The organism is Paraburkholderia kururiensis JCM 10599 = LMG 19447 (genome assembly GCF_003986935.1).
GTDB classification, from domain to species: Bacteria; Pseudomonadota; Gammaproteobacteria; order Burkholderiales; family Burkholderiaceae; genus Paraburkholderia; species Paraburkholderia kururiensis.
The window spans coordinates 228,370-285,267 of record NZ_RJZE01000007.1 but is presented as its reverse complement, the minus strand read 5'-3'; the positions used below and the strand labels follow the sequence as shown (position 1 = coordinate 285,267).

Genomic DNA, 56,898 nt, shown 5'->3' with positions numbered 1-56,898 from the left:
GTGCGATTGATGTGGCTGCTGTGGAGCTGCAGAAATCGGCGTTGCCGGATACGATGACTTATCGGACCTTCACCCCTGCGCACCTGCCGGACCTGGACAAGGCCGTTGAGATTGGCAGCCCGCTTCTCGTGGTGGGGTATCCGCTTGGTTTTCATGATTCGCTTCACCATCTGCCGGTGGTCCGGCACGCTGTTGTGGCGTCTTCGTTCGGCTTGAGATTCCAGGGGAAAGGGCAATTTCTTACCGATGCGCGAACGCATCGAGGAACCAGCGGAGCCCCTGTTGTCATGGCAGACAGCGGACAGTTGAATATGCACGACGATGGACTGCACTGGACGCTGCTCGGCGTCCATTCGACTCGCTTCGATATCGGTGCGCGCGACGCTGAGCATGACGAGGCGCTTGGCCTGAACTGCGCGTGGTATGCAGACATACTGATGAAGCTCACTGAACGCTGACGGCCCACGGAGTGGCGAAACGCACCAGATTCCTCACTATCTTGTTCTTCGCGCCGGACACGAATCGTACGTTCTGGACAGGGAGCGCGCGTTGATTAACCGCCAGGCGAGTCGCATGATGAACTGGTTCGCACGCGCGCACGGCAAGCCGATGTCGATCGACGACGCGCGTTGGGATAGCTTTTCCCGGGGGTATGGGTTCTCGTCCGACGAGCGGAAGTGTTTGTGCTCTTACTCACTGGTGAAAGGTTGCGAGACCGGGCATCAACTCGCATTGCTCGCCAACCTTTAGCGTTCTGACGCGATCAGGGGATGAAGGCACGCGTTTATGCGCTGCGTATCGCGGAACCTCGGCCCTGCGCCCCGGCGAGAGCGGCTTAGACTGCGGCGCTCAACGACAGCAGATTGATCTGGAATGCGATCGAATAGCTCGCGGCTATGATGCCCGCAACATACGCAATCTTCGGTCCGCCCCTTCGGTCAGGCTCCTTGACCTGCCGAACCGTTCAATATACCGATGCCATACCAGGTGGTCGGTGCTTGAAGCGCCGGTGCACCCAGTAATACTGTTCGGGAAACTTAACGACCTGCTCCTCAAGAAACGCATTCATGCGGCGTGCGTCGACCACATCGCTCCCCGATGGGAAGTCCGCGAGCGGCTCGAAAATCGTCAACTTATACCCTTGATAGTTCGGGAGTACCTCGGTCACGAACGGAACAACCCGCGCGTGCCCCAGTCTCGCGAGACGCGAAATGGCTGTTAGCGTACAGGCGGGAACGCCGAAGAAAGGGACGAAAACAGAGTTGTCGACACCCTGGTCCATGTCCGCCGCGAGCATGACGGGTTTGCCGGAACGCAACAATCCCACGATCTTTTTAGCGCTGGTCGCGCGTTCGATCATCTCTGCCCCGAATCGGCCGCGTTGGCGCTTGGCCAGCGCACATAGGGCCGCGCTTGACATACGTGTGTACAGCGAGGCAACCGGGAGGCGCGTCGAGTAGAGCATGCAACCAACCTCAATGCCTACGAAGTGAAACCCCATGAAGATGGTGGGCGGAGCGGCGTCGTCGTCGAGATCAATTTTGCTTTCGATCTGCACGATATCCCGGATCGACTGCGCACTGCCAAACCACTGGATGCCTCGCTCGAGATAACTGCGAACAACGTGGCGGAAGTGACCTCTTGCGAGTTTCTGGTGTTCGCTGCTGGTCTTCTCGGGGAAGCAAAGACGCAAGTTCACCAGGACGATATGCTTGCGGCGGCTCGGAACCGCATACAGCGCAGTGCCGACAATCATCCCGAGCCTTGCGACGAATTTGTAAGGAAGGACGGAAAGCGTGCGCAGTAACGCCACGATAAGCACAAAACCGAGGCGGTTCAAAGATTGTCCCCTCTGGATGGTAAGGTTTGGAAAGCGCCGCCGAACGCCATGCAGGCGAACTTTCGGGTCGTCGCCGCGTCATGGAAATGTTTTCGCTCAAGCTACTAACTACGGACTACATAGCCCAGGTTGCGATCATTGGACTACAGGGACGACTTGCGAGTTAGGCAGTGTAGCAGGCGGCTCAGATGCGACTCACTTCAACAATTCTGGTCGTGAATCGTCGACGCCGGCGACGACGACCCGGTTTCACAGCTCGAAGTAAGTTGCTGCTGGCAACGGTTGTGCGAACGGCACTTCCACGCCGAAAGGAGACCTCAATCGTGGCAGACAGTGAACGGCGGCAACGGGTCCAGGTCGTGTGGAAACCAATTTTGCGCATTGAGGTCCGCGACTTTGGCGTGGTCGACCGGGCTTTATAGCCTGACAGTCGTGCCGGCATCGCTGGTCATAAAAAGGCTCTTCCGAGCCTCAGCTTCCCGCCATCCCCATGGCCTTCACCATCCGCTCAACCCCAAGTATATTCATGACGCGCTTGAGGTTGTAGGCCAGCACCTGGAGGCTCATTTCGGTGCTCGCCCGCCCAAGCATTCGGGTCAGGAAGTGCGTGTAACCCATCCAGTACTTGAGTGTGCCAAAGACCTGCTCGACGGTACTTCTGCGGATGGTCATTGCATCAGGTTTCCGGTCCAGCCGGCGCTGCATGGCTTCCAGGATATGTTCATGCTCCCATCGTCGGATGCGGCGATGGTCGGCGGGCGAACATCGCTCCTTGAAATGGCATTGAGGACAGGCGCTGGGCCAGTACACCCGCAGATTCATGTCATGCTCACCCCCTACTGCTGCTGGGAGTTTCCACGCGCACATCTCACAACGTACGAGTGCTCTTATCGAGGGCTACGTTGTCAGAAGAGCGTCATACCCCACCGTTGCCAGTGACGCATGTCTTCCCAGGCTACTGCTGGTCGCACAACAGGTTCACTACCCCTCAAGGTTACAGACGGGCCGAACAATGATGCATCGAGCTTCCGCTCGTTTCACATGCGTGCTGGTGCCCGGCGTCGGCACGATCTGCGCGAGCGCGACCGGCACCACGCCCGCGAGCATCAGCGCGCCGAATGCGGCATGACGCATCGCGAACAGCGAGATGGCGGCGCCTGCGGCCGCCTTCATGGACGGACGTTCCGCCTTCGTTTCCCCCTGACCTGCCTTGCCCGCCGACGTGGCGGTTTCCTCAACGGCGACCAGCATGCTCCGTAGCCGGCTGAACACCAGCCTGTAGATATGTCAGATCGTTGCGTGTGGCGGTGGAAGCCAGTGTGGAAGGGGGCGCCCCCTGCCTCAGCGCAACATGAACGACATGGCGGACAGACAGTTGAGCACCCGCACCAGCGACTGCATACTGTCCGCGCCAAAGCGCAGTGTGCTGCCGTCGACGCGCCGCATGTCCGGCCATTGGCAAAACAAATCCGCCTGTCCCGGCGTCTGCGTGGCCAACTCGCATTCCAACGGCGCGTCGATCCTGAACGGCAGCAATTCCCTCGCATCGGATACGGCACGTCGCGCCGCCTCTTCGATCAGCGCGCAGGCGCGCGACGGCGCGACGCTCGTGCACGCTGCGTTGCCGTAAGCCCGCTTCGTTTCCACGCCGACCGCCCCGGGAAAAATCGGCGCCGTTTCGGCCAGAAAGACATCGTCGCCTGAGAGCAGCGCCACCGGCACGCCAAACTCCCCGGCCAACGCACCGTATAGACCGGCCTCCCCGAACTCCTCGGCATTCACTCGCACGCTTCTGAACGCAAAGCTATTGATCGTATGCGCCAGCACGCCGGTGGTTTGCGACCGCGCGTGATAGCCGACCATATAAACGGCATCGCAATCCTGCTCAACGCCCGCCATCATCCCGAGGTAACGCGGCTTGCCGGTGATGGTTTGCGCGCGCACGTCGAGCCGGTCAAGCAGCAGATTACGAAAGCCGCCGTGCGAATCGTTGACGAGGACCTCGGTCGCGCCGCCTGCGAATGCGCCGCGGATCGCCGCATTCGCCTCGTCGGTCATCCAGGCTCGCGCCCGCTCGTACTCGGCGTTGCCGCTGCGCGTTTGCTCGACGTGGGTGACGCCGGCCACGCCTTCGATATCGGTGGAAATCAAGATCTTCACGATGATTGCTCGCTTGAATGCGCAGCCGCCAGTAGCGTGCGCCAGTTCGGTACCGCATCGACGATGGCTTCGCGTCGATGTCCATCGCGCCCGGTCACGGTCGTGGCACGCCACAGCGCATGGACGATCGCCTGCTCGACCGCTTCCGCGCAGGCGTCGAACAGCGGATCGAGCATCGATTCGTGCACCATCTGCACGGCGGGCATCGGCTCGCTCGCGAGATGCGGGACTTGCCACGCCGAGCTGAACGCGAGCGCGATATCGCCGCTGCCATGGCCATACACCGAACCCGTGCGTGCGAGCCCGGCCGCCGAGCGCTTCGCCAGGCGCTCCAGCTGCCGGACGTCGAGCGGCGCATCGGTCGCGACGATCATGATGATGGAGCCTTTCTCCGGCTCGGCGCGTGCGCTGTCCGCGCGGGATCCTTGCGCGACGATGCGGCGCCCGAGCGGCTGCCCGGCCACCGTGAGGTTCTCGATGCGCCCAAAGTTGGCCAGCACCAGTGCGCCCAGCACATATCGTTGCCCGTCCGTCAACGTGGCGATGCGCGAGGCGGAACCCACGCCGCCCTTGAAGCCGAACATCGACATCCCTCGCCCCGCTCCCACGGAGCCTTGAGCGAACTCGGCCGTCGCCTCGTGGCAAGCCTTCGTATAGTGTTCGGCCGACACCGCCATCGCCTGGATATCGTTCAGATGGCCATCGTTGCACTCGAACACGAACGGATTGACGGTAGCCCATTGCCGGCCGATCTCCGGATGGCAGTTTATCGCCGCGCGTATCTGAGACGCGGCGATGGCGCCCACGGAAAACGTATTCGTGAGCGCGATCGGCGTTTCGAGCACGCCTAGCTCCTGCAGTTGCACGAGTCCGATGCTTTTGCCGAAGCCGTTGATGACCGCCGCGGCCGCCGGCGTCTTTCGGAGGAACGTGTCGCCGTCATGGGGCATGACGACGGTGACGCCGGTTTGAATGTCCCCGTCGTCGAGCGTCGCGTGGCCGACCGTCACGCCGGGCACGTCGCTGATGAGATCGCGCTGCCCCGACGGCAGAACACCGATCCGTGGAACGGCTTCTGCAGCGACTGCGCCGGGCACACCGGCTTGCTGTACAGGCATTCGATACCTTAGGTTGAATCGCGGGTACCGGTTCGCGTCACCGGTCGAGCTTGGGGTCGAGCGCGTCGCGCAGACCATCCCCGAGCAGATTGAAGGCCAGCACGGTCAGGAAGATCGCCACCGCGGGAAAAATCGCCACGTGCGGCGCGAGCATCATGTCCGAGCGCGCATCGTTGAGCATCGCGCCCCACTCCGGCGTCGGCGGTTGCGCGCCCATGCCGAGGAACGACAAGCTCGCTGCGGTGATGATCGACGTGCCGATGCGCATCGTCCCGTACACGACGATCGGCGAAATCGTACCGGGCAGAATGTGCCGAAACAGAATCACAAAGTCCGAGGCGCCGATGCTGCGCATCGCCTCGATGTAAAGCATGTGCTTGATCGACAGCGTGCTCGCGCGCACGAGCCGCGCAAACGCCGGCACGCTGAATACCGCAACCGCGATGATCACGTTGACCATGCTCGAGCCCAGCACCGCGACCACGCCGATCGCAAGCAGAATGCCGGGAAAGGCCAGCAGCACGTCCGATACCCGCATCGCGATACGGTCCCACCAGCCTTCGTAGTATCCCGCCAGCAAGCCCATGACCGTGCCGACGACGGCACCGAGCGCCACGGAGACGAAGCCCGCGGCCAGCGAGATGCGCGAGCCCATCACGATACGGCTGAACTCATCGCGTCCGAGCGCATCCACGCCCATCCAGTGCAGCCACGACGGACCGGCGTTCAGCGCGTCGTAGTCGAAATAAGTTTCCGGATCGAACGGCACGATCCACGGCGCGGCGATCGCGACGAGCACGAGCAGCAGCACGAACACGCCGGCCCACATCGCCAGCTTCTGCTTGCGAAACTTGCGCCAGAACTCGCGAACTGGCGTACGCACACGGCCCGCCGGCGCGATGTTGACGCGCAACGCCGGGGCTTCGATTCGATTCATGGCGACTCCCCTCGCTCTTACTGATAATGGATGGTCGGATTGATCAATCCGTACAGCACGTCCACCACGATATTGATCACGATGAACTCGACGGAGAACAGAAGAATCAGCCCCTGGATCACCGGGTAGTCGCGCATGTTCACCGAATCGACGAGCAGGCTGCCCATACCCGGCCATGCGAAGACCGCTTCCACGACGATCGAGCCGCCCAGCAAAAAGCCGAACTGCAGGCCCATCATCGTGACGACCGGAATCAGCGCGTTGCGGAACGTATGCTTGACGACGACGAACCACTCGGACAACCCCTTGGCCCGCGCCGTGCGCACATAGTCTTCCTGCATGACTTCGACGAACGCGGCACGCGTGAAGCGCGCCATGACCGCCGCCACACCGGCGCCGAGCGTGATCGACGGCAGGATGTAGTGCTGCCATGAGCCGGCGCCAATCGACGGCAGCCAGCCGAGTTGAACCGAGAAGATCTGCATCAGCACCATGCCGAGCGCGAACGCCGGGAACGAGATGCCCGAGACGGCGAGCGTCATGCCGACCGCGTCCGGTGCGCGATTGCGCCAGACCGCCGATACGATACCGACCACGAGCCCGAATACGACCGACCACAGCATGCTGGTGATCGTCAGAATGAAAGTGGGCATGAAGCGGTCGGCGATCTCGAGCGAGACCGGGCGCTTCGTCCGCAGCGACTGGCCCAGATCGCCGTGCAGTGCGTGATCGAAGTAGCGTACGAACTGTTTCGGCATCGGCAGGTCGAGACCGAGTTGGTGGCGCACCAGAGTGACGGTCGCTTCGTCCGCTTCGGGCCCGGCCGCGAGCCGGGCAGGGTCGCCGGGCAACACGTGCACGAACAGAAACACGGCGACCGCGACGAACACCAGAGTCGGGACGGCCCCGAGGAGCCGCCTGGCGATATAGACAAACATGGCAAGTCCGTGTTGACGAGCGCGAACGGGCGGACCCGCCCGCGCTCCGATACCGGATGCGCGATCCGCTTATTGCGTCAGATCGACGTCGCTGAAGTTGAACGAACCGTCTGGCATGGCATAAAAACCTGTCAGGCGCTTGTTCTCGACCGACAGGTTGCGATCCGTGGTGAGGAACGCCCATGGCGCATCCTTCCAGACGCGCTGCTGCGCATCGGCGTAGAGCTGCTGCCGCTTCGCGGCATCGGTGATCAGCAACGCGTCGGACACATCCTTGTCGACGTCCTTGTTCGAGTAGTACGCCGTGTTGTAGAACACGGGCGGCCAGGCGTTGGTGGTCAGCAACGGACGCAGCGCCCAGTCGGCTTCACCCGTCGAAGCCGACCAGCCGCCGTAGTACATGCGTACCGCCGCGGTTTTCGGATCCTTCACTGTCTGGACGCGCTGCACGTTCTGGCCCGACTCGAGCAATTCGATCGTGGCCTTGATGCCGACTTGCGCCAATTGCTGCTGCAGAAACTGCACGACCTTCGCCGACGTGCCGTCGTTATAGCCCGACCATAGCGTTGTCGAGAAACCCGCCGGGTATCCCGCCTCCTGAAGAAGTTCGCGCGCCTTTGCGGGATCGTATGGCCACGGCGCCATCTTCTCTGCGAACGCCACGCCTTGCGGCACCACACCCTGCGCCGGGAACGCGTAGCCGGCGAATGCGACCTTCGCCAGCGCGTCCTTGTTGATCGCATAGTTGACGGCTTCGCGCACCCGTACATCGTCGAACGGCTTTTGCAACGTATTCATCGATATGTAGCGCGTCTTGATCGACGGACTCGCAACCAGCTCGAGCTTCGGGTTCGCCTTGAGCAGACCCGCTTGCTCGTACGGTACCGGATAAGCGAATTGCGCCTCGCCCGTCTGCACGACCGCCGCGCGGGTGTTGTTGTCGGTCACCGTGCGGAAGGTCAGCGTGTCGATCTTCGGATAGCCTTTACGCCAATAGCCGTCGAACTTCTTCACCTTCACGTACTCGGCCGGCTTCCATTCGACGAACTCGAACGGGCCCGTGCCGACCGGATGGAGCGCAATGTCTTTACCCCACTTCTTCAGCGCGGCCGGCGAGATCATCATCGCGGACGGATGCGCAAGCGCATTGATCAGGGCGGAGAACGGCTCGTTGAGTTCGATCTTGACCGTATACGGGTCCAGCACGGTCACCGACTTGATGCGGTTGAACTGGTTGTAACGCGCCAGCCCGTTGCTCTTGTCGAGCACGCGGTCGAGATTAGCCTTGACCGCCTCGGCATTGAAGTCTGTCCCGTCCTGAAACTTCACCCCCTGACGCAGCTTGAACGTATAGCTGAGACCGTCCGCACTCGCCGTGTAGCTTTCCGCAAGCAGCGGCTGGACCTTGAGGTTCCTGTCGAAGCCGAACAACCCCTCGTAGTACGACTTGCCGACCGCCTGTGCAAGCGTCTGATTCGTGTTGTACGGATCCAGCGAATCGAGCGAGACCGGTACCGCGATGGTCACGTCTTTCGCGGCCATCGCCAACGGCGCGGTGAAAACCCCAAAGGCCAGCGCAATGGCCCCAATCCATTGTGTGGCGCGAAACGTTCGCATGGTTCTACTCCTCGTTGCGGGTGGGTACATCAAAACTGCGCGGCAATGGCGTGCTGCGCGACATAGTGGTCTCGGTCGATTTGCTTGAGCGGTACGACGACAGGCTCGTCGCCGACGTCGCGGATCGGGCTCGGGATCTCGCCCGACGACAGCTTGCGGTCGAGGTGGCGCCGCTGCGGGTCCGCGACCGGCACCGCGGCCATCAACCGCTTCGTATAGGGATGCTGCGGATTCTCGAAAATGTCGCGGCGCGAGCCGATCTCGACGATCTGGCCGAGATACATAACCGCCACCCGGTGACTGATCCGCTCCACGACGGCCATGTCGTGCGAGATGAACAACAGCGCCATGCCCATCTCGCGCTGAAGATCGATCAGCAGGTTCACGATCTGCGCTTGAATGGAGACGTCGAGCGCCGAGACCGATTCGTCGGCGATCACGACCTTCGGGTTGGTAGCCAGCGCTCGCGCGATGCAAATCCGCTGACGCTGGCCGCCCGAGAACTCGTGCGGATAGCGCTGCGCGGCATCGGCGGGCAAGCCGACTCGCTCGAGCAGATAACGCATGCGCGCTTCCGCCTCGCCCGCCGGGTAAAGCCGATGAATGCGCATCGGCTCCATGATCGAGTAGCCGACCGTCAACCGCGGGTCGAGCGAGGCCAACGGGTCTTGAAACACGAATTGGATATGACGGCGCAGATCGCGCAGCGCGTCGCCGTGCAAGCGGCTGATGTCCTGACCGTCGAACAGGATGTGGCCGCTCTGGCTCTTGACGAGTTGCAGCAGCGAGCGGCCCGTCGTCGATTTGCCGCAGCCCGATTCACCCACCAACGACAGCGTCTCGCCGCGATGCAGATCGAAACTGATTTTCTCCACCGCGTGCACACGACGCGTGACGCGGCTCAGAAGTCCGGTATGGATATCGAAGCGCGTAGTCAACTCGCGCACGCTCAGGATCGGCTCGCGCTCCTGCGCCTTGGTGTCGAGGGCGCTGCGAGCGCTCGGCGCGGCCGCCTGAATCGGCGCGACATCCGTGCCTGCGAGCAGCGGAAAGCGGGCCGGCAAATCCGTTCCTCGCATCGATCCGAGCCGCGGCACCGCTGCGAGCAGCGCACGCGTATAGACGTGAGAAGGCGTATCGAAGATTTGCTGCGACGCGCCCGCCTCGACGGCCTCGCCGCGCAGCATCACGAGCACGCGGTCGGCGACCTCGGCCACTACACCCATGTCGTGCGTGATGAACATGACGCCCATCTGCATCTCGCGCTGCAGTTCGCGGATCAATTGAAGGATCTGCGCCTGCACCGTCACGTCCAGTGCCGTGGTGGGCTCGTCCGCGATCAGAAGCGCCGGCTTGCAGGCGAGCGCCATCGCGATCATCACGCGCTGGCGCATCCCGCCCGACAGTTGGTGCGGATAGCGTCCAAGCACGTTTCGCGCGTCGGGGATACGCACCTGATCGAGCATGCGCAGCGCTTGCGCACGCGCCTCGGCGACACCGAGCCCCTGGTGCAGGCGGATCGATTCGGCGATTTGCTCGCCCACCGGAAAGACCGGATTGAGCGACGTCATCGGCTCCTGAAAGATCATCGCGAGATCGGCGCCGCGCATCGCGCGCATCTGTTGCCCCGAGCACTGCGCGATGTCGACCGTCTGTCCGCCCCGCCGGCGAAATCCAAGGCGACCGCCGGTGATACGGCCGCCGCCGTACTCGACGAGCCGCATCAGCGCGAGCGACGTCACCGATTTGCCTGAGCCCGATTCACCGACGATCGCCAGCGTCTCGCCGCGATCGACATGAAACGAAAGATGCTTGACTGCTTCGACCGTACGTTCCGATCCTCTGAACTCGACGCTCAGATCTTCAACCTGTACGACCCGCTCGGACGCCATGTCCGCGAAGGCGGCAACTTTCTCGCTCATCATCTTTCTTCCGCCGAAAAGAGCCGGGCCTTCGCACCGCGAACGCCCTTGGCCGAGCTACCTGTAAATGGCGACGACCGGGGGCTGTCCTGCGCGAATGAAGCCTCGGTACATCCCTTCCGTGTTGAACGGCATGCTCACGTTGCCGTGTGCGTCGACCGCCACCAGACCACCGCGTCCGTCGATGCGCGGCAATTGTTCGTGAACCACGTGATGCGCGGCTTCGTCCAGCGACGCGCCCGCGTATCGCATGCGGGCCGCGATGTCGTGGGCCACCACCATGCGGATGAACATCTCGCCGCTGCCGGTGGTCGAGATTGCGCAGGTGCCGTTCTCCGCATAGCAGCCCGCGCCGATGATCGGCGCGTCGCCGACGCGGCCCGGCTGCTTGTTGGTCATGCCGCCTGTGGACGTAGCAGCGGCCAGGTTGCCGTGACGGTCGCGCGCCACGGCGCCGACCGTGCCGAGCTTGCGGTCTTCATCCAGCGGCGCAGCCCCCTGCGTTGCGTGGGAAAACGATAGCGGCACCGCGCCGGTGGAGACGGCATCGTGATCGAGCGTCGTTTGCCGCGCATCGGCCTGCTGCACGCGTTCGAGTTGTTCGCGGCGTAACGGCGTCGAGAAGAACGACGGGTCCACGCATTCGAGCCCCTGCTCTCGCGCAAAGGCTTCCGCGCCTTCGGCGACGAACATCACGTGCTGGCTTCGCTCCATCACCGCACGCGCCGCGAGCACCGGATTACGCACCGTGCGCAGATTGGCGACCGCGCCGGCCTGCAGCGTGCGGCCGTCCATGATCGACGCGTCGAGTTCATGCGTGCCGGCGCTCGTGAATACCGCACCATGCCCCGCATTGAAAAGCGGGCATTCCTCCAGCAACCGGACGGCCTCGGTCACCGCGTCGAGCGCGCTGCCGCCCTGCTCCAGCACGCGTCCCGCATCCTGCAAGATGCGCGCGAGCGCGTTTTCGTACGCCTCGCGCATTTCGGCGGAGGCGTCCGCACGCGCCATCGCGCCCGCACCGCCGTGAATCGCCAGTACAGCGTCAGTCATGGTTTTGATCCTGGTTGCTTAGCCACGGCATCACCGCCTCGGTCAGTTGCGCCACATCGTCGAGCGAGTTCTCGGAGCGATGCGCCACCGCCGCCGAAAGCGCCTCGATCATGCCGAGCGCCGCTGTTTCCGAGTTCGACAGGTACTGCCGTTCGCTCGATGCATAGAGGCAGACGTCGGCGTGTCTGGCGATCGGCGAGGTCGGCTTGTCGGTGATGGCGAGCACACCCGCGCCGGCCTCGCGGGCCGACTTCGTCAGCGTGACGGTGTCGGCGAGATAGCGCGGGAAACAGATCGAGATCAGCAGATCGCCCTGGCGGATGCGCGAGATCTGGCGAGCCGCTTCCGACACGCCGCCTAGCGTCGCGAGGCTTTTGACGACATCGCAGTGCACGGTGAGATTGCGTTGGAGGAAACCCGCGAGGAACCCGCTCGACCCGAAGCCGACGATAAAAATTCGACGCGCGCCAAGCACGGCTTGCACGGCCTTCTCGCACCCGTCGGCGCTGAGCGACATGCGTGTCAGCTCGAAATTGCGCTGGTCCTCGTACAAAGACGCGGAAAAGATGTCCGCCGCCGATGCCGCGCGCGTGCGTTCGAGACGCAGGCGCTCGACGGGCGCGAGGGCTTGCTCGAAGCCTTGTGCGAGCAACGCCCGGAATTGCGGATAGCCCGGCAAACCCAGCTTGCGCACGAAGCGATTGGCCGTCGCGTTGGACACTTCGCAGGCACTTGCGAATTCGTCGATCGTCATGACCGCGACCTTGAACGGCTTCGCGAGCACGTAGTCGGCAAGGCGCCGATGCGCGTCGCTCAGCGACGGCAACACCTGCGCGATACGGTCGACGACGGACGCCTCTGACTTGCTCATTGCACCCCGGATACGGTTGAGAACTTGGACATGAAAATAATTTTTCGCCACAATAGCTTCGACGAAAATACATTTTCATTAGGGATAACCCTAACTCATTCTCACCGATTCGGCATCTCGATGAACACTGACCCGCTCTTGCCGTCCGGCGCGCGCATCGTGCCCGGCCTTTCATCCGCTGAGCTGCGGGCGACGCTGCGGGCCCGCCATCCCGTCGGCATCCTCGGCGGCATGGGACCCGCCGCAGGCGTCGATTTCGTGCGTTTGTTCCTCTCTGCATGCGAGCGCTGTTTGCGTGAGCACGGCACGCCGATCGTCGATCAGGCGTTCCCCGAGCACTGGCTCGCGCAGATTCCGGTGGTGGACCGTAGCCGGGCGTTGCTCGACCCGAATGCGCCGCAACCGCTGCAAGGCATGTCATTGGCCATCGAGCGGCTCGCCCGCCTCGGCGCTCGCACGGTGGCAGTCGCGTGCAATACCGCCCATGCGTGGCAGGCGGCGTTGCAGCGAGAACAGCCCGATGTCGAGCTGCTGCATATCGCGAAGGAAACTGCCATGCATCTGCGCGCCTCCGGCGTCACGTCGGCGATCCTGCTGGCAACGGAGGGCACCTATCGGATGGCGCTCTATCAGCAGGCGTTCGATGCGTGCGGGATTCGCTGCGTCCTGCCCACGGCTCGGGAGCGCGGCGCGTTGATGGAAGGGATCTATGACGGGGTCAAGGCCGGCAGGCTCGAGCTCGCGCGCGAGCGATTCGCGGCAGTGGGCCGTGTGTTGCACGAACAGCACGGCGATCTGCCGATGGTGATGGCATGCACGGAGATTCCGCTCGCGATGCCGTTCATCGACGAAGCGCGGGAATGGAGGCTAGTGGACCCGGCGGAAGTGCTGGCGTTGGCACTGGCGCGCCGGGCGTATGGATTGGGTTGATCGTGATCGCATCATGTACCGAGTGGTGCAGTGGGAAGGCCGCGAAGTTCAACGTCATTCAGCGTTTTTTGTGGACTGTTGAACGATCGCCTTCGCAGACTTTTCGTCCGCGCTCACGACGCATCAGTTGGAGGACAGAATCGATCGAGAGCGAGCAAAAGTTGGGGAGGCTGCTTATCAGGGCCGTTTGAGTTTTCGGTGGCGGCTCCGGTTTCGTTTGAAGTAGGCTAATCGGTCTCGCAACGGTGGGAGCAAGCCATGCGGTTGATCATCGAAGCAAGGTTGGTCGACGGCGAAAGTGACCCACTCGAGGAGGGCGACGGAGTACTGGCCGTCATTGAGCGCCCTGACCGTAGTGTTGCCGAACTGGGTCTGACTCTCACGGAAGGGCGGTCGCTGCTCGCAAAGGTGCAGACCGAACTGATTTCGAAAAAGGTACAGCGGTGGCTCTCACCTGATCTGGCCGGAACGCACCACGGCAGCGGCTTCGCCATGCAACCGGACCGAGGCCGGATCCCCATTCAAAACAAGGAATTGGACGAGCGCGGCAAGGGTTCGCCACCAAGCCGGGCACCACATCGGTGGGCAACGTCCACGCAGATACAGCTGACCGTCCCAGGGAAATCCCCGAGAATGCACGCCGCTCAGGATGCGTAGCGAAAGCCCTACCGGGCGCTGGAAATAAGCCGCGACATCAGGCTCGCTCGCGAACGGCCACCGAAGCCAACGCCGCCGGCCGCTGCGCATTCGGCAGTGCACTGGGCTGTATGCCCCGCGGCTCGCCCTTCACAGCAGCACGGACAATCGCCTGCGTGACGAGCCTGAACGTTGCGACAGACCCCGCAATGCCGAGCAGCATCGGGATCAACATGTCGTGGCCGACCTGCGTGAACTCGACCATCAGCACCAGCGCGGTCATAGGCATCTGCATCGATGCAGCGAGGAACGCCGCTGCGCCCACAATGGCAAAGGCGCCCGCCGACGTCCCCGGCCACATCATGTTCCACGCGCCACCGAGCACGACGGCGAGCAACGCGCCGTTCGTCAGGCCTGGCGTAAGCAGTCCACCTTCGGCGCCTGCGCGCAGGCTGCCCATCTCGATCGCGACCTTCAGCACGAGGAGGATCGCGGCCAGTCCGATACTGAGCGCGCTGTCGAACGAAAGCGTCGCGGCACCTTTGCCGTTGCCGGCCAACTGCGGGAAATAGACGACGAGCGCACCGATCAACGCGAAATTGACGAGCGCAAAGAGCGGTAATCGCGCGTCTTTCGGTGCGCGGGCGCGGGCCTGTTCGGCGAGCCGGGTGAATCCCCACGCGGCAAAGCCAAAGAGCGGACCGCAGATCGCCGACCATACGACAAGCGGCGTAGTCAGCGCGAGCGGCCCGATCAGCGTGTACTGATGTTCGTTGCCGAGTCCGAGCCAGGCGGTGGCAGCCGCAATCGTCGAGGTCACGACAGCGGGCACCAGCGCCCTCCATTCGAACGTGCCCAGCAGCACTTCGAGCACGAACAGCGCGCCGCCGAGCGGCACGTTGTAAACCGCGGCGAGACCTGCACCTGCGCCGCAGGCAATCATGATGCGGGTCTCGCCGGCGCTCAGCCCCGCGCGCCGCGCAAGCCAGCTGCCCCACACTGCGCCGATCTCGCGCGGCGCCACCTCGCGGCCCAGCGGTGAGCCGAGCGCCACGGTAACGATCTGCAGCAACGCATGAACAACGGTGCTCGCGCCCGGCATGCGCGGCCCGTCCTCCTTGACGGCCCGCTTGATGCTCACGAGCGGACGGCCGAAGCGGTAGAGCGCCCACCATCCGATTCCGGCAACGAGTCCACACGCCAGAAGCGCCACGAACCGCCGTCCGGGCGAAGCGGCAGTCACGCCGCTCAGAAAACTCTCATGGCCGACAAGGCGATCCAGGCTGTAGCCATACGCGAGGTGCTGGATAGCGTGGAGCAGCAGCGCCAGCAACATGCCGCCCAGGCCGGCGCCGACGCCCGTCAGCACACTGACCGTTGCTAATGCCGCGAACGCCGGCAGGCGGCCAGGCCCGGCGCCCAGGCGGGCAATCGAGAAAGATTCGGAAGCCATGATGCGTCGCCAGATGAGGGAAAACCCGTATCTTAGTTGCGCAGCAACATGCGCTGTATGACTTATTTTTCCGAATTAATTCGCTCAGATCATGGTGGCCGACTTAGGTCGGCGTCGGCAGGAACGACCACCAGCACACCTGATTGAGCGCCTGGATCGACACCGACGGGCTCAGTCCCGCATTCACGCTCGCAGTCCAGCCGTTTTGCGCACTCGTGGTATCCGAACAGCTGTTCACGTAATCGAGCGTGCCGGTGAAAAAAGCGCTGCGCGGCAGCGCGACTTCCGTGCTCTTCCAGGTTTGCAGCGCCTGGAGCAAGGAACTGTCGGTGGAAGGCAGGAAGACCTGTTCGAAAAAGACGCCGTCGACGAGCATCGGGAACGACACACCGCCGCTCGCCCCGCTGATCGCCGAGGTCGGCGCCGCATTGAGCAGGATGGGCGCATTCGGGAACGCGTTGCGCAGTTGCTCGACGAGGTCGAGGCCGCCTTGCTTGCACGCGCTGTCGCACGGTCCCTGCGCGGCGTTCGCCGCGTGGCCGACGATCTCGAAATTGTCGAGCATGAAGCCGTCGACACCCGTCGCCGCAAGCCGTGGCGCGACGTAGTTCACGATGAGGTTCTGGTAGTCCGCGTTGCCCACGTTCATCCAGTACTCGGAAAAACCGCTATACCTGCCGAGCTGCGCTGCCTGGTTCGCGCCGCACGACACGAAACCCGCGGGCACGGTTTGCCAGTACGAGCGCCATGTCTCGCAAGCGCCCACATTCAGGTAGCTCAGCACCTTTGCGCCGTGCGATTTCAGCGTCGCGATCTGGTCGGCAGTGAAGTTGGGTGCCGTGCCGCTGGGATCGGCGTCGATCACGATCACGTTGAAGCTCGATGCAAGCCGCGCGAGGTCGACCTGCGATGCCTGCCCGTAGTAGACCTCCCAGACTGGCTTCGCCGGCAGATTGCGAGCCGCAGCAATCGAGACGTTTGTCGAGCCTGAAAGCGTGCTCGCCGTGCTGGTGCTGGCGGGGGCGCTCGTGGCCGACGTGCTGGTGCCGCCACCACCACCTCCCCCGCCACAGGCGCCGGCAAACAGCGACAGAGCAAGCGTGCAGTAGAGAGCGACGCGGCGGTTCAACAAGCGCAGGGATACTGACAAAGCGGACACTCCGGAAGAAAAGGCTGGCGCGGCGGCGAGCCGACCTCGGCCCGCAAACCAGAAGCAAACGGAACGCAAACGGGTTGCCGCAAGCGCCGCGCAAAACCTGTGTATTAACGACCTGTACCGTTCCTTCTTTAGCCGGCCGGGCCTCACTGCCCAGCCTTGAACGCGTACACGCGCCCATCGCCGGCCACATAAAGCCGTTGGTTCGCCGCCAGCATGGTAGCGAAGTGACGCACACCCGGCACGCGCTCCTGCGCACTGCCGCCCGTGAACACCGGCTCGCCATTGTCCGCACGAAAGCCGTGCACGCGCTCGTCGCCCTCGGCGCCGACGACCCAGACGATACGGTCCGCGTTGCCGTCGCTCGTGGTCGTGATCGGGCTACCGGCGCCGTCCAGCGCCGCACACCAGGCTGTGCCGATACCGCCGCGCGATGCCGAAGCAACTCGCAGCACCGTGAGCCCCGCGCCGGCTTCGCCCGAAGGACACGCCGAACCCGCTCCCTGAAACGCAATGAAGACACCATCGGCCGTGGCCCACGAAGCCGGCGCCGTGCGCATCGAACTGGACGACACGCGCGCTACGTCCAGCGCGCCGCCTATACCGCCCAGGTTCTCGCGATCGAGCAGATACGCCTTGCCGTCCTTGCCCAGCGCGACGATCAACTTGCGTCCGTGCAAGTCGATCGGGACAGGGTTCACGCCGCTCAAGTCGAGATCCGCGTCGTCCAGTTGCTTCCAGTCTGCCGGAGCGAAGAAGTCGCGGGAATCGGCCGAATGGCGTAGATCGGGCCTGAGGCGAATCACGGCTTCGCCGTCGCCCCACGTGCGCGTGCCTTCGGTGTTGCCCGTCGAGACGAACAGTTGGCCGTCCGCCGCCGCAATGCCGCCCGGCGCCCAGATGCCGCCTTTCGCCGCGCGCGTGGCCCACACGTTCGCTACGCCCGGATGGTCGAGCCGCACGCTCACCACCATGCCGCGATAGTCGCCGCAGTCGCCCCAGTTGCCGCCATAGGGCACGAAGAGTTGTCCGTCCATCAACGCTAGCGCGCTGCGCTGGTTCTGCGCGCGCGAGGTGAAAGCCACGCCGCGCGTCTTGAGCGCCGCTTCCATGTCGAGCGGCCAGCCCTTTTGCACAGCGCCGTCGCGCAGCGAGAGTCCGAACACGAAATGACGCGGCTGCCCTTCGCGCAGCACCATCGCGTCGAGATAAAGCGTGCCGCTCGCCGCATCGATCACCGGCGTGCCCGTCACGCCGAGGGGATCGATATTGCCGCATGGCATCGCGCTGCGCGGCACCGCGGGACCGAGCGCCGTGCGCCAGACGGTGCGGCCCGTGGTGGCATCGAGCGCGTAGACCGCGTTCGTTTCGGTGGCGACGATCAGCAGCCCGTTCGACTGCGCTGCTGCGCCCGTGTCTGCCGAATGCCAGTAAAGCGGCTGCGCGTTGACCGCGCCTTCGATCTTGCCGTCGAAGCCGGTATCGCGTTGCAGATGCGCGGCGCGCTGCCAGGTGAGACCGGGCACCACGTACTGTCCGCTGCGGTCCGGCGTGCGGTGATGCATGGTGACGGAATCGGCCCCTTCGCCATGCGCGTCGCCCGCTGCCGAGGCGGTGAGCGATGCGAACAGCAGCGCGGAAAAAAACGTCGGCAGAAGTGCCGGAAGAAGCGCCGAAAAAAACGCAATACGAATCGATGGAATGAGAGCCGCGCGCACGTGCACCTCCGTTCGTACCCGTCGGCAACGCGTCGGCGAATGGAACGTGCGGTACGCCGGGCGTCGCATCGTGAGCGTGGAAAGGCCCTCGTTCGAGGGCCTCGTAGGGGAGCGCTGATTCTACCGTCGATGCCGGGGCAGCGTGATGTCAGCTTCATGCAGAAGGACGGTCGCGACCGTTGCCGTGCGCGGCAACAACCGGCGCAGATGCATGCGATGGCGCCGCCTGAAGACGCATTCAGGAACGCACCTCCGGACGGACGCACTTCAAGACGGCTCGTGGCCCGCCTTGCCGCTGCCCTGCCCGTCACCCGGTCGAGCGTTGCCCGTGGGCGCAGGATCGCCCACCGGTTGTTCAGCGCCCAACGGCTTTTGCGCCGCTACGTCCGCCTGCGCCGCTTCTGCGTCGCGCGACTCGTGACCCGGCTGGCTCACCTCGGCGGCTCCACCCTGCTTCGCCGGTTCGCCGCTCACCCACACCGTGCGCTGCGGGTTCGCGATGCGGATGCCGCGCGCCCGGAACTCGTCCGCGATGCGCCGGTTGAACTCGCGCTGCACGCCCCAGCGCGCCTTGTCGGTACATTGCACCTGGCCCGCAAGCGTGACCGCCGCGCCATCCACCGCGTCCACACCCCAGAACGCGAAGTCCGAGAGAATGCCGGCCTTGAACCTCTCGTCTTCGCGCAAGGCGGCGCCAATCTCAGTTAGCGTCTCGACGGCGCGGTCCACGTCTTCGCCGTAAGCGATGTTCACCTTCACCGCTGCGTTGCCGATGCCGCGATTCGTGTTGTTGATGGTCGTGACCGAACTGAACGGCACCGTGTGCAACGAGCCGTCGCCGGCGCGCAGCCGCACCGTGCGAATCGACAGATACTCCACCGTGCCCGATACGCCCGCGAGCGTCACCCAGTCGCCCACCTGCATGGCGTTCTCCATGAGCAGGAAGATGCCTGTGATGAAGTCCTGCACGAGCTTTTGCGAACCGAAGCCGAGCGCCACGCCGAAAATGCTCGCGCCCGCCAGCAGCGGCCCCGTGTTCACGCCGAGTTCCGAGAGGCCCGTCAGCACCACGACGAGCGCGATCACGATGAAAAGCAGCGTGCGCACCATCGGCACGAGCGTCCTCAAGCGCGCGGCACGCACGAAGTCGCCGCTCGTAGTCCAGTTGTCGAGTCGCCGTTCGATGGCGACGTTGATGGCTTCCCACGCAACCAGCGCGACGACCGCCGCAACGGCGATGGTCGCCAGCGCCGACGCGAGCCGGTGCCCCACGGTGCCGTCCGCGAACAGCATGCGCAGGTCCACGCCCCACACGAGCAACAGCAGGAACACGGTGACGAGGGTCACGAACGCCGAGACGATGCCGCGCAACAGCGGGTAATAGCGATACGCGCGCTGCTGCACGAGCGACGAGGGCGCCCCTTCCTTCTGCTGGAACAGACGCGCGAGCGCGCCGTGCAACACGATGGACGCCACGCGTGCACCGATCAGGATGGCGACCGACATTCCGCCCGTATGAAGCAGCAGGCTGTAGCCGTCGCGCACGTCGAGCGCCCAGACGAACCACAGCGCCATCACGACGAACACCGCGATGCCGGCCCACGCGTCGGCAAGCAGATTGCCCGCGATCGAAAGCGACTGGCGGTGAGCGCTGTGCTCGCGCAGCCAGGCGGCCACGGGCTTGCGGCTTTGCAGAATCATCACGGCGATCATGACGTGCGCGATGAGCGCGATCGCCTTCATCAACGCCGCGTGCGCGCCTTCGTTGAGCCCGAGCGCCGCGGCAGTCTCCGCTACGGCCGCGCCGGCGCCCGCAATCACGACGATGCGCACGATCCAGCGCTGCAGCCACACCGCCCAGTGGTCCGAGAAAAACAGCAGCCGCAGACCCGGCGCGTCCGGCTGCGCGAAGAATTCGCCGACGATTACGACCACACGGCAGATCACGTAGATATCGATGAGCGAGCCGATCACGCTGTCCGCGGGCGAACCGTCTGTGGTGAAGAGCGACATGGCGCCGCTCGCCACCGCGACGAACGCGACGAGCGGCAACGCCCGCAACAGCGCGCGTAGCGCAGCGCGCGGCAGATGCCGCAGCAGCGACCAGTGCTGCGCGGCGTGCAGCTTGCCGCGCGCTTCCTTGGCGGCGCCGGTCGTTGTGCGTGGCGTGGGCTCGACGGAGTCCGGGCGGCTCACGTCGCTCCTCGCGTCCTCCGCTTTACGTGCCGCAGCCGCCGCTGCGCGCTCGCGCTGCTCGGCCTGATCCGCCTGATCGCGCCGGCGTGCCGCAACGGTGCGAATCACGTGCCGCAGTGCGCGGCGCGCACCCCACTCGACGATGAACGCCGGCAACAAGGTGGCAAGCAGCGCGAGCGCCACATCGCGCGCCGCGGCCTGCTTCGCGGGATTCGTCAGCGCGTCGGCCCACCATGCGCGCAATGACGACACATCGAGCAATGCCGCCGCGGACCGCCGCAGCGCCGTCGCCACGTGCACCGCCCAGTGCGCGCCTTGCCGCGCAAGCTGCGCGGCGAGCCCATTCGACTGCAATGCCGCGGAGGCCACCGTGCCACTTGCCGCTGTCGCCGCGCTCGCGGCGGCGGGCGCGCTGGCGGGCGCGGCAAGCGCACCGGCTGCCGCGATGGCACGCAACGTGTTCTCGACCTGGGCGCGCCGTGCCGGGCTTTCGAGCACGTCGAGCGCGGCGCGCGCCTGATCGGGCGTCAATCGCGGCGCACTGGCTGCGGCAGCCGACGCGGCACTGGCCGACGCAGCGCTCGCAGGCACCGCGGCCGCACAGGCGTTGCGCGCCGTACCCGCGGCGAGGAACAGCGACACCAGCAACATGAACGGAACGAAAGCGACAGACGTAGACGATTTTTTTCGCATGAGTGACGTAACGGGCAACCTCGATGAAAACAGTCAGGGGCGATCGCGGTAGCACGGCTCGTGCCTCGCGGCGGCAGCGACGGGCGATGCAAGGTGATGCGGGAAAAGCGCGTGGACCGGGCCTTCGGATCGAAACCGGTATCGATAAGTCCGCGCGCGGGCCTCTCAGGTTCCCTCACACGTCACCCTATGCCACTCAAGAGCGGCCGCGCCGGCACCATCCCTAGCCATTTTCAAACCCTCAGGCGCCCCTGCGCGGCTTGATGCAGGTCAACGCCAGCAAACAGACACGCCGCACAGTACAGCGTGAACCTCGAACGAAGCGCAACGTCGGCTGCCATCCGAGCGTTAGCTGCTTTCCCCCGCCGCTTTCCCTGACAGCGTGTTGTAAGCCGCCTCGCGGCGGCAAGGTACCGCGGCGGCGGGCCGCCATCCTCTGGCGCAGAATTTGCATTATCGGCAACACCCAAGGCGCCGGCAAAACGACCGGCGCAAAACAAGGAGGAGACAATGCGTGACGATGTCCGTCACGTCGCCGGCCCGTCGGCGACGCGCGAGTCCAGCTGGCTCGCCCCGGAAATCCAGAAGTCTCACGAACGTTCGGAAATGTACGGTCTCAGCGCCTCCACGCGCCCGGACTACGACGTGCTTCCGGCCTCCGAACTGCGCCTCAAGCTCGAGCAGAACCGCATTCTGTGCGCGCACGCCACGCCGGTCATGGAAACGCTGCACGAGCAGATCGTCAACACGCAAAGCATGATCGTGCTGACGGACTCCCAAGGCTTGATCCTGCATTCCGTCGGCGACGACGACTTCCTGCGCCGCGCCGAGAAAGTGGCGCTGCGTCCCGGCGCGAACTGGGCCGAAGACCGCCAGGGCACCAACGCGATCGGCACCGCCATCGCGGAACGCTCGCCCACGGTCGTGCACGGCGACCAGCACTATCTCGCGGCCAACCGCTTTCTCACGTGTTCGAGCGTGCCCATCGTCGACCCTTATGGCGACCTGATCGGCGTGCTCGACGTAACGGGCGACCACCGCAGCTATCACCAGCACACCATGGCGCTCGCGCGGATGTCGGTGCAGATGATCGAGAACCATCTGTTCATGAACACCTTCCGCGAAACGCTGCAGATCGCGTTTCATGCGCGCCCCGAGTTTCTCGGCACGCTGATGGAGGGCATTGCCGCATTCACTTCGGACGGCCGCTTTCTCGCCGCGAACCGCAGCGCGCAATTCCAGCTCGGGCTGCCGCTTTCGGCACTGCGCGCACACACGCTCTCGTCGCTCTTTGGCGTGGGGAGCGCGCAACTGCTCGAACGGCTGCGCGCAAGCCCTGGCCAGTACATTGCGCTGAATCTGCACACCGGCGCCACGGTCTGCGCGAAGGTGGACTTCCGCCGGCCGGCGCTGCCCGCCTCCACAGCGCGCGCCTTGCAGGCCGATGCGGCAGAGCACGACGGCACGGCACAACCGGCCCCCGCAGCGGCAAACGCCCCAGCCACGGGCACCGGCGCCGCGACCGCCCATGCCCGCTCCACCATGCTCTCGCGCCTCGCCTACCTCGACACCGGCGATCCACAGGTGTCGGCGGTCATCGGCAAGGTGCGCAAGGTGATCGGCAAAGACGTGCCGATTCTGATCAACGGCGAAACCGGCACCGGCAAGGAACTGCTCGCGCGCGCCATTCACAACGACTCGCCGCGCCATGCGGGGCCGTTCGTCGCGGTGAACTGCGCGTCGATTCCCGAAACGCTGATCGAATCGGAACTGTTCGGCTACGAGGAAGGCGCGTTCACCGGCGCGCGGCGCAAAGGCGCTGTCGGCAAGCTGCTGCAGGCCAACGGCGGCACGCTGTTTCTCGACGAAATCGGCGACATGCCGTATCCGCTCCAGGTGAGGCTGCTGCGCGTGCTCCAGGAGCGCCAGGTCAACCCGCTCGGCTCGGCGCGCTCGATTCCCGTGGACATCGTCGTGGTCTGCGCCACGCACCGCGACCTGCGCGAGATGATTGCGCAAAACCGCTTCCGCGAAGACCTTTACTACCGCCTGAACGGCCTCGTCGTGAAGCTGCCGCCGCTGCGCGAGCGCACCGATCTGGAAGCCGTGGTGCTCAAGATGCTGCACCACGAGTCGCAACAGGCGGGGCGCGCGGCGACCGACGCCCCGCTCACCGTGGCCGACGACGTCATGACGCTCTTCACGCAATGCACGTGGCCCGGCAACTTCCGCCAGCTCGCGAACCTGCTGCGCACGGCCGCCGCGATGGTGGACGAAGACGGCGAGATTCGCCGCGAGCATTTGCCCGACGATTTCTTCGACGACCTGCGCAACCCGCGCCCGTGCGTCGCATCATCCCAGGGACAACCCCAAGGCATCGCGCAGGTCATGCCGCTGCGCGGCGCGCGTCTGCAGGATGTGGAAGCGCAGGCCATCGCAGCAGCGGTCGCACAGCACGGCGGCAACGTGTCGGCCGCGGCGCGCGCGCTCGGCGTCTCGCGCAACACGATCTATCGCAAGCTGCCGTCGCTTTCGAACGAGGGCCAGGGTGAAGGCGCAGGCGAAGACGACAACGCCGTGAATTCATAATGCGTGTGGCGGCGCTCGCTTGTGTGCTGTTTCACCGTGCGGTTCTTCCGCGCTGTTCCGTTCTGGAACACCCGGTGTGGCACAACGGAACAGCACGCGCGGCGCACCGCGGCTCGATGACGAGCCGATAGCGTGCCCACGCCCCGCCTCGATGCGCTCCACTGCGAAGGCAACACGAAAGGCCAGACAAAAGCCCCGAGTTCAGTCCCAATTCAGCCAGATTCCCGCCCGCCTGCCCCGATGCCGCGTTCGATACGCGCATCGCGGCCCGCGTTCGCCGCTCGCTTTTGCAGCGGCAACGCGCACTCACCACCGGCATGGACCTTGCAATGAAAGCCCCGACCGCCAGCATTGCTGCGGTCTACATCCCATCCAACTCAAGGAGACAGCCATGCAATGGACCACCCCCGCCTATACCGACCTGCGTTTCGGCTTCGAAATCACGATGTACATCGCCAACCGCTAAACGGAACGCGACGCGCCGCGCGCATGCGGGCCGAAGGGCCACGCATGCGTTGACGGCGCCCGCCACGCAACATCATGAAGATCAGGATTCTGGGTTCGGGCGCGGGCGGCGGCCTGCCGCAGTGGAACTGTAACTGCGCCAATTGCACTCACGCCCGCAGCTATACCGGCGACATCCAGCCGCGCACGCAGTCCTCGATCGCCGTGAGCGGCAACGGTACGGACTGGGTTCTGATCAACGCCTCGCCCGACCTGCTCGCGCAGTTGCGCTCGCATCCCGAGTTGCAGCCTGCACGGTCGGTGCGGGACACCGGCATCGTGGCCGTGATGCTGATCGACGCACAGATCGATCACGTCACGGGCCTTCTGATGCTGCGCGAACGCACGACGCCGCTGCCGCTCTACGCGACGCCGCCCGTCTTCGACGACCTTTCCACAGGCCTGCCGCTCGTGCCGCTCCTCGCGCACTACTGCGGCGTGGACCGTCACGACATCGTGCTCGACGAACCGTTCGAGATTGCCCACGCGGGCGGGCTGCGCTTCACGGCCATCGCCGTGCAAAGCAAGGCGCCGCCCTACTCGCCGCGACGCGAGTCCGGCGTGCCCGGCGACAACATTGCGCTCGTGATCGAGAACGTGGCCAACGGTGCGCGGGTGTTCTACGCGCCGGGTCTCGCAGGCGCATCGCCTGCGGTGCTGGCAGCCATGAACTCGGCGCAGCTCGTACTCGTGGACGGCACGTTCTGGTCGCAGACCGAAATGATCGACCTGGGTCTCGCCGACAAGCTCGCCATCGACATGGGCCATCTCGCGCAGTGCGGCTACAAGGGCGAACCGGGCATGGTGCAACTGCTCGACGGACTGCCGCGCGCCACGCGCAAGGTGCTCATCCACATCAACAACACCAACCCCATACTCGACCCGCATTCGGCCGAGTACGCGGCGATCCGTGCGCGCGGCATCGAAGTGGCGCGCGACGGCATGCAATTCGAGGTTTGATCATGAACGCAGCCTTGCCCGCTTTTTCGCCAGCCTCCGCGTCGACGTCCACCGCCACGCCATACGATGCGCCGTGGCCCGCAGAGGAATTCGAGGCGCAGTTGCGCGCGCTCGGTGCGCGCTATCACATCTATCACCCGTTCAACGTGAAGATGAACAGCGGCGGGTGCTCGCCCGAGCAGATCCGCGGCTGGGTGGCGAACCGCTTCTACTACCAGATCAACATTCCGCTCAAGGACGCAGCCATTCTCTCGAACTGTCCGGACCGCGAAACGCGCCGGCTCTGGATCGAGCGGCTGCACGACCACGACGGCTACGGCGAGCACGCAGGCGGCATCGAAGCGTGGGCGCGGCTGGGCGACGCCGTGGGTATCAATCGCGACGAACTCTGGTCGCTCGAGCATGTGCTGCCCGGCGTGCGTTTCGCCGTGGACGCCTACGTGAATTTCGCGCGTCGCGCGCCGTGGCAGGAAGCCGTGTGCTCGTCGCTCACGGAAATGTTCGCGCCGCAGATTCACCGCGACCGGCTCGCGGGCTGGCCCACGCTCTACCCGTGGATCGAACAGGACGGCCTGCAGTATTTCCGCAGCCGCATTCCGCTCGCGCAGCGCGACGTGCAACATGGCCTCGCCGTCACGCTCGCGTATTTCACGACGCCGAAAGCCCAGCAGCGCGCCATGGAAATTCTCCAGTTCAAGCTCGACATTCTGTGGTCGATGCTCGATGCCATCGAAAAGGCGTACCCCGTATGAACACCGTCGATTCCGATCTCGGCGTGAACCCGCGGCCGTGTCTGCGCCGCATGTTCCGGCTGCAATGGGAGCCCGCGCAGAACGGCTACGTGCTGCTCTACCCCGAAGGCATGGTGAAGCTCAATCCGAGCGCCGGCGCCATTCTTGCGCGCTGCGACGGCACGCGCGAACTCGACGACATCATCGGCGAACTCGAAGAGCTCTTCAGTGCCTCCGACCTCGCGCCGGACGTGCATCGCTTCCTCTGGCACGCACGGCAACGCGGCTGGGTGGATTGAACGCATGAACGACGAGATGCAAGCCTCAGCACCCGCACCTGTGACGTTCGATCACGCTCATGGCGGGGCGGCGCCCGCGCCGCGCGAAGCCGCTGCGCCGCCGCTCTGGCTGCTCGCCGAACTGACGTGGCGCTGTCCGCTGCATTGCGCGTTCTGCTACAACCCCGTGGACTTCGCGCGCCACGAGGCCGAGCTCGACACGCAGAGCTGGCGCAACGTCATCCGCGAGGCACGCGCGCTGGGTGCCGCGCAGATCGGCTTCTCGGGCGGCGAGCCGCTGCTGCGCGACGACCTCGAAGAACTGGTGGGCTACGCGCGCGGACTCGGCTTCTACACGAACCTCATCACGTCGGGCATCGGCCTGACCGAAGCGCGCATCGGCAAGCTCAAGGACGCGGGCCTCGATCACATCCAGCTCTCGTTTCAGGACTCCACGCGCGAACTCAACGACTTCCTCACCAGCACGCGCACGTTCGAACTCAAGCAGCGCGTGGCGCGGCTCATCAAGTCGCACGGCTACCCGATGGTGCTCAACTGCGTGCTGCATCGCTACAACCTGCCGCACGTGGCGCAGATCATCGAGATGGCGCTCGACATGGGCGCCGAGTATCTCGAACTCGCGAACACGCAGTACTACGGCTGGGCGCTCCTGAACCGCACGCAACTCATGCCCACCGCCGAACAGCTGCGCGAAGCGGAAGACGTGGTCAACGCTTACCGTGCGCGCGTGGGCGAGCGCTGCCGAATCCTGTTCGTGGTGCCCGACTACTTCGAGGTGCGCCCCAAGGCATGCATGAACGGCTGGGGCTCGGTGTTTCTCGCCGTATCGCCCGACGGCACGGCGCTGCCGTGTCACGCCGCGCGGTCGCTGCCGGGACTCACGTTTCCGAACGTGCGCGATACGTCGATCAAAGACATCTGGTACGAAAGCACCGCATTCAACGCGTATCGCGGCGAGCACTGGATGAAGGAACCGTGCCGCGACTGCGACGAGCGCCACACGGATCACGGCGGTTGCCGCTGCCAGGCGTATCAGCTCGCAGGCGACGCCGCTGACGCCGATCCGGTCTGCTCGAAATCCGCGCATCACGGCGTGGTGGAGCAGGCGGTGAAGATCGCGCGGCAGCACGCGCAGGCGCATGACACGGCGGTGCAGCCGCTCGTGTTTCGCAGCAGCGAGAATTCATTTAAGGCGGGGTGAGGCCCTGAGTACGGTTCAGTTCTGGCCGGACCGAAGCACTCAACACAGGCCGATAGAAAAATGCCGCACGGAATGCCGCACGTTTTGCCGGGGCAAACGTGCGGCATTTTCGTTGTCGCGCGTCTTGCGCAGGCAGCACGCAAAAAAATGCGACCGCGCGGCTTCCCCCCTAAACACACGGAGCTTGCCGCGCGGCCGCCAACGGACCTACCTTGCGGTTGGGCCGGAGACAACGTGAAGCAGCGCTGCAGGATGAACGCCGAACGCGACCCGCCGCCTGCTCAACCGACTGTTGCTCCGCGGCGGTTCGATCGCGCTACGCCACGCGAAACACTGACACCGCGTCACGCAATCGGGCGGACTGGTCCTCGAGCGATTGCGCAGCAGCGGCCGCCTCCTCGACGAGCGCCGCATTTTGCTGCGTGACCTCATCCATCTGCTGGACTGCCTTGCTGATCTGTTCGAAGCTCAGACTCTGTTGCCGTGAAGCAGCCGCGATATCGCCGACGATAGTCGACACCTGTGTGATCGCCTTATGGATCTGGGTCATCGTCGAGCCCACGCTCGATGCATGATTGCTGCCTTCCCCAATCAATCCGACCGACCCATCGATCAGGGTCTTGATCTCTCTCGCCGCCGTTGCCGACCGTTGCGCGAGCGCTCTGACTTCGCTTGCAACAACGGCGAAACCACGGCCCTGTTCACCCGCTCTCGCGGCTTCCACCGCCGCGTTCAACGCAAGAATATTGGTCTGGAACGCAATGCCTTCGATCACGTCGGTGATCTGCGCAATCTCGCCCGAGCTGCTGCTGATTTTTGCGATCGTGTCGACCATCACCTTGACGGTCTGACCGCCGCTTTCGACCACGGCTGTCGCATCGGTGGCGAGATCGTTGGCTCGCATGGCGTGATCGGCGTTCGTTTGTACCGTTTCCGACAACTGGACGATGCTTGCCGCCGTCTCTTCAAGTGAGGCCGCCTGTTCCTCGGTGCGCGACGACAGATCGACGTTACCGCTCGATATTTCGGCGCTCGCCACCGCAACGCTTTGAGCGTCGCGGCGCACGCTGCTGACCACGTTCGTCAGCGAACGCTGCATGGCGTCCAGCGCCCCGAGGAGCGGCGAGAATTCATCGTTCGACGAATCGACGACGGGTACCGTGAAATCGCCGTCGCGCACTCTTTCGGCAACCTGCCGCGACGCTGCAATGCGGTTCCTGAGACGTCCCGCGATATACGACGAAAAGACGACGAGGCAAACGGCAATCACGCCCACGAGCGCCACCATGACAAAGCGTATGGAACGTGCAGACACGCCAATGTCGGCCACCTCGCGTCCCAGTTGTTCCTGCTGCCTTGCCCGTTCTTCGGCCAGCCATTTCTGCATGTGAGAAAAGGTGGGAATGGTCTGCGCGGTCAACATCGCGAACGCCTCGTCGCGATGTCCGTCTGCCACGAGTTGCAGATTCGCTTCCTGCTGCGGCCAGGTATCGGCCTGCATTCGAAGCCAGACATCGCGAAACGACTGCTTTGCTGCGGGGTTGGAGATATTGGCGAGAAAGGCATCGTCATTGCGGCTGATTTGCTGCCGCATCGCGACGATGTCCTGGCGGGCGCTGTCGACGCCCTCCTTCGAAGTCACGAGCATGGCCTGGCGCAGGTCGAGCATGACCTGCGTGACACTCAGCTCCGTGCTGGCGATGTACTCGAGTTGATGCACGCGGATCTCACCGGCGTTTTTGGCGAGTTCCTGAACGTGGGCCAACTGGACCCAGAAGACGACTGCAACGGCCGCCAGGAAGACGATCAACGCAGCCGAGATGGCATAGAGCCGGGCGACGAGACCGGTTCGAACGAAGCTTTTCATAACCCATACCGGAAAGATTGACCACTCGTTACCTTCAGTGATCCTGACTGATGGCGTGGTGGTTCGTTGTAAAAGCAGACGGGCTGAATGCCTCTCGCTGTAGCAGAGAAAAGCCGACCATCTACGACTCGGCGTCAGGCGTGTTCCCGACATATCGGGCTGCCCCGTCACGTTCCCCGACCTTGAGTGTGCAACCGTGCGGATACATAGGAGACGACACGCTGACTCTCTGCTTATCGACTCGCCTTGCGGCTACTGAAGGCACGCGGCGAAGCGCTACCCTCCTGAATCGCATGTTCTCGACCTAGATCAACGAATAGAAGCGCCCCTATTTTTTAGATACAACGCAAGCTCCCCATACGGGCATGACACCTCGCGCAAACGCTAAAAGCGCCGCCGGCATGATTCGCCGGCGGCACCTTCGAAGCGCACTGCGTTGGTACGTCTTACTGCGACGCCCCCACCGTGACAGCCGACCCCGCGTTGAGCGGCGTCGCCGACGCCTTCGCGGCGTCCGCCGTGAGCTTCGTCGCGCCGGCTGCGTAGCCGTTCGAGTTCAGCAGGTACGCCATGAGGTCCGCGTAGTCCTGGGGCTTCAGCTTGCCGGGGTTGTCGGCGGGCATGTTGGTGAACATGTAGGTGAACACGCCGCCAATGGTGAGATGCGAGCCCGACGCGGGCGCAAACGCGGGGCCCTTCAACGCAGGCGCGTTGAGGCCTTCAAGATTCGCGCCGTGGCACTTCGCGCACGCCCCTGCATAAAGCTTCTTGCCGTGCGCGACCTGCGCGCTGACGAACGAAGGCGCACTGGCCGTGCTCGCATCCACCTTGATGAAACCGCCACCCTGCGCGGAAGACGACAGCCCCGCAGACAGCAACGCGGCGCCGTAGGCGTTCGGCCCATGCGTCGGTGCCGGACCGTCGCGGTAGGCGAACGCATCGGCCTGCGTATGGGACGTGGCCAACTCGCCAACAGAGGTTGCCGCCACAGCCGTCTTCGGCAGCGCCCATTGCTGCGTCATGGCCGCAAGCCGCCCATCCGCGGACATCGCCGCCAGCGCCGCATCCACGCGCGGCTGCAACGCGGCGCTCTTCGCGCCGAACGCGAACACGAGATGCCAGTCCGCGTACGGCGACGACGTGCCCGCCACCGCGAGCCGCTGCTGCGGATGCGCAAGCCGATACGCCACGAGCGCCGGATACCAGACGATGGCGCGTCCGGCGTGACCCGCCACGACCGCATCGACGGTGGACTCCGAGGTGTTTTCGAGCACGAGCCGCGCGCCCTTCTGCTGGACCGCGATGAGTTGCCCCGGGCTCGCATAGGTGGCGGCAATCACGTTTGCGGTGTTCGCGGACGCAGCCGCGGCGTCGGTGGTCACGCTCACGTAGCCCGAGCGCAGATAGCCGCGCGAGAACTTGAGCTTGCTGTCGGAAGCGTCCGCCGCCGTGGAGCGCGGGAAGCCCGCAATCACGTCGCAGTGCCGCGCAAGCGCCGCGTTGAGTTCCTTGAGCGAGACGCCGTCGTCGTCGCTTGCGCCGAATGCGCCTTCGAGCACGGTGGCCTCGATGTGTGCGGCCTTGAAGGCTTCGCGTGCGACGGCGCGATCGAGCGGCGCCGAGGGGCTGCCGGGAAACGTGCAGACGCGCACGCCGGCGAAGGCATCGGCAGACGAAAGTGCGGTGCCTGCGAGCAGCGCACTCGTGAAAGCCAGCGAAGCCAGGCAATGAAGTCGGGTATTCATGAGAGTACTTTCCGGTAAGCACCGGCGCAGCCGCGCGCACGGCGGACGAAAGCCGCCGCGTCGCGCTGCGCCGGGTTAGATCACGCGCCGCCGAGCGCGAAGACGTAGAGCGTGCCGCCGCGCGGTACCTTCTCCGCGGCCTTGGCCATCGGGCCGCCCCAGATCGGGTTGGCACCGCCGTAGCCCGCGAGCACCGCGACGTACTCCTTGCCGCCCGACTCGAACACCGCAGGCTGCGAGACGATGCCGCTCGCGAGTTTCGGGCTCTGCCACAGCACCTTGCCCGTGGCTTCATCGAACGCGTAGAGGTGGCCGTCCAGCGCGCCGCTGAACGCGATGCCGCTCGCCGTCGTCGCCACGCCGCCGTTCCACGGCAGCTTGCTCCAGTGGCTCCACACCTTCTTGCCGGTGTTCACGTCGATGGCCTGCAACTCGCCGAAGCCCTTGCTGCCCGGTTCGGGTTTGATCTCGAAGCCTTCGCCGAGATACGGCAGCCCTTCCATGAAGTTCACCGACTTGCCCGAGAGCGTCATGCACGCATGCAGCGCGGGCACGATGGCGAGATGGCGCTCAGGGTCGTACGAGAGCGACCACCAGTTCTTGCCGCCCAGGAAGCTCGGGCAGGTTTCGATCGTCGTGCCCACCTTCGGGTACTTCGACTGGTCCTGGATGGGCGCGCCCTCGGGCGTGTAGCCCGTTACCGAGGTCGCCTTCACGAATGCCTTCGCGTAGATCAGTTTGCCGGTGCCGCGGTCAATCGCATCGAAGTAGCCGTTGCGGTCCGCGTGGATGATCGCGTCGTAGTCCTTGCCTTCGTACTTGATCTTCGCGAGCACGGGCGTGTTCACGCCGTCGTAGTCCCACGTGTCGTGGCGCGTGTACTGGTAGTGCCACTTGAGGTCGCCGGTCTTCGGGTCGAGCGCGAGCAGCGAGTCGGAGTAGAGGTTGTCGCCGGGACGCAGATCCGCGAGCCACGGCCCCGGATTGCCCACGCCCCAGTAGAGCGTGCGCGAATCGGCGTCGTACGTGCCCGTGAGCCAGGCCGGCGCGCCGCCGTGTTCCTGCATGCCGTCGGGCCAGGTGTTGCCGTTCTTCTCGCTCGCGCCGGGTATCGTGAAGCGCTTCCAGAGCACCTTGCCGTCGTCGGGGCTCAGCGCCGCGATGAAGCCGCGCGCGCCGTACTCGCCGCCGGCGCTGCCCACCACGAGCGCGCCGTCGATGGCGAGCGGCGCAAGCGAGAACGCGTAGCCGAGACCCGGCTCGAACATCGACTTCTTCCAGACGAGCGCGCCCGTCTGCGCATCCAGCGCCGCCACTTCGCCGCTCAGCATCGCGACGTAGACGTTCTTGCCGTAGAGCGCCACGCCGCGATTCACGACGTCGCAGCACGCCGTCTTGAACGACTCGGCGCCCAGCTTCGGCTCGTATTTCCAGAGCTGCTTGCCGGTAGTGGCGTCGAACGCGTAGACGTTGTCTTTCGGCGTGGTCACGAACAGATAGTTGCCGTTGACGATAGGCGTTGCTTCGAAGCCCTGTTGCAGTTCGGCGGGAAACTTGTAGGTCCACGCCTGCTTGAGCGTCTTCACGTTGGACGTGTCGATCTGCTTGAGCGGCGAATGCGCGTGACCGTTATAGGTGCGGTAGTAGGTGAGCCAACCGGGATCGTCTTGCGCCGACGCGAGGCGGTCGTAGGTCACGGCCGGATACTCGTCGGCATTCGCGGCCGTGGCGGCAATGGCGGCCAGGCCGAGACTCGCGGCCAGCGCGACGCCCAGGGCGAGCGCCGTGGGCCGCGTAGCCGTTGCTAAACGTGCTTTCATCCTTGTCTCCTGTCGATTTATCGAGGGCGATGCCCGGTTGCGGCGCCATCGTCCGGTAAGCGTCAATGGCAGCGCGCCGCTTTTTGCAAGTCGCATGCCATTGATCTGCCTCAAGCCTTCTTTAGCGATTTGCCTTGCGTGGCAGGGGATGAAGCGTGAAACGTCCGGCGACGCGGAATGCCGGTCGCGCGTTCGAGGTGTTGCAGTCTGGTACAGCCGCAGGCCGCGTGTGTTGCCGGAGGGAACAGTCCCTTGAGTCGGGGGAGTTCCTAACGAACGGGATCAAGCGTTGGATCGCGTGCTCGATCGCGTGTTGAACGGCGCCTCGCGTTGCATGCGCCGCATGTGGCCCACGCAAACTCGCAATGGCATGGTTCTCGCTGAACGGGTGCCCAGCGCGAAGCGCACATCAGATCAACGCATCCGTGTTTTCCCGCGCTTCAGTGCGGATTCAGTGCGGAACCTGCCGGACGTGCAGGCACGGATGCCGTCCCATCCATGGAGGAGAGACATCATGAACCACGCGGAAATGCAGTTCCTGACCACCGAATACCCCTACAAAAAGCAGTATGGAAACTTCATCGGCGGCGAATGGGTGAAGCCCGTCGGCGGCGAGTATTTCGACAACGTCTCGCCCATCACCGGCGAGCCGTTCACCTCGATTCCGCGCTCGCGCGCCGAAGACGTCGAACTCGCGCTCGATGCCGCGCACCGCGCCAAGGACGCCTGGGGCAAGGCCTCGCCCGCCGAGCGCGCGAGCGTGCTGAACCGCATCGCCGACCGCATGGAAGCCAACCTGCAGCGCCTCGCCGTCGCGGAAACCATCGACAACGGCAAGCCCCTGCGCGAAACCCTGGCCGCCGACATCCCGCTCGCCATCGACCACTTCCGCTACTTCGCCGGCTGCATCCGCGCCCAGGAAGGCTCGGTCTGCGAGGTCGATCACGACACCGTCGCCTATCACTTCCACGAGCCCCTCGGCGTGGTCGGCCAGATCATTCCGTGGAACTTCCCGATCCTGATGGCCGCCTGGAAGATCGCCCCCGCACTCGCCGCCGGCAACTGCATCGTGCTCAAGCCCGCCGAGCAGACGCCCGCTTCCATCCTCGTGCTGATGGAGCTGATCCAGGACATCCTGCCCAAAGGCACGCTCAACGTCGTGAACGGCTTCGGTCTGGAAGCCGGCAAGCCGCTCGCCACCAGCAAGCGCATTGCGAAGGTCGCCTTCACGGGCGAGACCACCACGGGCCGCCTGATCATGCAGTACGCGAGCGAGAACATCATTCCGGTGACGCTCGAACTGGGCGGCAAGAGCCCGAACATCTTCTTCGCCGACGTGATGGACCGCGACGACGGCTACTTCGACAAGGCACTGGAAGGCTTCGCGATGTTCGCGCTGAACCAGGGCGAGGTCTGCACGTGCCCGTCGCGCGTGCTGATCGACGAGAAGATCTACGACCGCTTCATGGAACGTGCGCTCAAGCGCGTGGCCGCCGTGCAGCAGGGCCACCCGCTGGACCCGAAGACGATGATCGGCGCGCAGGCCTCGCAGGAGCAGCTGGAAAAGATCCTCTCGTACATCGACCTGGGCCGTCAGGAAGGCGCGCAGTGCCTCACGGGCGGCGAGCGCAACGTGCTCGCGGGCGAACTCTCGAAGGGCTACTACGTGAAGCCCACAGTGTTCCGCGGCCACAACCGCATGCGCATCTTCCAGGAAGAGATCTTCGGGCCGGTGGTGTCGGTCACGACGTTCAAGACCGAAGAGGAGGCGCTGGAGATCGCCAACGACACGCTGTACGGCCTGGGCGCCGGCGTGTGGACGCGCGACGGCACGCGCGCGTACCGCTTCGGCCGCGCGATCCAGGCGGGCCGCGTGTGGACGAACTGCTACCACGCGTATCCGGCGCATGCGGCGTTCGGCGGCTACAAGCAGTCGGGTATCGGCCGTGAAACGCACAAGATGATGCTCGACCACTACCAGCAGACCAAGAACCTGCTGGTGAGCTACAGCGAGCAGCCGCTGGGGTTCTTCTGAGCGGTGGCTTGATGCGTTGGTGAAAGACGGGCGGCGGGCGGAAGAAACGCACGCCGCACGCCGCGGCTCCATACGTGCAGACGCAGCCCTTCACCCGCCAAGATCGGGAATAGCCTTCACCACCATCTCGAACAGGTGGTCGAGGTCGCTCTCCGTCTTCATGCCTTCGAACGGGTCGCGATTGGCGCCGAACGCGGCGTCAACCTCGATCCAGTCTTCGCGGGTCAGGAAACGCAGCGCGGCCGGCAGGATCAGTTCTTCTTCGAGGCGGCGGTGTTCCGCGAAGAACCGCGCGTATTCGTAGACGCTGTCGCGCAGTGCCGCGAAGGCCGCCTCGTCCGCGAGTTCGTAGCGCGTGAACGCGCGCTCCAGTTCGCGCACCTTCGCTTCGCCTTGCGCGTGCTGGTGCTCCAGTTCCTCGATGATCTCGTCGAGATCCGCCGTGCGCATGCGCAGCCGCGCGAACAGATAGCAGTCTTCCTTCGGGTGATGGATCTGCTCGGGATATTCGCGGATGTAGTAAAGCATCGCGCGGAACACGATGGCGTCGGGCGTTTGCGCGCGGGCATCGACAAGCTCGATGAAACGCTGCATGCCACCAACCACCACGGCAAGCTGCTGGTGTTCCCTGATGATGGCCTGCACGGCCGTATGCATGGCGGACGGCACCATGATGTTTCTCCTCGCGGCAATCGCGGCAATTCGTGGCAATTCGCGGACGACGGACGGCCCGCAGCAAACCGGCTGACGTCCTTCGAAAAGTATCGTGCCGCCACGAAAGCCAGCCTTGACCGCAATCAATCCGCACACGGGGCGTTGCACGAGACACTTCCACGCACGCCGATGAGCCGATCCGTGCCCCGGGCCTGGCTGCGCGCCCGTCGTCGGCCAAGGGAAAACCCTATAATTTGCATTTTTCCGGCGGGCGATCGCCATCACGCGGTCTGCAGCGCGGGAGCCCCCGGCACACGGCGCCTGGCGAGTGAGCCGGCAAGCACGGCAAACGCCGGACCACCCACGGCGGCGAAGTCCTCGCACGATCGGCATCGCCGGCCCCCTCAATCACCATCGGGAACGCGCCCTTCACGGCGCGCACATGACATGAAGCGAATCGGAGCGTTTTTCGTCGCGAGCTGGCTGGCAGCAGCCACGCTCTATCTGGGCCGGCACTCGGTGCCCTTCATGGCACTAAGCGGCGTCATCGTGTTTGCCGGGCTCGATCTGCTGCGCCCTTGAGGGCAGCCGCTTGTCGACGATAGCGGCAGTTCATGCGCGGCGGGTCGCACTGATCCCGCACTGACCCCGCACTGACTCGTTCGATGGCGCAATGGCGCATCGGGTGCTAGCCTGCCTCTGCCACTCCGGCAATCACCACCCCGCACAGGAGAAAGCAATGAAGAAATCGCGTGTGTTTCTCGGGTCGCTGATCGTCACCGGCATGCTGGCTGCGTCGGCCGTCAGCGCGCAACCGCCGCACGACGACCACGGAAGAGGCGATCACGGCAAAGGCGAGCAGGGTCACGGCCGGGGTCATGGCCCCGAGCGCATGCCGCCGGGCCACAGCCCCGACGGTCCGGGCGCGTCCGCCTACGCGCCGGGCCACTGGCGCAAAGGCGATCGCCTGCCGCCCGAATACCGCGACCGCCAGTACGTGATCGACGACTGGCGCGCCTACCGTCTCGGGCCGCCGCCGCGCGGCTACACGTGGATCGGCGTGGGTGGCGATTACCTGCTGGTGCAGATCTCCTCCGGCATCGTGCTGCGCGTGGGGCCCTAGAGCGCAACGAATCAGGGCCGCGGGTCCCGAGCCCTGATCCGACACGCCCGATCAGTCGACATCTCCCCTTCTGTCCCCCCCACTCCCGCTCACGTCGCCTGCGTGGCACGAGGCGCCCTCGCACGAAGGCGCCTCATCCCTTCCGCTTCGTACCCAACGTATCTGTCGCACGCCGACACGCTCGCTTACGCGACCGCGCCTTCCCGGCCGCCGTGCAGGCTGCGCGCCCCTCCCCACCCGACAACGAGAACACCTCGCGCAAGCCGCGCGGATGTGAGCCGTGCATGACGGGCAGGTAAGCGGGAGATGTCCGCCACCACGGTCGGCCGCATTACCAAGGGCGCTTGATCGTGGTCAACAAACCCCAAGCGGGTGGATTACAGAATCGCTTACACACGCCCTTCAACCTTCCGCAGGACACCCACCGTGAATGCCGCCGCCTCCACCGACACGCCCTTCGCTCTGCCAACCCGCGTACTCGTCGCCGTCGACGCGTCGGCCGCCTCCCAGCAGGCGCTTGCCTACGTGCAAAACCTGCTGCGGCCCGAGAACCAGGTCCGCCTCGTAAGCGTGGCGGAGAACCCGCGCACGCTCGTGCCGACCGGCGGATTCGTCGGCAGCACGCTCGACGTGGCTCGCGCCGAGTTGCGGCGCGACGCGGCAGACGCGCTGAGCCACGCCAAAGCGCTGCTCGCGCCCAGCAACGCCGCGATCGAAACCGAGGTTATCGACCTCTCGCAGCACGGCGGCAGCGTGGTCGATGCGCTGATGGCCGAAGCGAACGCCTGGCAGGCGGATCTGCTCGTGGTGGGCGCGCGCCAGCATCACGGCGTGATGCGCTGGGTGGAGGGAACGGTGTCCGAGCCGCTTGCGCGACTCGCGCGGTGCCCGATTCTCGTCGTGCCGGAGCGCTTCGAAGTGAAGCCCGGCCAGGTGCCCACACGCCTCTTCTTTGCGCTCGATGCGAGCCACGTGGCATTGCAGGCGCTGCGTTACGGCATGCGCTTCGCCACGCGCAACGCTCACGTGCATGCCGTGTACGTGGTGGACCGCGCGGTGCGCCTGAGCGACCTCGTGCCCATCGACATGCTCGAAAACGCGTTCATCGACGAAGGCAAGGCGGTGCTGGCCAATGCGGAGCCCATTCTCAGCAGCGCCACGTCGTCGGCCACCACGGCGCTTCTGAAGACCGAAATCGCCGGCGACGATGTCGCTCACGCCATCGTGCGCGCGGCCGACCACTGGCACGCGGAACTCGTGGTCATGGGCACTCACGGCCGGCGCGGCATGGCGCGCTGGGCGCTCGGCAGCGTGGCGCAGCGTGTGGCGCAGCTCACCAGCGTGCCGCTTCTGCTGGTTCACTCGCAGGAGGTATGAGGGTTTGCGGCAGCGTGCGGAGCGTGTCGAACAGCGCCCGCACGGCGGCTCACGCAAACCGGCGCTAGAACCGCAGGCGCATCAACGCGCCCTCACCGGGCGCGTCGTCCACTTCGATCCTGCCGCCGTGCGCTTCCATGATCGTCGCCGCGATGGCGAGCCCAAGGCCCGCTCCGCCATTACGGCTGCGGTCGAGCCGATAGAAGCGATCAAAAATTCTCGCGCGCTGATCCGCGGGAATACCAGGCCCGTGGTCGCGCACCGAGCAACAGCGGCCCGGACCGCTCACCACTTCCACCGCCGTTCCTCTCGGCGTGTGCTCCAGCGCGTTCTCGATCACGTTGCGCAGCGCCCGGCCAATGGCTTCCGCGTGGCCGCGAACGGTGGCGCCGCCTGCATCGACAAAGGTGATGGAACGCCCGCGTGCCACAGCAAGCGGCAGCAGATCGGTGGAAACGTCGCGTGCCAGCGCGTTGAGATCGACGCGGTCGTCTGCGGCAATTTCTATCGTGCTCGCCTGCGCCATGTCCAGCATCTGGTCCACGAGCCGCTTCATGCGCTGGGCGTCCCGCGTGAGCTTCGTCTTCGTCTCTCCGTCCGGCAGATTGCCGATGCCGAGCATCAGGATGGCAAGCGGCGTGCGCAACTCGTGCGCCGCGTTACCCGCGAATTCCCGCAGCGTTTGCACTGACCGCTCAAGCCGGTCGAGCATGCGGTTCACCGATCCGACCAGCGCCTGCACCTCCCAGAGTGGCGTGGAAGCCTCGATGCGCGCGGCAATCTGCGCCGGATCGATGCGGTCCACGGCGGCAATGGTTTCGTCGAGCGGCTTGAGCGTGCTTCGCACCACGCTGAAGTTGAAGAGCAGCAGCAAGCCTGAGAGCAGTGCGAGCGGAAGTACGACATGAAAGCGAACCTCGTCGAAGATCACGGGAACGAAGGGCTTGAAGCCGCGGCCGGCAATCGCCACGGTGATCCAGTAAGGACGGTCCGCCACGGACACGCGGCGTGTGCCCGTCAGCAGAAAGCGGTCGCCCCACGTCTCGCGCTGCGTCCGGATGACGAGAAACGACATGGGCGGCTCCTGGTCGATGCGCAGATCGCCGTCGTCGTGGCGGGCGATGATCGCGCCGCCCTTCTCGTGAATCACGAAGGCGCGGCGAGTATCGGGCGCGAGCGGCCGCGCGAGATCCTCGGATAGCGCGATGCCGGCACCCGCGCTGCCGGGGGCAATCTCCCGCGCAATGCGGGCCGCCTCGGCCGAGATGAGCAGCTGGTCGAGTTCATTGGGGTTGCGCACGTACATCCACACGACGGCGAGCAGCTGGGCCAGCATGAAGGCGCAGCCCACCACGGCGAGCCGCACGGAGATCGTGAAGAAGAGCGTGCGGCGACGGCGCCGCAGCGCGCGCATGCCGCTCCCGTCAGCTATGGGGCTGCGGCTCATCGCTGTCCCCGTCCGAAGCTTGCGCGGCGGTCAACATGTAGCCGATGCCGTGCGCGGTATGCATCACCACCTGTGCGTCCGCGGCGGCGAGGCGGCGCCTCAGGCGCGACACCACCGCTTCGAGCGCGTTCGGCGTGACCTCGGCTTCGAGTGCATAGAGCGAATCTTCGAGCGCCCCTTTGGTCACTACGTGCCCCACCCGCCGCATCAATCGTTCGAGCAGATCGAGTTCGCGCGGCGGCACCGGCACGACGCGGCCCGAGACGCGCACCTCCCGGCCCGCCGTATCGAGTTCGAGATTGGCCACGGCAAGCGTGGTGCCGAGGCACGAACCCGGCCGGCGCAGCAGCGCGCGGCACCGCGCCGCGAGTTCGCGCAGCTCGAACGGCTTGACGAGATAGTCGTCGCCGCCCGAGTCGAGCCCGATCACGCGGTCGTCCAGACTGCTGCGGGCCGTGATGATGAGCACAGGAACGGTGTGGCCGCCGCGGCGCATGGCCTGCACGAACTCCACGCCGTTGCCGTCCGGCATGCCGAGATCGAGCAGCACGAGGTCGTAGGTGTTCGAGGCGAACGCGCGCCTTGCGAGATCGAGCGTCGCGCACGCGTCCACCGCGAAGCCTTCCTTCGAAAGCCCATCGGCAATGAGCGAGGCAAGCCTGCCGTTATCTTCGACGAGCAGCAGCCGCATGATCCACGTCCGTTCCCGAGGCGGGCCGTTTGCGCCCGGTCACCATGGCAAGCACAAGGTTCTCGCGATGCCGCCGGCTCTCCACCAGCGCCGCCATCACGTGCAGCGCCGCCATGGCGAGCACGGCATCGACGAGGAGCGCGTGCGTGGTCTGCAGCCATTGCTCGCCCCAGAACGCGTCGAGTCCCTGCATCCAGCCCGTGATGCAGACCGCGGCCAGCAGCGCCATCAGCGCGAGCATCATGAGACCGCCCGCCGGGTTGTGACCGACGTAGCGGCGATCACGCCCCGCCGCGGCTCGCGCGAGATGCGCCAGCGCGGCGCGCGGGCTCGCCACGAAGTCGGCGAACCGCGCGTGCGCACTGCCGACAAAGCCCCAGACCACACGCACGACGAGCGCGCCCGCCACCGCGTAGCCCACGTAACGGTGCGGCGCCTTGCCGGCTTCGAGCAACAGATAGTTCGCGAGCACGCCCGCCACAACCGTCCAGTGAAAAACGCGCACGACGGGGTCCCATACGCGGACCGAACGCGGCTTCGCGTGACGTACGGCAGCGGCGGGCGCGATCAGCGTTTCGCGAGGATGCGGGGGGAGCATGGCTAGTCCACGTTGCTTTGAACAACCGCGCCCGTCACCGGATTGAAGTAGACCTCGGCCTTGCGGCCGTCGCCGGTGCGCCCGTAGATCTCGTAACAACCGGAAGCGGTTTTCTTGAACACCTTGATGTCCTTGTAGCCCATCTGACTGATCTTCTTCTGCATGTCCGCTTCGCTCAGCCACTGCGATTCGGGCTGACGCGTACAGGTAGGACTGGCGACGGCGTGGCCCGCGATGGCGCCCAGCACGGCGATAGCGGCGATGCGTCCAATGCGTTTGCAATTCATGTTGCGACTCCTCTTGCTTGAGATGACGAGCGCAAGACACGCTCATTGCCAAGGTTAGAGACGCCTTCTGACCGAGTCCTGACGGGCCTGCATCAATGCTCGCCGTGTCGCGCAAACGGTTGTTCCAACGCGCGGCAGACGTCAGGACATTGTCAATGCCGCACGACAACATGGTCGCTGTCGCCACGGTCGGCGACGTCCCCGAAAAGGAATGCTGATCATGAAACTCTTCACGCAACTGGTTCCCGTGGCCGCGCTGGCGGCGCTTTCGTTCGCCGCAGCCCCCGCGCTCGCCGAGGGCCAGCTGAAAGACCAGACGAAGCAGAACCTCGAGGCCGCCATGCACGGCGAGGCCTACGCGCACCTGAAGTACCTCGCCTACGCCGAGCATGCCCGCAAGAGCGGCCACCCGGAACTCGCGAAGCTCTTCGACGAAAGCGCGAACGTAGAGGCCAACGAGCACTTCGCACGCGAAGCGGAAGCGCTGAACCTCGCGAAGTCCGACGAAGCCAACCTGGCCGACGGCATGGCCGGCGAGCACTACGAGAACACGAAGATGTACGTCAAATACGCGGAGCAGGCCGACGCGGCCGGCGACAAGAAGGTGGCGGCCATGTTCCGCCAGATTGCCGCCGACGAAGGCGATCACTACACCGCGTACAAGACGGCCGCCGAAAAGCTGCGGGCCGGCAGCAAGTAACGCAGGCACGTCACCCACGCACATCGCGGACGCACATGCCCGAGTCCGGGCATGCAGCCCGCGTGCGTTCGAACGCGGCATCAATCGTGGCATCGGTGGCGGCATCGCGTTGGCGTGCGCGAGGCTGCCACCGGGCCGCTTCGCTTGCTCCATTACCCGTTTTCCGCGAGCGCATGAAACAGTTCGTCTTCCTGAGCGCAATGCAGCCGCACGATGGCGTCGAGCGCGTAGAGAAGACGCTGGAATTCGCGCAGGCTCGCGGCGTCCGGCCCTTCGGGCGGCACGTGCGCCGTCATCTGTCTGAGCATGCGTGCAAGGCGAAAGATCTCGCGATGCGTGCCGCTCATCGCGGCCATGGGGTCGTCTCCACCCATGAGTTGCGCGAGGCCGGGATAAAGCTCGATGTCGTCGTGCTGCTCGTGCGGCACGAGCTGCTGCGCAAGCGATTCGTTCATGCGCGTGAGCGCACCGGCAACGGACTGCGGCGGCATGCGCGGCAGTTCGTCCGCGAGCGCTCTGATCTGCTCCATCACCGGTCCCAGTTCGGCATGGTCGGCTTTCAGGCGGTCCGCGTCGTCGCGCGGGAGACTGCCCGGCGCGGTGCCGGGGTGTATGCGCAAGGCGCGCAGCGCATTGAGGATCACGGCGACGTCGATGACTTCCTGAAGCAGCGCGCCCGCCAGCGGCGGCAGGTAGCCGGCCGCGGCCACGGCCATCGCCGCGAACGAGAGCGTCATGCCTGCCACCACGCTTTCCATGGCGATACGGCGTGTGCGGCGTGCCACGCGCAATGCGTCGACGAGGCGGTCCAGCCGGTCCACCAGCAGCACGACGTCGGCGGCCTCGGACGACGCCGCCGCGCCGCGCGCGCCCATCGCCACGCCCACGTCAGCGGCAGCGAGCGCCGGCGCATCGTTCACGCCGTCGCCCACCATGACCACCGTGTCGTCGCGACGCGCAGCCTGAATGGCGGCGAGCTTGTCCGCGGGTGTCTGCTCGGGCATCACCTCGGTCACGCCCAGCATGGCGCCCACGGTTTCGGCCACGTCGCGCCGGTCGCCCGTCAGCATGATGAGCCGGCGAATACCTTCCTGCCGCAAGAGACGCAGCGCACGCGGCGTCTCCAGCCGGATCTGGTCGGCCAGTTGCACGGCGCCGATCATCACGCCGTCCACGGCCACGAATACGGCAGACGCGCCCTCATAGGCCACGCGCTGCAGGAACGCCGTACACCACGGCTGGGGCGCGGCGACCTCCGACACATGAGCGAACGACCCGATCGCCACCGCGCGGCCGTCCACCTCGCCCGTCACGCCGGCCCCTGCACGCTCCACCACGTGCGAGGGCACCGCGAGCGCGAGATGGCGCTCGCGCGCGGCCATCGTCACCGCCTCGGATATCACGTGCGCCGACGCCTGGCCGAGCGACGCCGCGAACCGCAGCACGGCGTCGGGCGCCGTGCCCGGCGCGCTTTCCACGGCCACGAGCCGCGCGTGCCCGCCGGTGAGCGTGCCCGTCTTGTCGAAGAAGAGCGCGCCTGCCTGCGCAAGCCGCTCCAGCGCGCCGCCGCCTTTCACGAGCACGCCGCGCTTCGCGCACCGCGACATGCCCGACACGATGGCCACGGGCACCGCGAGAATCAGCGGGCACGGCGTGGCCACCACGAGCACCGCGAGCACGCGCGTAAGGTCGCCCACGGCGAGCCAGCTCGCGCCGGCAAAGAACATCGCGGCGAGCATGAAGAGCACGGCGTAGCGGTCCGCGAGCCGTTCGGCGGGACTGCGCGCCTCGCGCGCGAACTGCACCATGCGCACGATGCCGGCGAACGTGCTGTCGCCCGCACTCGCGGCCGCCACCATCTCGAACGCCGGACCCACGTTCAACACGCCGCTTTGCACCGCTTCGCCCGGCCGGCGCGGCTGGATGGCGGCCTCGCCCGTGAGCGTGGATTCGTCGAGTTCCGCGGGGTCGGTGAGGCTGCCGTCCACCGGCACGAATTCGCCGGTGCGCACGAGCAGGCGGTCGCCGGCCTGCACGTCGTCCAGTTCCACGCGGCGCCACTCGCCCGCTTCGAACCGGTTGGCGTGGCGCGGCGCGTGCGCGAGCAGTGCCGTCATTTCGCGCTGGGCGCGTGCGTGGGCATAGTGTTCGAGTGCCCGGCCGCTTGCGAGCATCAAGGCGATTACGGCCGCGGTGAGCGATTCGCCCAGCGCGAGCGCAAAGCCGATGGCCACCAGCGCCAGCACGTCGACGCCGGCTTCGTGACGACGCAGCGCGCGCACGATGGACACCGCGAGCACGAGCAGCACCGGCACGGCGCCGAGCGTCCAGAGCGCATGCGCCACGGCGGTTCGTCCGAATGCCGCGAAGCCGAGGCCTGCCGTGAGACTCAGGGCCGAGGCGAGCAGCGGAACGAACGTGATCCACGGCATTCGATCGAGGAAAGACAGCCAGCGTGGCATGGCACAAGTATGGGAATGGGCAGCGACGGGATACGGGGTGCTGTTCACGAGTGTATGGAGCGGTATCGCGGGTCCGTTGACTCGCATCAAACCTTGTCGGATGAAAGCGGTCGCGCCGCGTTCTTTGCCGGCTTGACGTGCGTCAACCACAGCGGCATCCACCGCCGCAGAATGGAATGCTGCAAACAGCTGCAAGCGTATCGGCCGGGAGGTCCATCGTGGCGACGCTGTCCACACTGTTCGTCGTGGTACTGCTCATCAACCTCATGCCGGCATTCGCGCCGCCCACCTGGATGGCGATGTCGTGGGTCGGCTTCAATGTGCCGGACGGCAGTCCGTTCGTGTTCGCCCTGGTCGCCGCGAGCGCCGCCACCATCGGGCGGCTGATTCTGGCCACGTTCGCACGCTCGCTCGTGCGCGGCAAGCTGATGCGCGACGCCGACCGCGAGAACATCGACGTGGTCACCGCGTGGCTCGCCAAGCATCAGAAGACCACCGTGAGCGCGTTCTTCGTCTACGCGTTGAGCCCTTTTCCGTCGAACTATCTCTTCATTGCCTATGGGCTTTCGGGGTTGCCGCTGCGCTTCATCGGCGCGGCGTTCTTCGCGGGGCGCGTGGCGAGCTACGCGCTCTGGGCGCAGCTGGGCCGCCTTGCTTCGTCGTACATCGACCCCGAGGCGCAGCTGGAAGACGGCTACCTCAGCGGCTATTTCATCGTGACGCAGCTCGCGCTGCTCGGGCTCATCTATACACTCACGAAACTCGACTGGAAAATGCTGGTCGAGCAGCGCAGGCTCGCGTGGCGGCGGCGGGCAAAACGAACCAAGGATGTGAAAAGCAGTCGCCATGCGCAGCGTTGAAGGGCGGCGTACAGCCCTCGCTGTGTCCGCTGCACTGTCGCCCCGCCTGAAGCCTTTCCTTTGACGAACGAAGCAACGACATGAAGACCGAAGAACTCTTTGACGACACCGAGAACAACGAGCACACGCCTGCCGAACGCGCCGCCGCGGCGTCGCGCAGCACGTGGGTCAGCGTGGTCGTCAATCTCGCCTTGACCCTGGGCCAGGTGCTCGCCGGTCTGCTTTCAGGCTCGCAGGGTCTGGTGGCGGACGGCATTCATTCGCTATCCGATCTGATTGCCGACTTCGTGGTGCTCTTCGCGAGCCATCACAGCAAGAAGGGCGCGGACGAAGCCCACCCGTACGGCCACCAACGCTTCGAAACGGGCGCGTCGCTGGCGCTGGGCGCGCTGCTCGCCGCGGTGGGCGTGGGCATGCTGTGGTCGGCGGTGCACAAGCTCGAAGACCCCGCGTCGGTGCAGCGCGTGCATGTCATCGCGCTGTGGGTCGCCGGTGGCGCGCTCGCGGCCAAGGAGCTGCTGTTCCGCTACATGCTGGCCGTGGCCAAGCGCGTGAAGTCGAGCATGCTGGTGGCCAACGCGTGGCACGCGCGCTCTGATGCGGCGTCGTCGCTGGTGGTGGGCGTGGGCATTATCGGCAACCTGGCGGGCTACCCGATACTCGACCCGATCGCGGCGCTCGTCGTGGGTCTGCTGGTGCTCAAGATGGGCTGGCAGTTCGGCTGGGAAGCACTTCACGATCTGATGGACCGTGCCGCCGACGATCACGAGGTGGACGCCATCCGCGAGACGCTGGTGAGTTCACCCGGCGTGATCGGCGTTCATGACCTGCGCACGCGCAAGATGGGCGACATGGTCGTGGTGGACGTCCACATCGAGGTGGCGGGCGCGATCTCCGTGGAAGCGGGGCACGACATTGCCGTGGAGGCGCGGCGCCGCGTGCTGTCGCGCCACCGCGTGCTCAACGTGATGACGCACGTCGATCCGCGCAGGGCGACGGCGCCTGATGCATCCGCCGTGGTGGCGGCGGAGCGGTGAAGCAGGTGTTGAAGCACGTGTTGAAGCGGAAGCGTTGCAGCAGGCGCCGTTGAAACAACCATCGACGCCCGCGCTGGCCCGCGTGGCCCGGCCTGCGTGGCGCCCTCAGAACTGCTGATCGTAGGTCACGCGCACTTTCGTCGCGTCGATGCTGTCCTTGCGCTTGATCGACAGATCGATGCGATAGCGCCCTTGCCACGGCATGTCGAAGTAGTTGCCGTAGGTGACCGTGTCGTTGACCTTTAACGGCTGCAGCGCCTTGACCTGCACCTTGGGGCCCGACTTCGGACCTGGGCGCGTCACCTTCGCCGTCACCGCGGCATCGTCGATGCGCGCGCCACTGGCCTTGTCGTACAACGCGACCACGAGGTGATAGCTACCCCGCGCCGGCGCCGAAACGGCCTCTGTCGGCGCGCTGGCGCTGCCTTCCACGGCCTGGGCACGCTCGGCCGGCACGATGCCGAAGTGGATCGTCATGCCGTTCTTCGTGACGCTGCGGTCCAACTGGGTCGCATGGGCGGAAACCGACGCGGCCAGGAACAGTGCGACCGCGGGAATCATCAGGAATCGAAACTTTTGCATGGTGCCTCCATCGATGCGTCGCGACGCGAAGCCCCTTGCTTCGTAGCGACCTCGTCGCCCACAGCGGCACGCTGCAATGGCAGGTGCCGGCGCTGAGCGACGCACAGGTTCCATGCTGTCGCGGCAAGAAGGCTGGGGGCTTGACACATGTCAACGGCGCTCGACAGCGGTCAGCGGCGCACCGAATCTCCTGAACGGGCGCGCGGCAACGACACCGTCACGCGCAACCCGCCCAGCGCCGCGGAGCGCCCCACCTCGACCTGCGCGCCGTGCACGGCGGCAACACGCCGCACGATAGACCAGCCGAGCCCGCTACCGCTCGGCGCGGCGGCCTCCTCCTCCGAGAAACCACCGCGAAAGAACCGCTCGCCCAGGCGCTCGAGTTGTTCGTCGGCAAGCCCCGGGCCGCTGTCTTCCACACCCAGCACCACGCGCTCGCCACGCCTGCGCACCCACACGGCAATGTGCGCAAGCGCGGGGCTGTAGCGCACCGCGTTGTCCACGAGATTGCGGATCAGCGACGCGAGCAGCACCTCGTTGCCCTCGACCGCGCAGGCATCGCTCGCCTCCAGTTCGAGTTGCTGGCGCTTGCCGAGCGCCTGCGGCGCAATGTCGGCCACCACTTGCTGCGCGAGCGCGGGCAGCGCGACCTCGGCGGTATCCATCGGCGCGCCGGCTTCGAGGCGCGAGAGCAACAGCAATTGATCGACGAGGTGAGCCGCGCGGTCGCAGCCCTCCAGCAAGCGGCCCAGTGCATGCCGGCGCAACTCGAGGTTGTCTTCGGCCATCGCCACCTGGGCCTGCGCCTTGATCGCCGCGATGGGCGTGCGCAGTTCGTGCGCGGCGTCGGCGGTGAAGCGCCGTTCGGCGTCCAGCACGGCGCGAATGCGATCGAAGAGGCGGTTCAGCGCATCGAGCAGCGGCACCATTTCGAGCGGCGCATGCTGCATGCGCACGGCGTCGAGCGCGCGCGGATCGCGCCGCGCGAGCGTGCTGCCCAACTCCCGCAGCGGCTTCGCGCCGCGCCGCACAGCCCACCACGTGGCGAGCAGGAGCACGGGCAACGCCAGCGCCATCGGCCAGAAGGCGCCGCGCATCACGGCCAGCAGAATCGCCCGGCGCGAATCCACCTGCTCGCCCACGTAGACCTCGACGTCGTGCTGCACGCCGCGCGCGGCAAACACGCGCCAGGTCTTGCCGTCGATGCGCACGGTGGAAAAGCCCGCCGCATGCGAGCGGCCGGCGCTCATCATCGGCTCGGTGGGCGCGTTCGCGGAGCGCAGCCCGAGCCGCCCCTCGTGGAACACCTGGAACGCCACCTTGGGCGCATAGGGATGCAGGGTGGGCGCGTCCATGGCGTCTTCGTCGTCGTCCACGGCGCGGGTCTCCTGCATGACGAGCAACGCCGCGGCCTGGGCGAGATGGCTGTCGAGCAGTTCGTCGATCTCGTGCCGCGCATCGTGCCAGGTGAAGGCAGCGGCCACCAGCCACACGGCGAGCAGCACGCCGGCAACGAGCAGGAGCAGCTGGCCCTGGAGCGAGCGCGGCCGGGTCATGCCGGCCCCGTGGGTTCGCGCAGCAGCACGTAGCCCACGCCGCGCACGGTGCGGATCAGGTCGCTGCCCAGCTTGCTTCTCAAGCGATGCACGTGCACCTCCACGGCGTTGCTCTCCACTTCCTGGCCCCAGCTGTAGAGATGCTGCTCGATCTGCTCGCGCGAAAGCACGCGCCCCGCGTTGAGCATGAGCACGTGCAGCAGGTCGAACTCGCGGGTGGCGAGCGCCACCGGCACACCCGCGCGATACACCGTGCGAGAGGCGGGCTCGAGCACGATGTCCTGCGCTTCGAGCCGCTCGCCGGGCCGGCCGTGTGCACGGCGCACGAGCGCATGCAGACGGGCCGCCAGTTCGTGCAGATCGACGGGCTTCACCACGTAGTCGTCTGCGCCGGCATTGAGTCCGCGGATGCGATCCGGCACGGCATCGCGTGCGGTCAGAACGAGAATGGGCAGCTCCACGCCCGCATCGCGCGCCACGCGCAGCACTTCCAGCCCATCCATGCGCGGCAGGCCGAGGTCGAGCACTGCCGCCGCATACGGATGCGCGCGCAGCTCGCGCTGCGCCGCGTCGCCGTCGCGGACCCAGTCCACCTGGAAACCCTGCTGGCGCAAGCCGGCGCGAATGCCGTCGCCCAGCAGGGGATCGTCTTCTATCAGCAGGATGCGCACGTCCAACAGGGCCCTTTCGTGTTTCTCGTGTTTCTCGTGTTTCTCGTGAGTCGCGTGAGTCGCGTGATGCTCACGAATCAATCGCTGTCGTGATCGCTATCGTTGCCCTGGCCCGACCGATGCACGGCGCCCGCCGCAGGCTCCGTCAACGATGCGCCTGACCGCGGCGCCGCCTGCCATTGCGACCCCCACCACGCGAGCACGGCGACGATCAGGAGCGCAGCCACGCCCCATCGCGCGCTGCGAATGCCGTCGCGCACGCGCCCGGACTTGTATCCCGTCACCATCGAACGAACCAGGTTCTCGCGGTGCAAGACACTGCTCACGAGGACCGCCGCCACGTGAATGGCCACCAGCGCGAGCATCGCGTTGGCCGCGCCCTCGTGCAGTTCCGCGAAGGCTTCGCCGCCCACGTCGTTGTAGGCGGCCCAGCCCGTGGCGCCGATCGCAAGCGTCAGCAGCAGCATGACCACGATCGCGACAGCGCCCGCAGGGTTGTGCCCGACATGCGGCTCCGGGTGCCGCTTCACCAGACTCGCGAGATACCGCACCACCGCGCCCGGCGCCCGCACGAACGCGGCAAACCGCGCGTAGCGCGTGCCGGCGAGCCCCCAGATCAGCCGGAACGCGACGAGGCCCACCATCGTGTAGCCGAGCGTGACGTGCACGAGGCGCCACCGTTCGCTTTCCGCCGTGAGCCAGGCGAGCGCGAACGAGACCACCATCAGCCAGTGGAAGACGCGCACGGGCGCGTCCCAGACCAGAATGCGGACGGTGCCGGCGGGACGCCCGCTCGCAGAAGTGCCGTCGGCCGGCGACATGGACTCATTTTCCATACGGGATGCGGATGTATCGTTCATCGAAATTCCCCTGATCTGCACGCCGGTGACACGCGGCGCAGTTGGACGGGCTCTTCACCGCGGCAAGCCGCCACACCGAGGGCGACACTTCGTCGTGCGCGGCGGCGAACCAGCGGCTGCGGGTGATGCGGTCCTCGGGCGGCGCCTTCGCCGCCGTGCCGCCCTGCGCGGCATGCGCCACGAGCCAGCCTTCGATCTGCTTGACGGAGGCCGCGTCGAGCGACGCATTGGTGCCGAAGTGATGCTCGAGGTTGCCGAGAATGTGCTGCCACGACTGCGCGGGCAGCATGCCGGGCGGATAGGCGATATGGCATGCCGCGCATTCCTGCTGGTACTTGGGCAGGGGCGCCACGGCGCTCACGTAGGGTTCGTCGTCTGCGAAAGCAAAGCCAGCGAGCGCCGTCATGGCGACGGCGGCCAGCGCACGAGCGACGGCAGGACGCGCAGTACGCGCTGCAAGCGGGAATGGAAAATCCATGTGCCTGTCTCCTCGATTGGACCGGTATACGGTTGGCCGGCCGGTCAGGGTTTGATCGATATCAACCAGCTCAGCACATCGGCCTTTTCGGCGGCGGTGCATTCGCGGCCCACGACGTCGCCGCAATTCCGGCGAAACCACTTCTCGACTTTCGCGGTATCGGTGAAGCGCGCGGGATTGAAGCCCGGTGCCAGCGGCGCGATGGTCTTGCCGGTGGCCGCATGCTGGCCGTTGCCGGTGGGCATGGCGCCGTGGCAGCTCGCACAGGCCCATTCGTGCCCGTGCCGGCTCGTGAAGAACTGCTGGCCGCGCGCGGGCACGGGTGCCGTGCCGGCTTGCGCGGCATAACCGCTGAGGATTTGCGCCGGGGTCTCGGCATGCGCCTGCGGGGCCAGCGTGGCGGCGGCGAGCGTGGCGATGGCGGTGATGGCCGCTATTGCCGTTGCGTTTGCGATGCCCGTGCGGACACGCAGCGCGTGCATCACGCGAGATGGGCGAGGACTTCCGAAGGTCGGCATCGTGGGTTCTCCCAGTGGATGCCTCCCATGTTCGGCAGGGTTCCTTACCGCTTTCTTAACGGTGGAGTGCGGTGGACTGCGGCCCTACGAGGCCGGGACCTTTCGCCGGATCGGAACGAACCCGACTTGCAGGCCGAAAAGCTTCGCAATGCTATTGAGCGATTCGACGGTCGGGTTGCCGGTGCCGCGCTCGATGTCCTGAATCACCCGACGGCTCACGCCCCGGTGCGCGGCGAATTCTTCCTGCGTGAGACCCGTCATCTCGCGCATCGTTTTCATGGTCTCGGCAATGCTCATATCGCCGCGCTCGATGCTTTCGTAGAACGCGCGACGCAGCGCGTTCTGCTCGTCACGGGTCGGCGGGTTACGGCGCGGCATGGGGAGACTCCGGCGGTTGAAGCGCTTTGAGTTGCCGGACCTGCGCGTCGATGGACGGCGTCAGGAATTCGACGATGTCGTGATCGACGCCGTGCTTTTCCATGATGCCGGCGAGGCGCTCGAGCTGCGCGCCGAATCGGCTCATTGCGCGGGCGAGTGCGCGGCGCTCATCGTCAGGTAGAGACAGCGCGGCAAGAACGTCGCCCCATTCCCCCAGTTCGACCTGGGTGTCCGGGTGATACCACCGCAGCGTGCGGGCCACGCCTTCGGGGTCCAGGTACATCGGTGCGAAGTCGAACAACGGCGTGAGCCTGACCGTACCGTCGACGAGTTGTACCGCCGTATTGCGTGCGTGATTGTCGGTGTTGCGCATGGCGAGATTCAGCACGTCGCGCTTGAGGAATTCGAGCGTCTCGGCCGCGGGATCGGTCACGACACGGCGAATGCCGGCGACAACCTCGAACAGACTCGGGCGCCGATCAAAGCCGGACAACCCCAGAATGGACGCGACGCTTTCCTGATGAAGACGCACGACGCTCCCGTTGCGGGCGATCCGGTCAAAGCGCGGAATCAGCAGCACGTCGCCATGCAGCGTCGGCAAATCCGCGTGCGTTCGAATACCGAGTGCGGCGGCCACCCGCATATACGCCGCCTCGTTGCGCAGGACCTTTTCGTCGGCGGCCGTCTTGCCACGCGGCAATTTCGCAATGAGGTGCTGCGTGGCATCGGCATCGGGCAGTACGGCATCGCCGTGCAGCAGACCCGCCCGGTCGCGCGTCAGCAGATATTTCGGCGCGGCGCCCTGCACACCCGTGGTGCCCGTGCCCAACATGCCGTGCAGGCGCATCCGTTCCGCGAATTCGGCGCTGCGGGCCATGACGTCGTCCATGGTGAGGCCCGGCAGGCCGCGCGAGGCCGGATGCCGCGCGACGTGCGTCTCGAAGTAGCGGACCGCCTCGGCAACCCGAATGCGGCCCACCGGATTGAACGCGCCCGTGCAGATGAGCGGGAAATCTGCGTCGGGGCCATCCGCGAGTTCCAGTTCGCCCAGCAGGAACCGACGACCGGCGCCCTGCGGGACCAGATCGTAGAGGAAGGCGGGCATGGTGCGGGCGGCGCGAATATCCATGTCCACCGGCTCGGCCAGAGACAACGAGGCATCCGTATGCTCGACGGCATACATGACCTGGTAATTCCATTGGCAAAGTCGGCCGTCGAGTTCGATCTGGGCGCAATCCACCCAGCGGTCGTCGAGGAATATCTGTAGGGTGCAATCCATCAAGCGGCTCCGTTGTGCTTCATAAATGTAGCACAACTGCTCCATCTACCCCTTATACGCCTCTTATACGATGCTTTTCAGCGCACAACCGGTACCCCCTACCCCTTCGTCGCCCCAAACGTGAGCCCCGCCACGAAGTGCTTCTGCATGGCGAAGAACATCGCGACCGAAGGCAGCGCCGCGAGCACCGAGCCCGCCGACACCAGGTTCCACGCCGTCGTCCATTGCCCCTTGAGCGCCGCAACGCCGACGGTGATGGGCGCTGCGTCGTCGCCCTGGGTGAGGCAGAGCGCCCAGAAGTAGTCGTTCCAGACGAACGTGAAGACGAGGATGCCGAGCGCCGCGAGCGCGGGCCGGATCAGCGGCAGCACGATGCGAAAGAACACCGTCAACTCGCCCGCGCCCTCGATGCGCGCGGCCTCGATCAGCTCGAACGGCAACTGCTTGATGAAGTTGCGCAGGAACAGCGTGCAGAAGCCGGTCTGAAACGCCGTATGAAACAGGATCAAGCCCTGCACCGTGTTGAACACGCCCAACGCGAGCGAAAGGTCGCGCACGGGAATCATCAGCACCTGGATCGGCACGAAGTTGCCGGCCACGAATGTGGCGAAGAGCGCCGTGTTGCCGCGAAAGCGATAGGTGGCAAGCGCAAAGCCCGCCATCGCGGCCAGTGCGATGGCGCCCACCGCCGCGGGCACCGTGATCAGCACGCTGTTCCAGAAGTAGTGAAGCATCGGCGAGGTGGTCAGCGCCTCGCGATAGTTGTCGAGCAACGTGATGTGCTTCGGCCACCCCCAGTAGTTGCCTTCGCTGAGTTCCTCGGAAGAACGCACGGAAGTGACGAGCACCGCGATCATCGGCAAGAGCCAGATGACGAGCGCAACGGGTAGCGTGAGCTTGTAGAGGCCGCGATTGACGGGCTTCCACTTTTCGACGGGCAGCGGATACATGGCGGCCTCCTTAGTGTTCCGCGCGCAGCATCCGGCGCAGATGCCACACGATGTAGACGAGCATGATCGCGAACAGCACAACGGCAATCGAGGCCGAGTAACCGAGGCGGTAGTACTTGATGGCCTGGTCGTACATGTAATACGCGAGCACGGTGGAGCTTTCGAACGGGCCGCCGCCCGTCATCACGGAAATCAGGTCGAAGCTGCGCAGCGCGCCGATCACCGTGACCACGATCGCCATGAACGTGGTGGGCCGCAGTTGCGGCAGCACGACGTGCCAGAGCATGGACCATCCGCGTGCGCCTTCCATGCGCGCCGCTTCCAGTTGTTCCGCGTTGAGCGACGTGAGCCCCGTGAGGTACAGGATCATGCAGTACGCCGTTTGCGGCCAGAGCGCGGCGAACACGATGCCGAAGGTGGCGTAGTGCGCGTCGCCGAGCACGGGCACGCCGTGGCCCAGCATCATCGCGAGCAGGCCGAAGGTGGGGTCGTAGAACCACGAGAACACGAGCCCCACCACCACGCCCGAGAGCACGAACGGCGCGAAGAACAGCGACTTCACGAAGCGAATGCCCGCCACGCGCTGGTTCAGATAGAGCGCCACCGCAAGGCCCGCGGGCGGCGCGAGCAGGAACAGCACGAGCCAGATCAGGTTGTTCTTGAGCGCCGTATAGAAGGTGGGCGCCTGAAACAGTTCGACGTAGTTCGCAAGGCCCACGAAGGTGCGCTCGCTCATGCCGTCCCAACTGTAGAAGCTGAGCGTCATGGTGGAAAGAATCGGCCAGATCACGTAGACGGCCACCATCGCGCAGGCCGGCGCGAGGAACAGAAACGCAGCGCGGCGCTGGCGGCGTGCGGTAGGCGAAGGCCGGCGCGACGGCTTGCCGCCCGTATTGCCGCCCGTATCGCCACGCGAGGCGGACGAAGGCGGCAGACCCGACGCGGGTCCGCCCGGCACGGGCTGGACGCTCTGACGTGTGATGGAATGCGACACGGCGATTCTCCTGGCGAGGCGGGTGGCTTCGGGCGCTGGCCTACGTGGCCCAACCTGCGCGGTCCGACTCTACAAGCCGGACCGCCCTTCAACCACCCACACTCGCTTCGAGCTTACTTGTGATAAATCCGCTTGCGCGTGGCTTCGAGCTGCGCGAGCACAGCGTCGAGCTTCGTCGGATCCGCCACGAACTGCTGCATGCCCTTCATGCCTTCGTCGGCCATTTCCTTGGTCATGTCGCGGTCGTAGAACTGGGCGATGCCGCCGCGCGTGGTGGACAGAATCTGGAAGCCGATGCGCGAGATGGGATCTTCCGGCTCAGGCGACTTGCTGTTGGCCGAAAGCGAGCCGAGCCCCGCTGCGATCTTCGCGCCGATCTCCGGCGTTTCCACGAACTTGAGGAACGTGCGCGCGTCGGCCTTGTTCTTCGCCTTCGACGGAATGTGCAGCGACTCCACCGGGCCGTCCTCGGCGGTAGGCACGTTCGGGTCGATGATCGGGAAGCGGAAGAAGCTCATCTCCTCTTTCACGCTCGCGGGGAAGCCACCCGTGATGAACGTGCCCATCAGCATCATCGCGGCCTTGCCCTGGAACAGGAACGGCTGCGCCGAGTCCAGATCGTAGGAAAGCGAGTTGTCGATGAAATCGTGATCGTCGATCAGTTGCTTCCACGTGGTGTAGACCTTCTTCACGCGGGCGTCGGTGTAGGGCACTTCGCCCGCCATCAGTTTCTGGTGGAACGCATTGCCGTTCAGGCGCAGGTCGAGATAGTCGAACCAGCCCGCGAGCGTCCAGGCGTCGCGGCCCGCCACGGCAATCGGCGTGATGCCCGCGGCCTTCAGCTTGCGGCACGCGTCGAGGAACTGGTCCCACGTTTTCGGCTCGGCGTCGATGCCGGCCTTCTTGAACAGGTCCTTGCGATAGAACATGCCCCACGCGTAGTACACCGTGGGCGCCGCGTACTGCTTGCCCGCATACGACGACGCCTCTTTGGTCGACGCATACATGTCGTTCCAGCCGTTTTTCGCCCAGTCGCCGGTGAGGTCTTCGAACAGGCCGCGCTTCGCGTAGTAGGCCATGCGCTCGCCGTCGTGCCAGTTCACGATGTCGGGCGCGACGGTGGTGAGCCAGCCAGGCAGTTGCACCTTGTAGGCTTCCTCGTCGATGAACGACGCCTTCACGTCGATGTCGGGATGCGCCTTGTGGAAGTCGTCGAATACCGACTGCCACACCGCGCGCTGGCTTGCGCCCTTAAACGCGACGTTCACCGCGAGCGTGCCCGCGTGAGCCGAATTCGCGATCCACGATGCGGCCGTTGCCACCGCGAGTGTGGCGGCTGCGAGCCCGATGCGGAACCTGCGTGCCTTCACCGTCATGTCTGTCTCCTTGGTTTTTAGGTTGCCTGCGACTGGTACTGCGCGATTGGTTCGATTGGTTCGATTGTTTCGACCGGTGGCGAAAAGAGCGTGCTCAGGCCGGCGTGCGATAAGCCGCCACGCCTTGCGGTTCGACATCACGCGAGCCGAGCACGAAGGCCGAGGCGTCCACGCCGTCGACGGTGTGCGTCGCTTCGCCGTAATTGAACACGTAGGTGAGCCCGCCGCGACGGCTCACGCGAACGCTCTCGCCAGGCGCGGTCACGTTGAGCCCGCTTTCGCCTGCGATCTGCGCGAAGACGTGGGCCGTGAGCGCATCGTCGAACAGGCTTGCGAGGTAGTTCACGCGGCCGCGGCGCACCCAGGCGGGATGGCCGTCGCCGAAGGTGGCCCGCACTTCGGCGCCGGACACGTAGCGTTCGGCGTCTGTGCCCGTATCGATCAGATCGCGCCAGTGGCGGCCCACACCTGCGAACGGCTTCGCGCCGGCTACGGCATGGCTCGACACCACCGGCACGTCCACGTTCGGCCGCAGCGATTCCACGCGCCACACGCGCGCACCCAGCAAGTCGGCGAGCGCACCCGGCGGAAGGTTCGACGGAATCTGCAGATCGCGCGTCTTCGATCCCGTACGCGGCCCGAGCACCACCTGTGCGCCGGAGCGCGCGAGGCGATCGGCGAAGTCGTCGGGCACGACGGGCAGCGGCGGCACCACCACGAGCTTGTAGCCGTCGAGCGGCGCGTGAGCCGGCACGATATCGACGTCGAGCCCCAGCGAGCGCAGCGCCGAGTAGTACTCGAACGCGAAGCGCGGGTAGTGGAAGTCCGCGCCTTGCGGCTGGACCTCGAAGAGCCACTTGGCCTCGTAGTCGAACACGAGCGCGACGTCGGCCTGCACGTTGTGCGTGGCGTCGGCATGCGCGTCCAGCACGCGGCGAATGTCGGCGGCCACCTGCGTGGCTTCGTTGCCGCCCAGGTCGAGACGGTTGTCGGGCGTATTGAGGCCCGCGTGCATCTGCTCCTGCGCGAAC

General features: G+C 65.6%; 51 protein-coding genes and 1 pseudogene (2 of these 52 cut by a window edge). 16 read left to right on the top strand and 36 right to left on the bottom strand.

The genetic code is table 11. The annotated features are described in order from the left end of the window. Positions 1-458, top strand: the 3' portion of a protein-coding gene (locus PKKP23_RS11075; RefSeq protein ID WP_017773008.1) for a trypsin-like peptidase domain-containing protein. 274 nt of this gene lie to the left of the window's left edge; only the last 458 of its 732 coding nucleotides appear in the window; its start codon lies beyond the left edge, outside the window; it ends in the stop codon at positions 456-458. Between the two features lie 506 nt (positions 459-964). On the opposite strand, the gene PKKP23_RS11065 is transcribed toward PKKP23_RS11075, so the two are convergent. The 11 genes and pseudogenes from PKKP23_RS11065 to PKKP23_RS11015 all read right to left on the bottom strand — a co-directional run bounded on the left by PKKP23_RS11065 (position 965) and on the right by PKKP23_RS11015 (position 12,456). Further along, on the bottom strand, positions 965-1,840 hold the full coding sequence (locus PKKP23_RS11065) for a lipid A biosynthesis lauroyl acyltransferase (protein ID WP_026121083.1): 876 nt from the start codon (positions 1,838-1,840) through the stop codon (positions 965-967). 471 nt (positions 1,841-2,311) lie between these two features. Next, a pseudogene (locus PKKP23_RS11060) lies at positions 2,312-2,671 on the bottom strand (transposase); the annotation flags it as partial. 150 nt (positions 2,672-2,821) lie between these two features. Beyond that, positions 2,822-3,115, bottom strand: a complete 294-nt coding sequence (locus tag PKKP23_RS11055) for an ESPR-type extended signal peptide-containing protein (RefSeq protein ID WP_338120146.1) — start codon at positions 3,113-3,115, stop codon at positions 2,822-2,824. Between the two features lie 66 nt (positions 3,116-3,181). Then, positions 3,182-4,000, bottom strand: a complete 819-nt coding sequence (locus PKKP23_RS11050; protein ID WP_126876887.1) for a M55 family metallopeptidase — start codon at positions 3,998-4,000, stop codon at positions 3,182-3,184. After that, the gene (locus PKKP23_RS11045) at positions 3,997-5,118 is read right to left on the bottom strand and encodes a DmpA family aminopeptidase (RefSeq protein ID WP_126876886.1); all 1,122 of its coding nucleotides are present in this window, start codon (positions 5,116-5,118) and stop codon (positions 3,997-3,999) included. Before PKKP23_RS11045 ends, PKKP23_RS11050 begins: the two co-directional genes overlap by 4 nt. Positions 5,119-5,155: 37 nt before the next feature. Next, positions 5,156-6,055 (bottom strand): glutathione ABC transporter permease GsiD, encoded by a 900-nt coding sequence (gene gsiD / locus PKKP23_RS11040; protein WP_126876885.1) that lies wholly within the window; start codon positions 6,053-6,055, stop codon positions 5,156-5,158. Between the two features lie 17 nt (positions 6,056-6,072). Next, positions 6,073-6,993: a glutathione ABC transporter permease GsiC gene (gsiC, locus tag PKKP23_RS11035; RefSeq protein ID WP_042300294.1), complete on the bottom strand. Its 921-nt coding sequence runs from the start codon at positions 6,991-6,993 to the stop codon at positions 6,073-6,075. A 69-nt stretch (positions 6,994-7,062) separates the two neighbouring features. Then, entirely contained in the window at positions 7,063-8,610 is a 1,548-nt protein-coding gene (gene gsiB, locus PKKP23_RS11030) for a glutathione ABC transporter substrate-binding protein GsiB (RefSeq protein WP_126876884.1), read from the bottom strand. Between the two features lie 29 nt (positions 8,611-8,639). Beyond that, complete coding sequence (locus PKKP23_RS11025; protein ID WP_240658911.1) at positions 8,640-10,532, bottom strand: dipeptide ABC transporter ATP-binding protein; 1,893 nt, start codon at positions 10,530-10,532, stop codon at positions 8,640-8,642. 57 nt (positions 10,533-10,589) lie between these two features. Next, positions 10,590-11,585: an isoaspartyl peptidase/L-asparaginase family protein gene (locus PKKP23_RS11020; RefSeq protein WP_126876883.1), complete on the bottom strand. Its 996-nt coding sequence runs from the start codon at positions 11,583-11,585 to the stop codon at positions 10,590-10,592. After that, positions 11,578-12,456 carry a MurR/RpiR family transcriptional regulator gene (locus PKKP23_RS11015; protein WP_126876882.1) on the bottom strand — a complete coding sequence of 293 codons (879 nt, stop codon included), beginning with the start codon at positions 12,454-12,456 and terminating at the stop codon, positions 11,578-11,580. Before PKKP23_RS11015 ends, PKKP23_RS11020 begins: the two co-directional genes overlap by 8 nt. 30 nt (positions 12,457-12,486) lie before the next feature. On the opposite strand from PKKP23_RS11015, the gene PKKP23_RS11010 reads away from it, so the two are divergent. Next, positions 12,487-13,386 (top strand): aspartate/glutamate racemase family protein, encoded by a 900-nt coding sequence (locus PKKP23_RS11010; RefSeq protein ID WP_275094566.1) that lies wholly within the window; start codon positions 12,487-12,489, stop codon positions 13,384-13,386. 258 nt (positions 13,387-13,644) lie between these two features. Next, a complete protein-coding gene (locus PKKP23_RS11005; protein WP_126876881.1) occupies positions 13,645-14,043 on the top strand; it encodes a hypothetical protein in 399 nt (132 codons plus the stop codon). 37 nt (positions 14,044-14,080) lie between these two features. On the opposite strand, the gene PKKP23_RS11000 is transcribed toward PKKP23_RS11005, so the two are convergent. The 4 genes from PKKP23_RS11000 to PKKP23_RS10985 form a co-directional block, all read right to left on the bottom strand. Beyond that, positions 14,081-15,475, bottom strand: a complete 1,395-nt coding sequence (locus PKKP23_RS11000) for a chloride channel protein (protein WP_240658901.1) — start codon at positions 15,473-15,475, stop codon at positions 14,081-14,083. A gap of 103 nt (positions 15,476-15,578) precedes the next feature. Then, positions 15,579-16,625, bottom strand: coding sequence for a glycoside hydrolase family 191 protein (locus PKKP23_RS10995; protein WP_240658899.1), 1,047 nt, complete (start codon positions 16,623-16,625; stop codon positions 15,579-15,581). A 152-nt stretch (positions 16,626-16,777) separates the two neighbouring features. Beyond that, positions 16,778-18,349 carry an outer membrane protein assembly factor BamB family protein gene (locus PKKP23_RS10990; RefSeq protein WP_161978095.1) on the bottom strand — a complete coding sequence of 524 codons (1,572 nt, stop codon included), beginning with the start codon at positions 18,347-18,349 and terminating at the stop codon, positions 16,778-16,780. A 267-nt stretch (positions 18,350-18,616) separates the two neighbouring features. Next, positions 18,617-21,196, bottom strand: a complete 2,580-nt coding sequence (locus PKKP23_RS10985; protein WP_240658897.1) for a mechanosensitive ion channel family protein — start codon at positions 21,194-21,196, stop codon at positions 18,617-18,619. A 552-nt stretch (positions 21,197-21,748) separates the two neighbouring features. Here PKKP23_RS10985 and PKKP23_RS10980 point away from each other — a divergent pair. From PKKP23_RS10980 to pqqE, 6 genes are all read left to right on the top strand, one after another. Continuing rightward, positions 21,749-23,827 carry a sigma-54-dependent Fis family transcriptional regulator gene (locus tag PKKP23_RS10980; protein WP_126876878.1) on the top strand — a complete coding sequence of 693 codons (2,079 nt, stop codon included), beginning with the start codon at positions 21,749-21,751 and terminating at the stop codon, positions 23,825-23,827. A gap of 391 nt (positions 23,828-24,218) precedes the next feature. Then, positions 24,219-24,293 (top strand): pyrroloquinoline quinone precursor peptide PqqA, encoded by a 75-nt coding sequence (gene pqqA, locus PKKP23_RS10975; RefSeq protein ID WP_006410019.1) that lies wholly within the window; start codon positions 24,219-24,221, stop codon positions 24,291-24,293. 74 nt (positions 24,294-24,367) lie between these two features. Continuing rightward, a complete protein-coding gene (pqqB, locus tag PKKP23_RS10970; protein ID WP_126876877.1) occupies positions 24,368-25,291 on the top strand; it encodes a pyrroloquinoline quinone biosynthesis protein PqqB in 924 nt (307 codons plus the stop codon). Between the two features lie 2 nt (positions 25,292-25,293). Next, positions 25,294-26,043 carry a pyrroloquinoline-quinone synthase PqqC gene (pqqC, locus tag PKKP23_RS10965; RefSeq protein WP_420873215.1) on the top strand — a complete coding sequence of 250 codons (750 nt, stop codon included), beginning with the start codon at positions 25,294-25,296 and terminating at the stop codon, positions 26,041-26,043. Then, on the top strand, positions 26,040-26,321 hold the full coding sequence (pqqD, locus tag PKKP23_RS10960; protein ID WP_126876876.1) for a pyrroloquinoline quinone biosynthesis peptide chaperone PqqD: 282 nt from the start codon (positions 26,040-26,042) through the stop codon (positions 26,319-26,321). The genes pqqC and pqqD overlap by 4 nt, the downstream gene beginning before the upstream one ends. A 4-nt stretch (positions 26,322-26,325) precedes the next feature. Continuing rightward, positions 26,326-27,522, top strand: a complete 1,197-nt coding sequence (pqqE, locus tag PKKP23_RS10955) for a pyrroloquinoline quinone biosynthesis protein PqqE (RefSeq protein ID WP_240658893.1) — start codon at positions 26,326-26,328, stop codon at positions 27,520-27,522. A gap of 316 nt (positions 27,523-27,838) precedes the next feature. Here the strand turns inward: pqqE and PKKP23_RS10950 are convergent, their stop codons facing one another. From PKKP23_RS10950 to PKKP23_RS10940, 3 genes are all read right to left on the bottom strand, one after another. Continuing rightward, positions 27,839-29,542 carry a methyl-accepting chemotaxis protein gene (locus PKKP23_RS10950; RefSeq protein WP_338120145.1) on the bottom strand — a complete coding sequence of 568 codons (1,704 nt, stop codon included), beginning with the start codon at positions 29,540-29,542 and terminating at the stop codon, positions 27,839-27,841. Between the two features lie 293 nt (positions 29,543-29,835). Further along, positions 29,836-31,134 carry a c-type cytochrome gene (locus PKKP23_RS10945; protein WP_126876875.1) on the bottom strand — a complete coding sequence of 433 codons (1,299 nt, stop codon included), beginning with the start codon at positions 31,132-31,134 and terminating at the stop codon, positions 29,836-29,838. A gap of 80 nt (positions 31,135-31,214) precedes the next feature. Next, entirely contained in the window at positions 31,215-32,954 is a 1,740-nt protein-coding gene (locus tag PKKP23_RS10940) for a methanol/ethanol family PQQ-dependent dehydrogenase (protein ID WP_017772989.1), read from the bottom strand. A gap of 514 nt (positions 32,955-33,468) precedes the next feature. Here PKKP23_RS10940 and adh point away from each other — a divergent pair. Beyond that, positions 33,469-34,989, top strand: coding sequence for an aldehyde dehydrogenase (gene adh / locus PKKP23_RS10935; RefSeq protein WP_017772343.1), 1,521 nt, complete (start codon positions 33,469-33,471; stop codon positions 34,987-34,989). 90 nt (positions 34,990-35,079) lie between these two features. Here adh and PKKP23_RS10930 read toward each other — a convergent pair whose 3' ends face one another. After that, the gene (locus PKKP23_RS10930) at positions 35,080-35,661 is read right to left on the bottom strand and encodes a hemerythrin domain-containing protein (protein ID WP_126876874.1); all 582 of its coding nucleotides are present in this window, start codon (positions 35,659-35,661) and stop codon (positions 35,080-35,082) included. Between the two features lie 429 nt (positions 35,662-36,090). Between PKKP23_RS10930 and PKKP23_RS34820 the strand changes: the two genes are divergently transcribed. The 3 genes from PKKP23_RS34820 to PKKP23_RS10915 all read left to right on the top strand — a co-directional run bounded on the left by PKKP23_RS34820 (position 36,091) and on the right by PKKP23_RS10915 (position 38,143). Next, positions 36,091-36,225, top strand: a complete 135-nt coding sequence (locus tag PKKP23_RS34820; protein WP_017772987.1) for a hypothetical protein — start codon at positions 36,091-36,093, stop codon at positions 36,223-36,225. 157 nt (positions 36,226-36,382) lie between these two features. Then, positions 36,383-36,766 (top strand): RcnB family protein, encoded by a 384-nt coding sequence (locus PKKP23_RS10920; RefSeq protein WP_126876873.1) that lies wholly within the window; start codon positions 36,383-36,385, stop codon positions 36,764-36,766. 426 nt (positions 36,767-37,192) lie between these two features. Further along, positions 37,193-38,143, top strand: coding sequence for a universal stress protein (locus tag PKKP23_RS10915; protein ID WP_126876872.1), 951 nt, complete (start codon positions 37,193-37,195; stop codon positions 38,141-38,143). A 64-nt stretch (positions 38,144-38,207) separates the two neighbouring features. On the opposite strand, the gene PKKP23_RS10910 is transcribed toward PKKP23_RS10915, so the two are convergent. Genes PKKP23_RS10910 through PKKP23_RS10895 form a run of 4 tightly spaced genes read right to left on the bottom strand, consistent with a single transcriptional unit; the run spans position 38,208 to position 41,166 of the window. Beyond that, positions 38,208-39,575 carry a HAMP domain-containing sensor histidine kinase gene (locus PKKP23_RS10910; RefSeq protein WP_126876914.1) on the bottom strand — a complete coding sequence of 456 codons (1,368 nt, stop codon included), beginning with the start codon at positions 39,573-39,575 and terminating at the stop codon, positions 38,208-38,210. Next, the gene (locus PKKP23_RS10905; protein ID WP_126876871.1) at positions 39,568-40,281 is read right to left on the bottom strand and encodes a response regulator transcription factor; all 714 of its coding nucleotides are present in this window, start codon (positions 40,279-40,281) and stop codon (positions 39,568-39,570) included. Before PKKP23_RS10905 ends, PKKP23_RS10910 begins: the two co-directional genes overlap by 8 nt. Continuing rightward, positions 40,256-40,879, bottom strand: coding sequence for a cytochrome b/b6 domain-containing protein (locus PKKP23_RS10900; protein ID WP_017772982.1), 624 nt, complete (start codon positions 40,877-40,879; stop codon positions 40,256-40,258). Before PKKP23_RS10900 ends, PKKP23_RS10905 begins: the two co-directional genes overlap by 26 nt. 2 nt (positions 40,880-40,881) lie before the next feature. Then, positions 40,882-41,166, bottom strand: a complete 285-nt coding sequence (locus PKKP23_RS10895) for a PepSY domain-containing protein (RefSeq protein WP_017772981.1) — start codon at positions 41,164-41,166, stop codon at positions 40,882-40,884. Positions 41,167-41,386: 220 nt separating this feature from the next. On the opposite strand from PKKP23_RS10895, the gene PKKP23_RS10890 reads away from it, so the two are divergent. After that, on the top strand, positions 41,387-41,866 hold the full coding sequence (locus PKKP23_RS10890; protein WP_126876870.1) for a rubrerythrin family protein: 480 nt from the start codon (positions 41,387-41,389) through the stop codon (positions 41,864-41,866). A 152-nt stretch (positions 41,867-42,018) separates the two neighbouring features. On the opposite strand, the gene PKKP23_RS10885 is transcribed toward PKKP23_RS10890, so the two are convergent. After that, the gene (locus PKKP23_RS10885; protein ID WP_126876869.1) at positions 42,019-44,298 is read right to left on the bottom strand and encodes a heavy metal translocating P-type ATPase; all 2,280 of its coding nucleotides are present in this window, start codon (positions 44,296-44,298) and stop codon (positions 42,019-42,021) included. A gap of 248 nt (positions 44,299-44,546) precedes the next feature. On the opposite strand from PKKP23_RS10885, the gene PKKP23_RS10880 reads away from it, so the two are divergent. Together PKKP23_RS10880 and PKKP23_RS10875 are read left to right on the top strand one after the other, a co-directional pair. After that, positions 44,547-45,188 (top strand): hypothetical protein, encoded by a 642-nt coding sequence (locus PKKP23_RS10880; protein WP_126876868.1) that lies wholly within the window; start codon positions 44,547-44,549, stop codon positions 45,186-45,188. A gap of 80 nt (positions 45,189-45,268) precedes the next feature. After that, positions 45,269-46,225 carry a cation diffusion facilitator family transporter gene (locus PKKP23_RS10875; RefSeq protein ID WP_042299679.1) on the top strand — a complete coding sequence of 319 codons (957 nt, stop codon included), beginning with the start codon at positions 45,269-45,271 and terminating at the stop codon, positions 46,223-46,225. 105 nt (positions 46,226-46,330) lie between these two features. Here PKKP23_RS10875 and PKKP23_RS10870 read toward each other — a convergent pair whose 3' ends face one another. The 12 genes from PKKP23_RS10870 to PKKP23_RS10815 all read right to left on the bottom strand — a co-directional run. After that, positions 46,331-46,807 carry a hypothetical protein gene (locus PKKP23_RS10870; RefSeq protein WP_126876867.1) on the bottom strand — a complete coding sequence of 159 codons (477 nt, stop codon included), beginning with the start codon at positions 46,805-46,807 and terminating at the stop codon, positions 46,331-46,333. A 170-nt stretch (positions 46,808-46,977) separates the two neighbouring features. Further along, on the bottom strand, positions 46,978-48,363 hold the full coding sequence (locus PKKP23_RS10865) for an ATP-binding protein (RefSeq protein WP_126876866.1): 1,386 nt from the start codon (positions 48,361-48,363) through the stop codon (positions 46,978-46,980). Then, complete coding sequence (locus PKKP23_RS10860) at positions 48,360-49,034, bottom strand: response regulator (protein ID WP_126876913.1); 675 nt, start codon at positions 49,032-49,034, stop codon at positions 48,360-48,362. Before PKKP23_RS10860 ends, PKKP23_RS10865 begins: the two co-directional genes overlap by 4 nt. A 77-nt stretch (positions 49,035-49,111) precedes the next feature. Then, positions 49,112-49,894 (bottom strand): cytochrome b/b6 domain-containing protein, encoded by a 783-nt coding sequence (locus tag PKKP23_RS10855; protein WP_420873214.1) that lies wholly within the window; start codon positions 49,892-49,894, stop codon positions 49,112-49,114. Continuing rightward, positions 49,860-50,372, bottom strand: coding sequence for a diheme cytochrome c (locus tag PKKP23_RS10850; protein WP_126876865.1), 513 nt, complete (start codon positions 50,370-50,372; stop codon positions 49,860-49,862). The genes PKKP23_RS10855 and PKKP23_RS10850 overlap by 35 nt, the downstream gene beginning before the upstream one ends. Before the next feature lie 44 nt (positions 50,373-50,416). Further along, the gene (locus tag PKKP23_RS10845) at positions 50,417-50,854 is read right to left on the bottom strand and encodes a DUF1924 domain-containing protein (protein WP_126876911.1); all 438 of its coding nucleotides are present in this window, start codon (positions 50,852-50,854) and stop codon (positions 50,417-50,419) included. 120 nt (positions 50,855-50,974) lie between these two features. Then, a complete protein-coding gene (locus tag PKKP23_RS10840; RefSeq protein ID WP_017772969.1) occupies positions 50,975-51,268 on the bottom strand; it encodes a helix-turn-helix domain-containing protein in 294 nt (97 codons plus the stop codon). Continuing rightward, on the bottom strand, positions 51,255-52,592 hold the full coding sequence (locus tag PKKP23_RS10835) for a type II toxin-antitoxin system HipA family toxin (RefSeq protein WP_240658889.1): 1,338 nt from the start codon (positions 52,590-52,592) through the stop codon (positions 51,255-51,257). Before PKKP23_RS10835 ends, PKKP23_RS10840 begins: the two co-directional genes overlap by 14 nt. A gap of 53 nt (positions 52,593-52,645) precedes the next feature. After that, on the bottom strand, positions 52,646-53,497 hold the full coding sequence (locus tag PKKP23_RS10830) for a carbohydrate ABC transporter permease (protein WP_126876864.1): 852 nt from the start codon (positions 53,495-53,497) through the stop codon (positions 52,646-52,648). A gap of 10 nt (positions 53,498-53,507) precedes the next feature. Further along, complete coding sequence (locus tag PKKP23_RS10825; protein ID WP_176048918.1) at positions 53,508-54,491, bottom strand: carbohydrate ABC transporter permease; 984 nt, start codon at positions 54,489-54,491, stop codon at positions 53,508-53,510. A gap of 113 nt (positions 54,492-54,604) precedes the next feature. After that, complete coding sequence (locus PKKP23_RS10820) at positions 54,605-55,861, bottom strand: ABC transporter substrate-binding protein (protein WP_420873218.1); 1,257 nt, start codon at positions 55,859-55,861, stop codon at positions 54,605-54,607. 100 nt (positions 55,862-55,961) lie between these two features. Continuing rightward, positions 55,962-56,898: the 3' portion of a beta-galactosidase gene (locus tag PKKP23_RS10815; RefSeq protein WP_126876861.1), read on the bottom strand. Its footprint extends 1,070 nt past the window's final position; 937 of the gene's 2,007 nt are visible here — the last part of the coding sequence; the start codon falls outside the window, past its right edge; it ends in the stop codon at positions 55,962-55,964.

What these genes read in the sequence shown, in the direction of transcription:
- PKKP23_RS11045 (WP_126876886.1), bottom strand. Translation starts at nt 5,118, where the DNA reads ATGCCTGTACAGCAAGCCGGTGTGCCCGGCGCAGTCGCTGCAGAAGCC.
- gsiD (WP_126876885.1), bottom strand. Translation starts at nt 6,055, where the DNA reads ATGAATCGAATCGAAGCCCCGGCGTTGCGCGTCAACATCGCGCCGGCG.
- gsiC (WP_042300294.1), bottom strand. Translation starts at nt 6,993, where the DNA reads ATGTTTGTCTATATCGCCAGGCGGCTCCTCGGGGCCGTCCCGACTCTG.
- gsiB (WP_126876884.1), bottom strand. Translation starts at nt 8,610, where the DNA reads ATGCGAACGTTTCGCGCCACACAATGGATTGGGGCCATTGCGCTGGCC.
- PKKP23_RS11025 (WP_240658911.1), bottom strand. Translation starts at nt 10,532, where the DNA reads ATGAGCGAGAAAGTTGCCGCCTTCGCGGACATGGCGTCCGAGCGGGTC.
- PKKP23_RS11020 (WP_126876883.1), bottom strand. Translation starts at nt 11,585, where the DNA reads ATGACTGACGCTGTACTGGCGATTCACGGCGGTGCGGGCGCGATGGCG.
- PKKP23_RS11015 (WP_126876882.1), bottom strand. Translation starts at nt 12,456, where the DNA reads ATGAGCAAGTCAGAGGCGTCCGTCGTCGACCGTATCGCGCAGGTGTTG.
- PKKP23_RS11010 (WP_275094566.1), top strand. Translation starts at nt 12,487, where the DNA reads ATGAAAATAATTTTTCGCCACAATAGCTTCGACGAAAATACATTTTCA.
- PKKP23_RS11005 (WP_126876881.1), top strand. Translation starts at nt 13,645, where the DNA reads ATGCGGTTGATCATCGAAGCAAGGTTGGTCGACGGCGAAAGTGACCCA.
- PKKP23_RS11000 (WP_240658901.1), bottom strand. Translation starts at nt 15,475, where the DNA reads ATGGCTTCCGAATCTTTCTCGATTGCCCGCCTGGGCGCCGGGCCTGGC.
- PKKP23_RS10985 (WP_240658897.1), bottom strand. Translation starts at nt 21,196, where the DNA reads ATGTTGCTGGTGTCGCTGTTCCTCGCCGCGGGTACGGCGCGCAACGCC.
- PKKP23_RS10980 (WP_126876878.1), top strand. Translation starts at nt 21,749, where the DNA reads ATGCGTGACGATGTCCGTCACGTCGCCGGCCCGTCGGCGACGCGCGAG.
- pqqB (WP_126876877.1), top strand. Translation starts at nt 24,368, where the DNA reads ATGAAGATCAGGATTCTGGGTTCGGGCGCGGGCGGCGGCCTGCCGCAG.
- pqqC (WP_420873215.1), top strand. Translation starts at nt 25,294, where the DNA reads ATGAACGCAGCCTTGCCCGCTTTTTCGCCAGCCTCCGCGTCGACGTCC.
- pqqD (WP_126876876.1), top strand. Translation starts at nt 26,040, where the DNA reads ATGAACACCGTCGATTCCGATCTCGGCGTGAACCCGCGGCCGTGTCTG.
- pqqE (WP_240658893.1), top strand. Translation starts at nt 26,326, where the DNA reads ATGAACGACGAGATGCAAGCCTCAGCACCCGCACCTGTGACGTTCGAT.
- PKKP23_RS10950 (WP_338120145.1), bottom strand. Translation starts at nt 29,542, where the DNA reads ATGTCGGGAACACGCCTGACGCCGAGTCGTAGATGGTCGGCTTTTCTC.
- PKKP23_RS10945 (WP_126876875.1), bottom strand. Translation starts at nt 31,134, where the DNA reads ATGAATACCCGACTTCATTGCCTGGCTTCGCTGGCTTTCACGAGTGCG.
- PKKP23_RS10940 (WP_017772989.1), bottom strand. Translation starts at nt 32,954, where the DNA reads ATGAAAGCACGTTTAGCAACGGCTACGCGGCCCACGGCGCTCGCCCTG.
- adh (WP_017772343.1), top strand. Translation starts at nt 33,469, where the DNA reads ATGAACCACGCGGAAATGCAGTTCCTGACCACCGAATACCCCTACAAA.
- PKKP23_RS10930 (WP_126876874.1), bottom strand. Translation starts at nt 35,661, where the DNA reads ATGGTGCCGTCCGCCATGCATACGGCCGTGCAGGCCATCATCAGGGAA.
- PKKP23_RS34820 (WP_017772987.1), top strand. Translation starts at nt 36,091, where the DNA reads ATGAAGCGAATCGGAGCGTTTTTCGTCGCGAGCTGGCTGGCAGCAGCC.
- PKKP23_RS10920 (WP_126876873.1), top strand. Translation starts at nt 36,383, where the DNA reads ATGAAGAAATCGCGTGTGTTTCTCGGGTCGCTGATCGTCACCGGCATG.
- PKKP23_RS10905 (WP_126876871.1), bottom strand. Translation starts at nt 40,281, where the DNA reads ATGCGGCTGCTGCTCGTCGAAGATAACGGCAGGCTTGCCTCGCTCATT.
- PKKP23_RS10900 (WP_017772982.1), bottom strand. Translation starts at nt 40,879, where the DNA reads ATGCTCCCCCCGCATCCTCGCGAAACGCTGATCGCGCCCGCCGCTGCC.
- PKKP23_RS10895 (WP_017772981.1), bottom strand. Translation starts at nt 41,166, where the DNA reads ATGAATTGCAAACGCATTGGACGCATCGCCGCTATCGCCGTGCTGGGC.
- PKKP23_RS10890 (WP_126876870.1), top strand. Translation starts at nt 41,387, where the DNA reads ATGAAACTCTTCACGCAACTGGTTCCCGTGGCCGCGCTGGCGGCGCTT.
- PKKP23_RS10885 (WP_126876869.1), bottom strand. Translation starts at nt 44,298, where the DNA reads ATGCCGTGGATCACGTTCGTTCCGCTGCTCGCCTCGGCCCTGAGTCTC.
- PKKP23_RS10875 (WP_042299679.1), top strand. Translation starts at nt 45,269, where the DNA reads ATGAAGACCGAAGAACTCTTTGACGACACCGAGAACAACGAGCACACG.
- PKKP23_RS10870 (WP_126876867.1), bottom strand. Translation starts at nt 46,807, where the DNA reads ATGCAAAAGTTTCGATTCCTGATGATTCCCGCGGTCGCACTGTTCCTG.
- PKKP23_RS10865 (WP_126876866.1), bottom strand. Translation starts at nt 48,363, where the DNA reads ATGACCCGGCCGCGCTCGCTCCAGGGCCAGCTGCTCCTGCTCGTTGCC.
- PKKP23_RS10855 (WP_420873214.1), bottom strand. Translation starts at nt 49,894, where the DNA reads ATGAACGATACATCCGCATCCCGTATGGAAAATGAGTCCATGTCGCCG.
- PKKP23_RS10850 (WP_126876865.1), bottom strand. Translation starts at nt 50,372, where the DNA reads ATGGATTTTCCATTCCCGCTTGCAGCGCGTACTGCGCGTCCTGCCGTC.
- PKKP23_RS10845 (WP_126876911.1), bottom strand. Translation starts at nt 50,854, where the DNA reads ATGCACGCGCTGCGTGTCCGCACGGGCATCGCAAACGCAACGGCAATA.
- PKKP23_RS10840 (WP_017772969.1), bottom strand. Translation starts at nt 51,268, where the DNA reads ATGCCGCGCCGTAACCCGCCGACCCGTGACGAGCAGAACGCGCTGCGT.
- PKKP23_RS10835 (WP_240658889.1), bottom strand. Translation starts at nt 52,592, where the DNA reads ATGGAGCAGTTGTGCTACATTTATGAAGCACAACGGAGCCGCTTGATG.
- PKKP23_RS10830 (WP_126876864.1), bottom strand. Translation starts at nt 53,497, where the DNA reads ATGTATCCGCTGCCCGTCGAAAAGTGGAAGCCCGTCAATCGCGGCCTC.